Origin of the sequence: Devosia honganensis (assembly GCF_042648785.1) — a bacterium.
GTDB classification, from domain to species: domain Bacteria; phylum Pseudomonadota; class Alphaproteobacteria; order Rhizobiales; family Devosiaceae; genus Devosia; species Devosia honganensis.
The window spans coordinates 169,961-227,631 of record NZ_JBHRYD010000005.1; the positions used below are offsets into that span (position 1 = coordinate 169,961).

Consider the following 57,671-nt stretch of genomic DNA (forward strand, 5'->3'; position numbering starts at 1 on the left):
CCTGCGCCCGGAAGCAGGCGCAGCGTCCAGCTAGAGCGGTTCAGTTTTTGACGCAAGCAATCTCTCACCGCCGTCATTGCCCGGCTTGTCCGGACAAGCCTGCCCCCATCCTATCCCGCCATTCCGGCCCAGCCGAACATCCGGAGCCGGCTTGGCGGACGGGCTTCGGCGGCGGTGCGGTGGGCGGCCGCGAATTCCACCACCGCGCGCAATTCGCCGTCCGAGGCCGGCTTGGGCAGGACGCCGACCGTTCCCGGAACGCCTTCGCCGAGCTGGGCGGGATTGGCCGTCATGAATACCACCGTGGCGCCGTGGGTCTGCGCCAATATCCGGCCGATGGAGACGCCCGTGGGTCCATCCTGGAGGTTGAGGTCGACCAGCGCGATATCGGCCTGCGGTGCCATCGCCAGGGCTGATGGCCGGTCCGCAGCCACCCCGATCGGTTCGTATCCCATGTCGGCGACGACATGTTCGATTTCGGTGGCGACGATGATCTCGTCTTCGACGATGAGAATTCTGTAGGCCATGGTGTCTGTCTGGTGGCAAATCTGCATCTTGGGCAACGCCGGACCCCCCTCCGGGTTGCCGGCGCCACCCCGAATGTGAACGTTTTGTGATCGGGGGTGCCCGCCTCGCGGGGGCGGGTGTCCGCGGCTCCCGGCCGCAGCCGCCGCTTGCTCTGGCCGGGGCGAGAGGCTAAGTCTGGCGCCCGTTCGGTCTCCGGCCGATCCGCCCGTTCCAGACCATCAGGCCAGCACCACCGTGACCGACCAGCTTCGCATCGCGCTCGCCCAGCTCAATCCCAAGGTCGGCGACCTCGCCGGCAATCTGGCCCTCGCCCGCACGGCGCTGGCCGATGCCGCCGCCGCCCGGGTCGACATATTGATGTTCCCGGAATTGTTCCTCACCGGCTATTTTCCCGACGACCTGCTGTTCAAGCCGCAATTCGTCGCCGAGGCTATCGCCGCCGCGAAATCCTTGGCCGGGGAAACTGCCGGCGCCGGCGTGTCGCTGGTCCTGCCCACGGTCTGGCGCGACGAGGTGGGGCTTCGCAATGCCGTGCTGGTGGCCCAGGACGGCGAGATCGTCGCCATCCGCTTCAAGCACGAACTGCCCAATAGCGACGTCTTTTACGAGCAGCGCTATTTCCGCTCCGGGCCGCTGCCGCTGCCGGTGACCATCAGGGGCGTGCCGGTGGGCATACCCATCTGCGAGGACATCTGGCATTCGGCCGTGTGCGACCATTTGGCCCTGCGCGGCGCCGAGATCATGCTGTGTCCCAATGGCTCGCCCTATTGGACCGACAAGCAGCACGGCCGCAAGGAACTGGTGCGCGCCCGCGTCGCCGAGGACGGGGTCCCCATGCTCTATCTCAACCAGGTGGGCGGGCAGGACGAACTGGTCTTCGACGGCGCCTCCTTCGCCATCGAGCCGGGCGACCGGCTGGTGCTGCAGGGAAAGTCCTTCGAGCCCGATTTCATCGTTTCGGACTGGGTGCGCGGCCCCGGGGGATGGAGCTGCGTCGATGGGCGGGTGGAGGAACTGCCCTCGGTGGAGGAGGCCCCGTGGCGCGCCGCCGTTCTGGGCCTGCGCGACTACGTGGCCAAGAACGGTTTTTCCGAGGTGGTGCTGGGCCTGTCCGGCGGCATCGACAGCGCCGTGGTGGCCGCCATGGCGGTGGATGCGCTGGGGCCGGACAAGGTCCACTGCCTCATGCTGCCCTATCGCTATACCACCCCCGCCAGCCTCCTGGACGCGCGCGACTGCGCCGAGCGCCTGCGCGTGCGCTATGACGTGGTGGCCATCGGCGATCCGGTGGACGGGGCGCTGCGCGAATTGCAGCCGGTTTTCGGCAATCGTCCCATCGACACCGCCGAGGAGAATATCCAGTCGCGCCTGCGCGGCACCATCCTCATGGCGGTCAGCAACAAGCTGGGCTCGCTGCTGCTCACCACCGGCAACAAGTCCGAGATCGGCGTGGGCTACGCCACCATCTATGGCGACATGAACGGCGGCTACAATCCGCTCAAGGACCTGTTCAAGACCCAGGTTTATGCCCTGGCCGACTGGCGCAACCGCCATCTGCCGGGCGACAGCCTGGGGCAGGGGGGCGAGGTCGTTCCCCGCGCCATCATCGACAAGGCGCCCAGCGCCGAGTTGCGCCCCGACCAGACCGATCAGGACAGCCTGCCGCCCTATCCGGTGCTGGACGATATCCTCGCCTGCATGGTGGAAAAGGAGATGGCGCTGGCCGATATCGTCGCGCGCGGCCACGACGCCGCGCTGGTCCGGCGGATCGAGCGCCTGCTCAATATCGCCGAATACAAGCGCCGCCAGGCGGCGCCGGGCCCGAAGCTCTCCGCGCGCGCCTTCGGTCTGGGGCGCCGCTACCCGATCACCAATGGCTACAGGGATGGGAGCATCGGATGAGCGTGATCGTTCGCTGGGCGCCGTCCCCCACCGGCCGCATCCATCTGGGCAATGCGCGTCCCGCGCTGCTCAACTGGTTTTTCGCCCGCCGCCATTCCGGCCGCTACGTGCTGCGCATGGACGATACCGACCTCGTGCGCTCCACCCGCGAATTCGCCGATGGCATCGAGGCGGATCTGGCCTGGCTGGGCGTCGTGCCCGACCTGCTGGTGCGCCAGTCCGAGCGCACCGCGCTCTACGATGCGGCGCGCGACCGGTTGATCGCCATGGGCCGGCTCTATCCCTGCTATGAGACCGAGGACGAGCTCGAGCGCAAGCGCGCCCGCGCGCGGCTGCTGGGCAAGCCGCCCATCTACGACCGCGCCGCGCTCGGCCTCACCGGGGAGGACCGGGCCCGCCTCGAGGCCGAGGGCCGCAAGCCGCATTGGCGCTTCCGGCTCGATGGCCGTCCGGTGCATTTCGAAGACCTCATCAAGGGCCGCCAGACGGTCAACACCGCCTCCATGTCCGATCCGGTGCTGATCCGCGCCGATGGCTCCTATCTCTACACGCTGCCCTCGGTGGTGGACGATATCGAGCTGGGCATCACCCATGTCGTTCGCGGCGAGGACCACGTTTCCAATACCGGCACCCAGATCGAGATTTTCGAGGCGCTCGGCGGTGCGGTCCCGGTCTTCGGCCATCACAATCTTCTCACCGATGCCCAGGGCCAGGGCTTTTCCAAGCGCCTCGGCTCCCGCTCCATCGCCGATTTCCGCGCCGAGGGTTATGAGCCGCTGGCCGTCGCCATCGTCGCGACCCTGACCGGCACCAGCCTGCCGGTCGAGCCCTATGAGAGCCTCGACGCCATTGCCGCAAAGCTCGATTTCTCGATGATCTCGCACGGCCCGGCCCGCTTCGATCCGGGCGAGCTCGATGGCCTCAACGCCCGCATGCTGCACGCCATGCCCTATGAACAGGCCGCGCCGCGCCTTTCGGCGCTGGGGCTGGAGGGCGAGGCCATGTGGCTGCTGCTGCGCGAAAATCTCGCCCGCTTCCCCGATATCGCCGAGTGGTCGAAACTGCTCACCGGCCCGGTCGAACCGGTGGTTGCCGACGAGGATCGCGAATTCCTGGCGCTCGCCCGGGCGCTGCTGCCGCCCGAGCCCTGGGATGAAAACACCTGGAGCCACTGGACCGAGACGCTCAAGACCGCCACGGGCCGCAAGGGCAGGGCGCTGTTCCTGCCGCTGCGGCTGGCCTTGACCGGCCGCCCCGACGGGCCCGAGCTCAGGTCCCTGCTTGTCCTGCTTGGGCGTAAGGCGTGTCTGGACCGACTACCCTGACCTTGCGGTCGCCGAACTGGACGATGCGCAGCTCGGCCTCCCCCGGTCCGGCATCTGTCCGGCGCGCCGCTTCCCCCGGTCCGGCCGGGCGCGGGCGGGGAAAGGGCACCTCCACCAGCGCCACCGCCGCCACCGGGACCGCCGCTGCCGCCACCTGCACGGGCGCCACGCCGCGCGGATCGCGCAGCGGCAGGGGGAAGCTCGTGCCGTTTATGTCCAGCATGGCGCGGTTGCCGCCATCGCCGGTGCTGGCCATGCGCACCGCGCCGTCGGCCGCCGGCGTCGCTTGGCAACTGGCGCTTTTGTCGAAATTGTTGCGATAGACGAAGGCGGTCGGCAGCGCCGTATAGGGCGAGCCCGACAGATTGCGCATCTGCTCCGGCTCCTCGCCGGGATTGTCGTAGTAATAGAGGTCCACCGCGGTATTGGGGCACATCTGCTGGCAGGTCATCGCGTCATTGCCCACATAGTCGGGCAGGGTGGAATAGCTGATCGGCCAGAAATAGCCGTCGCTGAGCCGCACGCAGACCGTGCGCACCGTCTGGTAGCCCTGATAGCCCCAGTAATCGCCGCCATCGATGAAATCCCCATCGGTGAAATCGCCCTCCGAGGTGGAGCCGAAAATGCGGTCGAAAATGCTCTGGCGCTGCTGGGTGAAGGTGGCGCTGGAGCCGGCATTGCAGCCGAAGCGGGCCATTTCCTGCAGGATCGCCTCGCGCTGCTGCGCCACCGCATTGGCGGTTTCCACCGACTGTGCCATTTCCGCGTAATCGGCGCGCAGGCGCAGCACGTCGCGCGCCACCAACTGGCATTCGCGCGTCAGCACCCTGCCGGCTCGCGCATCGTCGTTGCAGCCCTGGCGGATATACTGGCTTTCGGCGTTCTGCACCTGCCGCGCCAATTGCCGCGCCGCCTGCGTATTGGCGTTGAGCTGGCGGAAATCGCCATTGCGGTCGAACTGCGCCAGCGTATTCTGCAGGCGCCCGCATTGGGCGGCCTGGGCGTGGGCCATTTCCACGTCGAGCGCCAGCACGGCCATGGCCAGCATCGTCAGGATCAGGGCGCGAAGGCCCCTCGAGGAAAACGTCACGGCACAATCCCGTTTGCGGTTCACCGGCCCTTAAGACATCGCTAGGGCACATGGCAACATTATAGCGTCACCCATTCCTGTCCGCACCGGGAGAAGACAGCACCGATGAAACTCGCCACGCTGCGAAACGGGCGCCCCGATGGCCAGCTCGTCGTCGTTTCCGCCGATCTGGAGCGCTGCGTCTCGGCCGGCCGCATCGCCCCCACCCTGCAGGCGGCGCTGGACGATTGGGATCGCGCCGCCCCCTCCCTCGCCGAATTGGCCGCCCGGCTCGATGAAGGCGCCATTGCCGGCCAGGCCTTCGATCCCGCGGCGGCCGAGGCGCCCCTGCCGCGCGCCTATCAGTGGATCGACGGCTCGGGCTATATGAACCATCTCGAGCGCGTCCGCTCTCTCAAGGGCAGCAAGGACGAGGAACTGCAATCGATCCGTCCGTTGATCTACCAGGGCGGCTCCGACCTTCTTTCCGCCCCCACCGCCCCCATCGTCGTGCCCTCGGATGATCTGGCGCTGGATTTCGAGGCCGAGGTGGGTGTCGTCATCGGCCCGGTGCCCATGGGCGCCACCCGCCAGCAGGCCGCGGCCGCCATCCGCCTCGTCACCATTCTCAACGACGTCTCGCTGCGCCGGCTGGTGGCGGACGATTTGCAGAACGGCTTCGGCTTCTTCCACGCCAAGCCCTCCACCGCCTTCGCTCCGATCGTCATGACGCCGGACCGGCTGGGCGGGCACTGGCGCGACAATCGCCTGCATCTCAAGCTGCGGGTGCAGGTCAACGGCACGCTTTACGGCCAGCCCGATGCCGGCGTGGGCATGCACTTCGATTTTGCCGACCTCATCGTCGAGGCGGCCCGCACCCGCGGCCTCGGGGCCGGCACCATCATCGGCGGCGGCACCGTCTCCAACCCCCATGACGAGACCTTGCCCATCAAGCGCGACGGCATCGGCTTTGCCTGCATCGCCGAGGCGCGCACCGCCGAAAAGGCAAAATATGGCCGCGCCCGCACGCCCTTCCTCAAGCCGGGCGACCGGGTGCGGATCGCCGCGGTGGACAGCGAGGGACATTCGGTTTTCGGCGACATCGATCAGGTCGTCGCCCTGCTGTCCGACTGACCGGTAACATTCCCGTGGGGGCGTTGGGGCTGTCATGAAGCCGTGTAAATCTGCCGGTCCGGAAGGGAGGGCCGGCAAATCGACGATTCCGGATTTTCAACCCAGCTATTCAGGTATGACGTGATTTCCACCCGCAAGATTTCCGCCCTCGCCATTTCCGCTCTGCTGGTCCTCGGCCTTGCCGGCGCTGCCGCGCAGGAGGCGTTCACCCCGCCCTCCACGCCGGAGGAGGCGGTGCGGATGCGCGTCGCGACCATGCGTGAAAACGGTGCCCTGCTGCGCACCGCCGGCATGCTCACCGGCGCGGAGGCCGTCGCCGCCGCCCGCACCATTCTGGACAATTACGCCGAGCTTCCCGATCTTTTTCCCGAGGGCTCGACCGCCGGCTCCGACGCCCTGCCCACCATCTGGCAGGATTGGGCGAGCTTTGCCGCCATCATCGAAGCCGGACGCTCCGCCGCCGAAGCCGCGCTCGCCGCTGCCGAGGCGGGCGACATCGCCGGCTACAATTCCGAACTGGGCACGGTCATGCGCACCTGCGGCCAGTGCCACCAGCAATTCCGCAGCTGAACGGCGCGGTTTTTCATCGCCTCCAAAGCGATTGGGCGGCCTCCGGGCCGCCCTTTTTTGATTTTGGCTTGATTTCTTGGTGCCGCGCGGTCAATGTCGCGCGCCATGAAGACCCGGTACACCATTACCGCCTGCATCATTACCTGCTAACCCAAGCGTTGGCGGAGCGGTCTTCTTCATCCCGGTTATATGCGACGGATAGAGGCTCCCCCGCCGGAGCGCGATCTCGTCCGGCCCACAGGATGCCCCGATGACCACGGCAAAGCCGCTGCTTTCGTTCTACAACACGCTCACCCGCGCCAGGGAGCCGTTCGTGCCGCTGGACGCGGCCAATGTGCGTCTTTATGCCTGCGGCCCCACGGTTTACGACTACGCCCATATCGGCAATGGCCGCGCCGCCATCGTCTTTGATCTGCTGTTCCGCCTCCTGCGCCGCGTCTATGGCGAAAGCCACGTCACCTATGTGCGCAACATCACCGACGTGGACGACAAGATCAACGCGCGGGCCCTGCGCGATTTTCCCGACCTGCCGCTCAACGAGGCCATCCGCCGCGTGACCGAGACCACCGCCGCGCAATACCGCAAGGACGTCGCGGCTCTGGGCTGCCTCGATCCCACCATCGAGCCGCGCGCCACCGACAATATCGCCGAAATGCAGCGCCTCATCGCCACGCTGATCCAGCGCGGCCACGCCTATGAGGCGGGCGGGGAAGTGCTGTTCGCCGTCGATTCCATGCCCGATTACGGCCAGTTGTCCGGCCGCAATCTCGAGGACAATCTCGCCGGCGCCCGCATCGCCGTCGATGCCCACAAGCGCAACCCCGCCGATTTCGTGCTCTGGAAGCAGTCCTCGCCCGAGGAGCCGGGCTGGGACAGCCCCTGGGGCCGCGGTCGCCCCGGCTGGCACATCGAATGCTCGGCCATGTCCGAGCGCTATCTGGGCCGGACCTTCGACATCCATGGCGGCGGGCTCGACCTCATCTTTCCCCACCATGAGAACGAAATCGCCCAGTCCCGCTGCGCCCATGGCACCGATGCCATGGCCAATGTGTGGATGCACAACGGCTTCCTTCAGGTCGAAGGCCAGAAGATGAGCAAGAGCCTGGGCAATTTCTTCACCATCCACCAATTGCTCGAAACCACCGATTTCGGCGGCCGCAAATGGCCCGGCGAGGTGCTGCGCCTCGCCATGCTGATGACCCATTACCGCGAGCCGATCGATTTCACCGTCAGGCGGCTGGAGGAGGCCTTGACCCTGCTGGAAAAATGGGAGCGCGCCGCCGGCGATGCCGAGCCCGCCGAAAGCCTCGCCCCCCAGCTTTTCGAGCGCCTCGCCGACGATCTGGACACCCCCGGCGCCATTGCCCGCCTTCACGCCCTGTTCCTCGACGAGGGCCGTCCCGCCGATGGCCTCGCCCTCGCCGGTCTCATGGGCATAAGCATCCGGCGCGAGGTGAATGTCGATGCCGAAATCCCCCCCCGCATCGCCGCCCGCCTCGCCGCCCTCGAAGCCAGGGACTTCGCCAGGGCCGACGCCATCCGCGAGGAACTGGCCGCACAGGGTATCGCGCTGATGGACTACAAGGACGAAACCGGCCAGCGCCGGACGAAATGGGAAGTGAAGCGGTGAGCCCCGGCAGAGCATTCTCAAGAGCCGCTGGCGCTGCCCACGGGCCTGACCCGTGGGCCGGCTGGAGGGCCCCCTTGCTTCGGCGTTTGCGCGAGACGGCCCGCGGATCGCGTCCGCGGGCAGCATTTGTGGCTCTGGAAACATCCAGCGTCATCCTCAGCCCGCAGGAGTCCCCCCGATGAAACGCTATCCCATGGACGTCAGCGGCGGTTGCCAATGCGGCGCCGTGCGCTATCACGCCACCGAGATGATGGACAATTCCCATATCTGCCATTGCCGCATGTGCCAGAAGGCGGTGGGCAATATCTTCGCCGCTCTGGTCGCCGCGCCGCGCGAGGCCGTCGTCTGGACGCGGGGGCAGCCGGCGCGGTTCCGCTCGTCCGACCATGTGGATCGCGGTTTCTGCCGCGATTGCGGCACGCCGCTCTTTTACGACGACGTGACCGGCAACCGCGTCAATTTCACCCTCGGCTCGCTCGATCGCCCCGAACTGTTCCCGCCGCGCGGCCAGACCGGCACCGAAAGCCGGATGCCCTGGTTCGGCACGCTCCCCGGCATCGAGGATGGCGGGGTCACCGAACGGCCCGAGCGCCAGGACTGGTGGAGCGCCATCAAGGCCACCAGCCGCCAGCATCCCGACCACGACACTTCCGTCTGGCCCCCCAGGTAACTTTCCCAGTTAGGCCCCAAAATGTCCCGCGAACGCCTCTATATCTTCGACACCACCCTGCGCGACGGCGCCCAGACCGCCGGCATCGAGTTCTCGCTCGAGGACAAGATCGCCATTGCCGGCCTGCTGGAGGAATTGGGCGTCGACTATATCGAGGGCGGCTATCCCGGCGCCAATCCGGTGGATACCGCCTTTTTCGAGACGCGGCGCACCGGCGAGGCCGTTTTCACCGCGTTCGGCATGACCCGCCGGGCCGGGCGCTCCGCCGCCAACGATCCGGGCGTCATGGGCCTCGTCAATTCCGCCGCCGACGCCGCCTGTTTCGTCGCCAAGGCCTCGGATTATCAGGTGGAGCTGGCGCTGGGCGCCACCACCGCCGAGCATCTCGAAGGCATTGCCGATACGGTGCGCAGCGCCGTCGCCGCCGGCAAGGAGACGCTGATCGACCTCGAGCATTTCTTCGACGGCTTCAAGGCCAACCCCGCCTATGCGCTCGATTGCGTGCGCACGGCGCTGGAGGCGGGCGCGCGCTGGGTGGTGCTGTGCGACACCAATGGGGGCACCATGCCCTCGGAGGTGCGCGAGATCGTCGGCAAGGTGCTGGCGGTCGCTCCCGGCGATCGTCTGGGCATCCATCCGCATGACGATACCGGCCAGGCCGTCGCCAATGCGCTGGCCGCCATCGAGGCGGGCGTGCGCCAGGTGCAGGGCACGCTCAACGGGCTGGGCGAGCGCTGCGGCAACGCCAATCTGGTGACCCTCATCCCCACCCTGGTGCTGAAACCCTATTATGCCGAACGCTTCGTCACCGGCATCGCCCCGGAGAAGCTGGAGCAGCTCACCTCCATTTCCCGCGCCTTCGACGACCGGCTCAACCGCGCCCCGGCCCGGCAGGCGCCCTATGTCGGCGCCTCGGCCTTCGCCACCAAGGCCGGCATCCACGCCTCGGCCCTGCTCAAGGATTTTTCCACCTATGAGCACGTGACGCCCGAAAGCGTCGGCAATGAACGCGCCATCATGGTCTCGCAACAGGCCGGGCGCTCCAATCTGCTGACGGCGCTGGCCCGCCACGGCATCGTGCTGGAAAAGGACGATCCGCGCCTGGAAAACCTGCTGGCGACGGTCAAGGAGCGCGAGGCCTGCGGTTATTCCTATGACGGCGCCGACGCCTCCTTCGCCGTCCTCGCCCATCGCGTCCTGGGCACCTTGCCCAGCTTCTTTCAGGTCGAGCATTACCGCGCCATGGTCGAGCGCCGCCACAATGCGCTGGGCGAGGAAGTGTCGGTCACCGAAGCCGTGGTGAAGATCCGCGTCGAGGGCGAATTGCTGATGTCGGTCGCCGAGGGCAATGGCCCGGTCAACGCGCTCGACCTGGCCCTGCGCAAGGATCTGGGCATCTATTCGGCACGCATCGAGGATCTCGAACTGGTCGATTTCAAGGTGCGTATCCTCGACGGCGGCACGGGCGCGGTCACCCGTGTGCTGGTCGAGAGCCGCGATGGCGGGGGAGAACGCTGGGTAACCATCGGCGTTTCGCCCAATATCATTGATGCGTCCTTTGAAGCTCTGTATGAATCGATCACATACAAGCTGTTGAAAACCGAGGCCTGTGCGGATTCGGCTGTCGACGGCCACGCAAACCGACCGGCCCTGGCGTCCGGCTGATATCTGTTCGGGAGGGCAAACTGGCCGAAACCGCTCCGAAACGACCTCTCGCTCTGACCATCGGAGCGGCGGCCGTCACCCTTCTCGTCATTCTGGCCGTGCTTGCGGGCCCCTCTGTCGTCTCCTGCTTCAACAGCGAGGAGGGCATGGGGCAGTGCCTGCGCGGCAAGATGGCCGACGCCGGCCTCATTCCCGCCGCCCCGGCGCCTGCGCTCGTCGAAGCCGAGCCGTCCGAGCCCGCCGAAACCGCGGCTGCGGTTGTGGAGGAAGATGTCGCCCCGGATGCGGATACCGAGGAAGCGGTCTCCCCCGCGCCGGCGCTCGACGTCGCCCCGCCCGCTGAAAACGCCGAAGCGGTCGATGAACTGGTCGCGGCGACCTTCGGCCTGCTGCGGGCCGAGCCGGACGGGTCGGTGGTCATTGCCGGCAGCGGCGCGCCCGGCAGCACGGTCGAGGTTTTCGCCAATGGCGATCTTCTGGGCACCGTCGAGGTCGAGCCCAGCGGCGACTGGGTTTTCGTGCCCGACCGGCCCTTGCCGCCCGGCGGCCTCGAAATCACCCTGGGCGAGGAAGGCAAGGCCGGCACTGCCGAGGATTCCTTCATCGTCGTCATCGACGAGGACCGGACCAGCCAGCCGCTGGTGGTCGCCAGCACGCCGGGCCAGGCCAGCGAAGTCCTGCAAGGCCTGACCGCGCCCGCCGCCGAGGGCCCCGCCACGCAGGTCGCTGCCGCGCCTGAAGCCGAGCCGGCGCCTGCCGCGCAGCCCGAGGAGCCGGTCGCCGAAGTGCCCGCCGCTCCCGCCGAAGCGCCCGAAGCGGCGATCGCCGATGCTGCTGAGCCGGAAGCCGCCCCGGCGCTGGAGGTGGCGACGCTGCCCGAACCTGCCGCACCCACGCCCGAGCCCGTTCCGGCCCCTGAGCCCGAACCCGAGCCTGCTGCGGCGCCCGAACCTCCTGCCATTGCGCCCGCGATCCCGCCCGAACCTGCCGCGGAACCCGCTTCTTCCGTAGACGAGCCGGCCTCCGCCGAAGCGCCGGCGCCCGCCGCTACCGAAGCGCCCGCCATTTCCGAGGACGAGCCGGAGGCGGCGCCCGTGGCTGAACAGGCCACCGAGCCCGAACTGCCGGTTGCCGAGCAATCCCCGGCCGAGCCGGTGCCCGCTGCGCCTGCCGTGCCGGTCGCGGTGCCCCCGACCATCGACGCCATCGAGATCGAGGGCGAGCGCACCTTCTTTGCCGGCGCTGGCCCCGAAGGCGGCATCGTGCGCCTTTATGTCGATGACGGCTTCATCGCCGACGCCACCGTCTCGGGCGGCCGCTGGCTGGTCGAGGCCGGCCCGGTGCTGGGCAAGCCCAGCCAGCGCGTCCGTGTCGATCTGCTCCAGCCCGGCAGTGCCGATGTCGCGGCCCGCGCCGAGGTCGATTTCGTCGTCGACGTCCCGGAGGAAGAACCCGCCGCCATCGCCGTCGCCGATGCGCCTGCCGTCGAGACGCCGGCGCCTGTCGCCGCGCCCGAGCCTGCGCCCGATCCCGAGCCGGTGACTGAAGCGGCGCCAGAACCCGGGCCTGCCCCCGCCGCGGTTCCAGAGGCGGCTCCGGCTCCGGAGGCCGTTCCGCAGCCCGAGCCGGCCGCGCCGGCGGTTCCGGCCGCCGAGCCTGCCGAATCGGCGCCCGCGGCTGCACCCACCCCCGCCGCCGAACCGGCCCCTGCGCCGCAGCCGGCCACCGAGCCCGCTCCAGCCGCCGAGCCTGCTCCGGCCCCTGCGCCCGAGCCCGCCGTGCCCACCATGGTCGCGGTCTCGCTCGGCGATCCGGAGGCCCAGCGCTTCGCCTCGGGCAAGGCCATCATCCGCCGCGGCGACAATCTGTGGACCATCGCCCGCCGCGTCTATGGCGAGGGGCTGAAATACACCACCATCTACCAGGCCAATACCGGCCAGATCCGCGATCCGGACCTGATCTATCCCGGCCAGGTCTTCGATCTGCCCGGGGATGGGGCAGGGAATTGATCCACTCCAAAACGGCGCCTGCGGGCGCCGTTTTCCCGCGAGGGATTGATTTTCCCTCCCGGACGCCCCATGTTCCATCGCAATTCACCGATCAAGCGCGATCCGGCCCCACCCGATCGTGCGCCAACCAGCGATGCGCCATGCGTGACGACGACATTGCCAATATCATGCGGGCCCTCGGCCATCCGGTCCGGCTCGAAATCCTGCGCATCCTGGCCAGTCAGCAGCAGGGCCATTGCTGCTGCGCCGACGTGACCGAAAGCCTGACCCTGGCGCAGTCCACCGTCTCCCAGCACATCAAGGTGCTGCTCGATGCCGGGCTGATCGAGCGCCGTCCCCACGGCACCCGCAACCGCTATTGCATCCGCCAGGATCGCCTGGCGGAGCTGGGCGCCGCCTTTGGCGGGCTTTTGGGCAGCTTCGCGCCCATGGCCACCAGCAGGGAAGCGGAAACCGCCTGATGGCTTCGGACAGCGTGGAAAGAAAGCCGTCCGTCAGCGCGGACGAAGGGTCGGTTTTTTCGACCGTCCGCAATCTGTGGTCCTATATGTGGCCGGAGAACCGGCTGGATCTGCGGGTGCGGGTCGTATTGGCCGTCGCGGCGCTGCTGGCCAGCAAGGTGGCCACCACCTTTATCCCCTTCGCCTATAAGGGCATCATCGACAGCCTCGACGGCTCCGGCCCCGATGGCGCGCTGCTCTTCGGCCTTGCCGTGCCGGTGGTGCTGGTTATCGCCTATGTGCTGGGCAACGTCATCGATTCGGGCTTCCAGCAATTGCGCGACGCGCTGTTCGCCAGCGTCGGCCAGCATGCCGTGCGCAAGCTGGCGCTCCGGACCTTCCGGCACATGCACCGCCTGTCATTGCGTTTCCATCTGCAGCGGCGCACCGGCGGCCTCTCCCGCGTCATCGAGCGCGGCACCAAGGGCATCGAGACCATCGTGCGTTTCGCCATGCTCAACATCGCGCCCACCATCGTCGAATTCGTCGTGGTGGCGATCATCTTCGTGTGGCTGTTCGGCGTCACCTATCTGGGCGTGCTGCTGGTCACCATCTGGGCCTATCTCTATTTCACCATCAAGGCGTCCAACTGGCGGATTTCCATCCGCCGCGACATGAACGAGTCCGACACCGACGCCAATGGCAAGGCCATCGACAGCCTGCTCAACTACGAGACGGTGAAATATTTCGCCAATGAGCATATGGAGGCCGAGCGCTTCGACGGCGCCATGGCTGGCTACGAGCGCTCCGCCATCCGCATCTGGACCTCGCTGGGCGTGCTCAATTTCGGCCAGGCGGTCATCTTCTATGGCGGCTTCCTCGCCATCTCCATCATGTCCATTCTGGGCGTCATGGACGGCACGCTGACGCTGGGCGATTTCGTGCTGCTCAACACCTTCCTGATGCAGATCTACCGGCCGCTCAACATGATCGGCTTCGTCTATCGCGAACTGCGCCAGGGCCTCACCGATATCGAGGAGATGTTCCGCCTGCTCGAGCAGGATCCCGAGATCGAGGACCGTCCGGGCGCTACGCCGCTCGCCGTCACCGGCCCGGTCATCCGCTTCGAGGACGTCTCCTTCCACTACGATCCCGAGCGCCCCATCCTCAAAAGCGTCAGCTTCGAGGTGCCCGCCGGGCGGACGGTGGCCATCGTCGGCCCGACCGGCGCCGGCAAGTCGACCATTTCGCGCCTGCTGTTCCGCTTCTACGACGTCACCGGCGGCCGCATCACCATCGACGGCCAGGATCTGCGCGACGTCACCCAGGAGAGCCTGCGCTCGGCCATCGGCATGGTGCCGCAGGACACGGTGCTGTTCAACGACACCATCGGCTACAATATCGAATATGGCCGCCCCGGCGCGTCCGTGGAGGCGGTGCGCGAGGCTGCCCGCATGGCCCAGGTCGGCCCCTTCATCGAAGCCCTGCCGCATGGCTACGACACCCAGGTGGGCGAGCGCGGCCTCAAGCTTTCGGGCGGCGAGAAGCAGCGCGTCGCCATCGCCCGCACCATCCTCAAGGCGCCCTCCATCCTCATCCTGGACGAGGCCACTTCGGCGCTGGACACCAAGACCGAGCGCGATATCCAGGCGGCGCTGGACGAGGTCTCGCGCAACCGCACCACCGTCGTCATCGCCCACCGGCTCTCCACCGTGGTCAATGCCGACGAGATCCTGGTGCTGCGCGACGGCCATGTCGCCGAACGCGGCAGCCACGCGGAACTGCTCGCCCAGGACGGCCTCTACGCCCAGATGTGGAACCGCCAGCGCGAAGCCACCGAAGCCGAGGAAATCTTCGCCCGCACCCACGAGGACCCGGACGGCTTCGTCAAACGCGGAACCCCGGCGGCGGAGTAGGCGCCGCGCCCAAAACAAAAGGCCCGCATCGCAGCGGGCCTTTCTTATTTACCGGTTCATCGGATCGCGGCCTTATTCCGCCGCGTCCCGCCGGCTCACCACCGTCACCCCGTCGGCGTCCTTTTCGGTGAGGCCGGCATCCTTGGAGACGATGTAGCGTCCGGTGCTGTCGGCGTCGTCCGGCACTTCCACCGCCATGCCGTCGAAGCCCGCCGGCACCGCCGCCTTGGGCCGGAAGAGGCCGGCGATCCATCCGCCAAGCGCCGCGAACAGCCCGCCCAGCCAGCGGATCTGCTGCCACATCACTGTCGGCGCCGTCACCATGACCGGCACCATCACCAGCGTCAGCGCCGTCGAGAAGAACAGGCCCGAGACCAGCGCGGCCGACAGATGCGTGAACCAGGAGCCGGCGATGCCGCCGATGACGATCTCGCGGCGGATGAAGTCGAACTCCACATTGGCCCACATGGGGATCACCCCCAGCGCGGTGAGGAAGGCGGTCAGCAGCACCGGCCGCACGCGCTGGCTGACGGTGAGCAGCATGGCCTTCACCGCCTCGACGTTCTGGTGCCGGTGATAATCGTTATAGGTGTCGATCAGCACGATGCCGTTCTTCACCACGATCCCGGCCAGCGCCACGATGCCCAGCCCGGTCATGATGGCCGAGAAGGTCATGCCCGTCACCAGCATGCCCAGCAGCACGCCGGCCACCGACATGATCACCGTCGAGAGCGTCACCATCACCTGGTAGAAGCTGTTATATTCGAGCAGCAGCACGAAGAAGATGATGGCCATGGCCATGCCGAAGGCCTGCACGATGAAGGCGTTGGCGTCGCCCATCTGCTCCTCGGCGCCCCCGAACTGGACCGAGACCGCCGGCGGGAAATCCTGCTCGGCGATCCAGCCCTGCAATTCCTGCACCTTGTCGGCGGCATAGACGCCCTCGGGCAGATTGGTGAGCCCGGCCGCCACCGGCATGGTGTAGACCTGGTTGCGGCGCTGGATATTGGCCACTTTCGGCACGGGAGTGCGGTCGATGAAGTTGGAGACCGGCACCAGCCCCTGGGTGGTGGCGATGCGCATGGAATCGAGCGCGTCGAAGGTGCGCTCCTCCTTGGGCAGGCGCACGCGGATATCCAGCTCGTCGCCGGTTTCCGCATCGCGATAGGTGCCCAGCTTCACCCCCGAGGTGATGAGCTGCACATAGGGCGCCAGTTCCCGCACGCCGATGCCGTATTTGCCCGCTTCCACGCGGTCGATGGTGATCTGCCAGTCGATGCCGGGGGAGGGGCGTCCGTCCTCGAGGTCCACCACTTCCGGCCAGCCGGCGAGATGATCGCGAATGGCGGTCACCACCGGCACGAGGTCGTCGTAATTGCTGCTTTCGACGCGCAGATTGATGTCCTTGCCCGCCGGCGGGCCGCTTTCGGCGGCCAATAGCTGGATGTCGAGCCCGGCAAAGCCGGCTACGCGCTGGCGGATTTCGCCGAAGATCTGCGCGGCGGGGACGCGATGGTTCCAATTGGTGAGCTGGAGCTGGAAATTGCCGATCGTGTCGGGAGGCATCGAGCTGAAGGAGCCGGTGGTGCCGAACTGCATGATCACGTCCTGCACGCCCTGTACCTGGATCAGCTCGTCCTCGATCTCCATCATCATGTCGCGGATTTCCTCGGGCGAGTAATTGCCCCGCCCCACCACCGCCACGGTGGCGAATTCCGGCTCGGAAGCGGGGAAGGCCTCGGTGCCGGTGGGGTTCATCGCATAGCTGACGAAAACGGCGCCGATGATGCCGAAGCCCACCGCCAGCGTCGGCAGCGGCCAGTGCAGCAGATGCTCCATGGTGCGGACATAGAGACCGGTCAGCCCGCGCACTTTGCGTGCGTCGAACTTGTCCGGATACATGACGATATCGGCCTTTTCCTTCTGCTTGGGGTCCACATGGGTCGAGGCGATGATCGAGCCGATCACCGGCATGAAGATCAGCGCCGAGATCAGCGAGGCCACCATGACGATGATCACGATGGTGGGCAGGTAGCTCATGAACTTGCCGATGATGCCGGGCCAGAACAGGAGCGGGATGAAGGCGCCCAGCGTGGTCGCCGTCGCGCCCACCACCGGCACGAACATCTTGCGCATGGCCAGGATGAAGGCCTCCTTCTTGGAGACGCCCTCCTGCAATTTCCGCTCGGCATATTCGACCACCACCACCGGGTCGTCGACCAGCACGCCCACCGCGATGACGAGGCCGAACATCACCATCATGTTGATGGTCATGCCCAGGCCCTCGGCGACGAGGAAGGCCATCATGAACGAGAGCGGGATCGACATGCCGATCATGATGGCGGGGCGTACGCCCAGCGTCGCGACGCATGTGATCAGCACCAGCGCCACGGCGGTCAGCACCGCCGCCTCCAGCGAGCGGAACAGGCTGATCGTGGTTTCGGCCTGGTCGAGGAAGAAGGAATGGGCCACCCCGCTGGGCCAGCTCGCCGCCACCTCCTCGGTCACCGCGCGCACCTTCTCCGAGACGTCGATGATATTGGTGCCCAGCTTCTTGGAGACGCCCAGGATCAGGGCAGGGGAGCCGTTGACCTGGGTATATTCGGTGGCGTCGGCCAGGGTGCGGGTGATGCTGGCCACGTCCCCGAAGGTGACGATGGTGTTGCCGTCGGTCTTGAGCGGCAGGCTGTAGACGTCCTCGGCCGTGGTGATCAGGCCCGGCACTTCGAGGTTGAACGAGCCCTGTCCGGTATTGAGCGTGCCGCCCGGCACCACCATGTTGTTGCGCGCGAGCGCGTCGAAAAGCTGGTTGGCGGTCAGCCCGTAGGCCTCCAGCCGCAACAGGTCGACCCGCACTTCGAGCTGCTCCTTGCGGGCGCCCGAAAGCGTCGCCTCGCGCACCTCGCCTATGCCTTCGAGCGCGTCCTGCAATTGCTCGGCGCGCCGCACCATCTCCTTTTCCGGCGCCGTTCCGTAGATGGCGACGGAAATGATCGGCATGCCCACCAGGTCGATTTCATGCACCGACGGGTCGTTGGCGTCGTCGGGCAGCTTGGCCTTGATGGCGTCCATGCGGGCGCGCGTGTCCTGCAGCGCCTGGTCCTTGTCGGTATTGATGTCGAATTCGAGGAACACCGAGGCATGCCCGGTGGTCGAGGTGGAGGAGATGTTCTGCAGGCCCGGCAGGTTGGCCAGTTCCTCCTCGGCCGGCTTGGCGAGCAGGTTCTCCGCGTCGCGCGGCGATACGCCCGTCTGGCTGATGGAGACGTAGAGATAGGGCACGTCGATGGCCGGGAAGCTTTCCTTGGGCATCGACATGTAGGCGGCCGCGCCCGCGCCCAGCACGATGAACATGATCGTCAGGACGACTCGCGGCATCCTGAGGATTTTTTCGATGAAATCGAGCATCGTGCGGTTCCCTAGCTGGCGGCGGCTTCGGCGTCGGCGGCGGCCGGCGCCGGGCTGGCCTCGACCGCCTGGCCGGCGGTGACGTTTTCCTGCCCCACGGTGATGACGTCGGCCCGCGCCGGCAGCCCGGTCACCCATACGCCCTCGCGCGTGTCGCTGACGATGGTGATCTCGTGGAAGGCCACGACGCCGTCTTCCACCGTCCGCACGCCCAGGACCCCGTCGTCGTCCAGTGTCAGCACCGATTGCGGCAACAGATGGCCCGGCGCGGTGCCGATATTGACGATGGCCTCGGCGGTCACCCCGTCGCGGATGGAATAGTCGTCGTTGGCGATCTCGATTTCCGCCGGAAAGGCGCGGGTGGCGTTGTCGGCCACGGCGGAGATATAGGTCACCTTGCCCGCGACGCTCTGGCCGGTGACGGTGGTGATCCGGGCGTCCAGCCCGACCCGGGCGAGCCCGATATGGGCCTCCGGTACCATGCCGGTGAAGATCATCGGGTTGAGCTGCACGATGGTGGCGCAGACCGAGCCCGGATTGAGCGTCGCGCCCACCACGGCCAGCGGGTCCTGCACCAGTCCGGCCACCTTGGCGACGATCTCGGTGCGGTCCAGTTCCGCCTTGGCGTTGTCGAGCCCCGCCTGTGCCTGGCTCACCCCGGCCCTGGCCTGCGCCAGCGCCACTTCGGCGGCATTGGCGGTATTGGCGGCCGCCAGGCCCCGCTCCCGCAGGTCGGCATTGGTGTCGGAATTGAGCTGCGCCTGCGCCAGCGCCGCCTGGGCCTGGTCGAGTCCCGCCTCGGCCTGGGCGACGGCGGCGACGCGCGTGCCCCGGTCCAGCGTGCACAGCGCGTCCCCGATGTCCACCCGCTGGCCCTTGGTCACATGCACCACGTCCACCGTGCCGGCGGTTTCGGCCACGGCGCTCACCGTCGCCTTGGCCTGGGTGCGGCCGCGCAGCGGCACCTCGATGGGCATGGGCCGGGCCGTGAAGGTCTGGATGCGCACGCTTTGCAGCGGCGCGCTGGCGCCGGTCGTGGTCTGGTTGCGCTGGGCGATGGTCAGCGCCGGATCGACCTCGGGGGCGTGGTGCTCGGCCAGCAGGCCGGCATCGGCCAGCGCGGTGGCGATCGGCCCGTGCTCCTCGCCCTCGATCACCGAGATGATCGGCCGTTCGCCCTTGCCCGGGCCGTTGCCGCCCTGGACCAGCGTGCCGGTCGCCAGCCATCCGCCCGCCAGCAGCAGGATGAAGAAGGCCAGGCCGTAGGAATACAATGCGCGCATGAGTGTTTCGCCTCTTATTCGGCTGCTTCTTGGTGCGGCTTGGGTCGCGCCATGGCGATCAAGTCGTGCATATGGGTGCGCAGGTGCCGCTCCGCAACGTCGAGAACGGTCCGTCCGTAATCGACCACCCACAGATCGGCGGGGCTGCAGTCATGGGCCTTGACCGCCTCGTCCAGCTTATGGCGCCGCGCCGCGGTCCGTTCGAGGAATTCGGTGCATCGTTTCTCCACCAGCTCGCGCGGCAGGATATGCGCGAAGCGGGCGAACAGCAGGAACGGGCTGCGGAACATGTCCTCGCCCAGCGGTTCGGCCAGTTCCTCGGCGAAGGCGGCGCGGCCCGCCTCGGTGATCGTATAGACCTTGCGGGCCGGCTTGCCGCTATGCTGCTCGACCCGGCTGGTGACCTGGCCGTCTTCCTCCAGCCGCGCCAGCGCCGGATAGATCGAGCCGTAGCTGGCCTCGACGAAATAGGCGAACTCGCCCTCCACGCACATCCGCCGGATGTCGTAGCCGCTCGCTTCCTTCTCGTAGAGAATCGAAAGACACAACGTTCTGACGTTCATGCGCCGCTTTCTGCTGGATATGCCGGGACGATATATGCCGGGCGTATATATCTCCGCCCGGGATGGCGCAAGCGTGGCGGCCCCCGAAATTCGCAGAGCGGTTAAAGCATCGGACCGAAAAGTGCGAAGCGGTTTTCGGGCGTATCCGATGCGCTAACAAATAGATAGAGCGCTCGATCCGATTCCGTCGGATTGTCCGGCGCTCTAAGCGCTGCTTGCAGTTCCGGCTTCGTCCAGCAGCTTCCGCATTTCCCCCGCCGCCCGCCGGGCCAGCTCAAGGCTCGCTGCGGCGACGAAATAGGGGTTGAGGAAATCGTCCTTCCCCTTGCCGTAGCTGAGCGGCGCCCCGTCCAGCGTCACCACCGCGCCGCCCGCCGCTTCAAGCACGGCCTGGCCGGCGGCGGTATCCCATTCGCAGGTGGGGGTAAAGCGGGGGTAAAGCTGCGCGTCGCCGCGCGCCAGCAGGCCGAATTTCAGCGACGAGCCGACCGAGACGTCGCGCTCCACGTCCAGCGTCCGGCTCAATTGCGCCAGCGCCGCATGGCCATGGCTGCGGCTGGCCACGATCCTGAGGCGCGGCAGCCAGCCCACGCCGATGCGCCGCCGCCCGGTGACGGCGCCGTCCGCCACCAACCCGCTCCAGGCGCCCTCCGCGTCGCCGACGAAGATTTCCCCCGTCGCCGGCGCCAGCACCACCCCCATGACGGGCCGCCCATGCTCCACCAGGCCGATATTGACGGTGAATTCGCCGTTGCGCTTGATGAATTCCTTGGTGCCGTCGAGCGGATCGACGATGAAATAGCGCTCGCCCAGTTCCGGCACGATGCCGGCCGCGACGCTTTCCTCGCCCAGCACCGGCAGGCCCGTCGCCCGCAAATGCTCGATGATCACCGCCTCGGCCGCCGCATCGGCCTCGGTCACCGGCGAGCCGTCCGGCTTGATTTCCACGGCGATGGGCCGGTCATAGACCGCGCGGATAACCTCCGCCGCCGCGATGGCGGCCGCCACCGCCATGGCGGTCGGCGCCGGGTGAGGGCCAGTGTCCGTCATGCCGGCCCGATCGCCACGTCCAGCCCCAGGTCCAGCGGCGGCGCGCCCATGGTGATCTGGCTGGTGGAGATGTAGTCGACCCCGGTTTCGGCGATGGCGCGCACCCGTTCCAGCTTCACCCCGCCCGAGGCTTCGAGCCGGGCCCGCCCCGCATTGAGCGCGACGGCGCGGCGCAGGGTCTCGTCGTCCATATTGTCGAGCAGCACGATTTTTGCCCCGGCCTCCAGCGCCTCCTCCAGCTCGGCCAGGCTCGCCACCTCGATCTCGATGGCCACCAGATGGCCGGCCCGGGCCGTTGCGGCCCGGTAGGCGGCTCCGACGCCCCCCGCCACCGCGATATGGTTGTCCTTGATCAGGATGGCGTCGTCGAGCCCGTAGCGATGGTTGACGCCGCCTCCGCAGCGCACCGCGTATTTTTCGAAGGCGCGCAGTCCCGGCGTCGTCTTGCGCGTGTCGCAGATGCGCGCGCCGGTGCCCGCGACGGCGTCGGCATAGCGGCGCGTCAGCGTGGCGATGCCGCTGAGCCGATTGAGGAAATTGAGCGCCACCCGTTCTGCCGACATCACCAGCCGCGCCGGTCCCTCGACCCGTGCCACCACGCCGCCCGCCGCCACGATGGCCCCATCGGCAAGCGCCGGGACGAAGCTGACGCCCTCGCCCACCAGCCGGAACGCCGCCGCCGCCAGGTCCAGCCCGGCGATCGCCCCCGGCTCGCGCGCCCCGATGACCGCCTCGGCCCGGGCCTCCGGCATCAGCACCGCCTGGCTGGTCAGGTCGCCGGCCAGTCCCAGATCCTCCTCCAGGGCCGCTGCGACGGCGCGCTCGACGAGATAACGCGGCAATGGGGCGGGCAGGGCGGTCATGGGCAATTTCGGCTCGGATGAAGGTGCCGGTGCTTTACGCTCCGCCGTTCCCGCTGGCAACCCGCGCCGCCGGCGTTACCGCCCGCCGCCGTGATCCGCCTCGATGATCCCGTGCGTCAGGCTGCCCGTGGCCGGATAGAGCGGGATGAGGCAGGCCTGCAGCGCGTGATAGAGGTCCGGCTTGCCCACGAACAGGCGCGCGCCCGGCGTCAGATCCTCGGCAAGCTCGCTGTGCCAGCCGCCGCGCTCGTGGTCGATCAGATGGTTCTCGGCGAAATCCCAGAACCGGCGATACCAGAACTGATAATAGTCCTCATGGTCGTAGGCGCCGATAAAGGCCGCTGCGCCGATGGCTTCGGCCACCGGCCACCACAGCTTCTCGCGCATGATCGGCTGATTGTTCCAGTCCAGCGTATAGAAGAAGCCGCCACGGGTCTTGTCCCAGCCCAGCTCGATGGCCTGGCGGAACAGGCCCCGCGCGCCCTCGGTCATCCAGCTATGCTCCTTGCGGCCCAAAACGAAGAGCTGGAACAGCAGGCGCGACCATTCCAGCGCGTGGCCCGGCGTCGTGCCCGAGGGGCGGAACATCTCCGAGCCGAGATAATCCTTGTCGAGCGTCCAGTCCTCGTGGAAGTGCTCGGCCACCCGATAGTCGAGTTGCATGGCGTTGCGGTGGATGATGCGGTCGGCGATCCGCGTCGCCTTTTTCAGATAATCCTGCTGGCCGGTCGCCTCATAGGCGGCCATCAGCGCCTCGGTCAGGTGCATGTTGGAATTCTGCCCGCGATAGGTGCTGATCTGCCCCCAGTCATTGGCGAATTCCTCGCGCACCGCCCCGGCTTTCTCGTCCCAGAACCGGGCGGTCAGCACTTCGGTGATGTCGTCGATCACCCTGTCGGCCAGCGGGTGGCCCACCAGCTTGGCGCTCGATGCGGCCAGCAGCACGAAGGCATGGCCATAGGCCTGCTTGGCGCCGTCGACATGGCCCTCGTCGTCGAGCGACCATACATAGCCGCCATGTTTCTGGTCGCGGTGCTTTTCCCACAGATAGCGCATGCCGTGATCGACGATCTCGCCGGCGCCCGGCCTGCCGATCAGGCTGCCGATGACGGCGCAATGGATCATCCGCGTCGTGACGTGGATCTGCCGCACGGCATTGTCCGGCCGGATCGGCTGGCCCTTGTCGTCCAGTTCGAAGAACCCGCCCTTGGGGTTGATCGAGGCCGCCTCGAAGAAGTCGAACAGCCGGCTGGCCTGGGTCATCAGATATTGCCGGTGAAAGGGGCGGTGCTGCCAGGGGCCGGCATTGGTCCTGGGCAGGGAAAATTCGGCGTCGTTCATCATGGCTCCCTCCGGCAACCGCGCCGGCACGTCCCCCGCCTTCTACCCAATGGGTGGCAACGTTGCAAAGGGGGTGGGGCCGCGGAGAACCCGATGCCCCTCCCTCCATGCGTTCCCCTCCCCTTGAGGGGAGGGGCTAGAGCCTTTCACTGTCAAGCGGATCAGCGCTTTCTTGCTCCCCTCCCCCTTGAGGGGAGGGGTCGGGGGTGGGGGTCCTTCGGTGCTCCGCCAAACCCACCCCCTCCCCAACCCTCCCCTCAAGGGGGAGGGAGCGCTGGTCGCCGATTCCGTCAAAACATGAAAGCCTCTAGGGGTGGGGGTTCGGATTGTCCGGGGATCCGATTGCTTCATCGAAAAATCGACGGCGCGGAGCCCCCCTCACAAGAGGGAGCCTCACCCCCGCCGATACCAGTCCTCCACCCGCCGCACTTCCTCCGCCGAGCCCAGGATCACCGGCACGCGCTGGTGGATCGCGGTCGGCGCCACGTCCAATATGTCCTGCCGCCCCGTGCTCGAGCGGCCCCCGGCGCCCTCCATCAGCCAGGCCATGGGATTGGCCTCGTAGAGCAGCCGCAGCCGTCCGCCCTTGGCGGCGGTCTCGCTGTCGAGCGGATAGAGGAAGATGCCGCCGCGCATCAGGATGCGGTGGATATCGGCCACCATCGAGCCCACCCAGCGCATATTGTAGCGCTTGCCGGCGGCGCCGGTTTCCCCCGCCACGCTCTCGTGCACATAGCCGCGCGTCGCCGCGTCCCAGAAGCGCTCCCGCGCCGTGTTGATGGCGAATTCCCCCGTCGCTTCCGGCACCCTGGCCGCGGCCAGGGTCAGCCGCCATGTCCCCGCCCCGTCGAGGGTGAAGACGCTGGTATCGCCCGCGATCCGCACCACCAGGCTGGTCGCCGGCCCATAGGCCACATAGCCGGCGGCGCATTGCACGCGTCCCGCCTGCAACGGTCCGCCCGCCGCCGGCAGCACGGAAAAAATCGTGCCCACGGTGACGTTTACGTCGAGATTCGAAGATCCGTCCAGGGGATCGGTGGCGACAATGAACCCGCCCTGACTCGACATTTCAACTGCTTCATCCAGCTCTTCCGAGACCAGAATCGAAACATGCGGATTTTGCCGCAAGTGATTCAGGACAATGTCGTTTGAGATGATGTCGAGCGCCTTTTGCGCCTCGCCCTGCACATTGGTCGCGCCCGCCGGCCCGGTCTGGCCGGCAATGGGCGCCTGCTGCAGCACGCCGGCGATTTCGGCGCCCGCTCCGGCCATGGAGAGGATCACCCCGGCCAGCGTGTCGTCTTGGGTCTGGGCGCTCAGCCAGCGGGCGAGATCGGTCATGCAATGCTCCTGTTTGCGCCCACTCTGTGCAATCGCCGCCGCCCTGCAAAGGCCGACTTTCGGATGGCGTCATCTCTCCCGCGCCAGGTCCGCCAGCAGGCCCGCCGCCACGCTGAGGCGCGAGACGGTGAGGCCGCCCTCGGTCAGCTCCTTCACCGCCGCCACGGTGCGCGCGATCCCCGCCCCCGCCCGGTCCTGCCAGTCCTGTGCCGAGCCGGCGGCCAGCGCGTCCGCCGTCAGGTCGCGCAGCGCCCGCATCACATTGGCCAGCGCCCGGTCGAGCGCCATGCGCTCGAAGCGGTCCTCGAGCACGAGACCGCGCCCGTCGGCGATGATGCGGAAGAGGTCGAACAGCCCGGCCACGCCGAAATAGGCCTGCGCCGCCGTTTCGAAGGCAACGCCGCAGCGCTCGCTGACCAGCACGATGTCGCTGGCATGGCCGATCAACGGCAGCTCCCCGATCCGCCGGGCGAGTTCCGCCGGCACCCCTGCCGCCTCGAATTCGCGGCTCCGCGCGTCGGGTTCCGCGCGCGGGCCGGCCGACGGCAGCCTCTCCACCACGCCGCGCAGGCTGCGCACGCCCTCGCGATGCCGCGCCACCAGCCCGTCGACGCCGTCGGTAACCGTCTCGTTACGCAAGAACCACAGCGTCTCCTGCCGCAGCAGCGCCGCCACCTGCCCGTAAAGCGTCAGTTGCACCGCGCCGGCCACTTTGCCGTCGAGCGCGTCGATGCCCTCGTTGAGCGCCGGCAGCTCATAGACGTCGCGCACCGCCGCATAGGCCAGCGCCACCTCGCCGGCGCTGGCGCTGGTGGCCGCCCGCAATTCCGAGACGAAGGCGGGGCCGCCGCGATTGATCATCGCATTGGCCAGCACCGTGGCGATCACCTCGCGCTTCAGCCGGTGCCGCTCCACCGCTTCGGGAAAGCGCCGGTGCAGGGTTTCGGGGAAATAGCGGAACAGCTCGCCCCCCAGATAGGGATCGTCGATCGACACCCCCTCCATCAGGTCGTCGAACAGCGTCAGCTTGGCATAGGCCAGGAGCACCGCCAGTTCCGGCCGCGTCAGGCCCTTGCCGGCGGCGGCGCGCGCGTCCAGCGCCGCGTCGTCCGGCAGGAATTCCACCGCCCGGTCGAGCAGGCCCCGGTCTTCCAGCCCCTCGATCAGCGCCCGCTGGTCAGGCAGTTCCGCCGCGCCCGCCCGCTCGGCCAGCGACAGCGCCAGCGTCTGCAGATAATTGTTGCGCAGGCACAGCGCCGCCAGTTCATCGGTCATCTCGGCCAGCAGCGCATTGCGCGCCGCCATGTCCAGCCGGCCCGACGCCACGAGCGGCGCCAGCGCGATCTTGATATTGACCTCGAGGTCGGAGGAATTGACCCCCGCCGAATTGTCGATGGCGTCGGTGTCGAGCCGCCCGCCGGCCAGCGCATAGGCGATGCGCCCGCGCTGCGTCATGCCCAGATTGGCGCCTTCCCCGATGACGCGGGCGCGGATTTCGTTCCCGTTCACCCTTATGGCGTCGTTGGCGCGGTCGCCCACCGCCGCGTGGTCCTCGTCCGGCGCCTTGACATAGGTGCCGATGCCGCCGAACCAGATGAGGTCGACCGGCGCGCGCAAAATGGCCCTGATCATTTCGGCGGGCGTGGCCTGGTCCGCCTCGAGCTCCAGCAGCGCCCGGATCTGCGGGCTCAGCGCCACCGTTTTCAGCGAGCGCGAAAACACCCCGCCCCCGGGCGAGAGCAGCGCCTTGTCGTAATCCTGCCAGCTCGAGCGGGGCAGGGCGAACAGCCGCCGGCGCTCCTCGAAGCTCGCTGCCGGGTCCGGATCGGGGTCGATGAAGATGTCGCGATGGTCGAAGGCCGCCACCAGCCTGGTCTGCCGGCTGAGCAGCATGGCGTTGCCGAAGACGTCGCCGCTCATGTCCCCGACGCCGGCCACGGTGAACATTTCCGTCTGGATATCGCGGTCCAGCTCGCGGAAATGCCGCTTGACCGCCTCCCAGCCGCCGCGCGCTGTGATGCCCATCTTCTTGTGGTCGTAGCCGGCCGAGCCGCCCGAGGCGAAGGCGTCGCCCAGCCAGAAGCCGCGGTCGACGGCGATTTCGTTGGCCGTGTCCGAGAAGCTGGCCGTGCCCTTGTCGGCCGCCACCACCAGATAGGGGTCGTCGCCGTCGCGGCGTACCACGTTCTCGGGCGGCACCACCTGGCCCTCGACCAGATTGTCGGTCACGTCGAGCAGCGCGCCGATGAAGATGCGGTAGCTCTGCGTGCCTTCGGCCAGCCACGCCTCGCGCGCCATGCCCGGCGCCAGAAGCTTGGGCACGAAGCCGCCCTTGGCGCCCACCGGCACGATCACCGCGTTCTTGACCTGCTGCGCCTTGACCAGCCCCAGCACTTCGGTGCGGAAATCCTCCTTGCGATCCGACCAGCGCAGCCCTCCGCGCGCGATGGCGCCGAACCGCAGGTGCACGCCCTCCACCCGGGGCGAATAGACGTAGATTTCCCGATAGGGCCGGGGCGCCGCCAGCCCTTCGATGCGGCCGCTGTCGAATTTGAGCGCCAGCGCCGGCCGTCTGGCGCCCTCGGCGTCGCGCTGCCAGCCATTGGTGCGCAGCACCGCCTCGATGAGGTTTTCGAACCGGCGCACGATAGTGTCCTCGTCCAGCGACGAGATGGTTTCCAGCGCCGCCGCGATATCGGCCCGCGCCGCCTCGGCCGCCGCCTCGCGTCCGGTCAGGCCCGGATCGTGCAGCGCCTCGAACAGCCGCACCAGCGCCCGCGCCGCCGCGCTCTGGGTCACCATGACCTCGGCGATATAGCGCTGCGAATAGGAGATGCCGGCCTGCCGCAGATAGCGCGACAGCGCCCGCAGCAGCGCCGCCTCGCTCCAGTCGAGCCCGGCCAGCGTCACCAGCGCGTTGAGCCGGTCGCTTTCGGCCGCGCCCTGCCACACCGCCGACAGGCCCGCCTCGATCGCCGCGCCGCGCGCCGCGACGTCCAGCGCGCCGCCCTCCGCCTCCACCACCATGTCGTGCAGATAGCGCTCCACCCCGTCGCGCGGCACCAGCGTATAGGTGCGCTCGTCGATCACCCGGAAGCCGAAATGCTCCAGCATCGGCACCCGGTCGCTCAGCGGGATCGGCGCTCCTTCCTGGTAGAATTTCAGCCCCAGCGCGCCGTCGCTGCCGGAGCGGTCGCAGAGGCGGATGGCGACGCCGTCCCCGAGCCGGGCGAAGATCCCGATATCCTCCAGCGCTTCGGCGACGCCGTTGCGGCTCTGATAGCCCTCGGGGAAGGCTTGCCGCCAGTCGCTGATCGCGCCCGGCTCGGGGGCCGCGGCCGCCAGCCTGTCGGAGAAGTCCTGCGTCAGCGCCGCCACCGCCGCTTCCAGCGTGGCGCGGTCCGGCCGCGGCGTGGCCCCGCCGCTGCGGCCCACGATCACGTGCAGCCGCACCAGTTCCCCCTCGGGGAAATGCGGATAGAAGGCCGAAACCCGGCCCCCGTAGATATCGGCCAGATAGCGGGTGATGCGCGCTCGCACCTCGCCGTCATAGCGGTCGCGCGGCACATAGACGAGGATGGAGACGAAATTGTCGAACAGGTCGATGCGCGGCAGCACCCGGACCCGCGGCCGGTCGTAGAGCCCGGCGATGGCCTCGGCGAATTCGGCGAGCTGCCCGGTCTCGATCTGGAACAATTCGTCGCGCGGATAGGCGTCCAGCGCCCCCAGCAGCGCCCGCCCGTCATGGCTGCGCGGGTCGAGCCCGGAGCGCCGCATCACCTCGCCGATCTTGCGGCGGATGATCGGCACCTCGCTATGGGGCGCCGCCTGCGCCTGCGCCGTATAGAGCCCCACCACGCGCAGTTCGCCGCTTGCCGAGCCGTCCGGCCCGAACAGCTTGATGCCGACATAGTCCATATGGGCGCGCCGGTGCACGCGGGCGCGGATATTGGCCTTGGTCACCAGCAGTGGCGCGTCGCTGCGCGCGAAAGCCACCAGTTGCGGCGTGCTCTCCACGTAATCGGTGCCGCTGCGCAGCACCTTGAGGCTGTCGTCGCGCAAGATGCCCAGCCCCGTGCCCGCGACCGGCACCAGTTCCTCCTCCTCCAGCCGGTATTCGCGCAGGCCCAGAAAGGTGAAATTGTGCTCGCCCAGCCAGTCGAGGAAGCGCTGCGCCTCGTCGCGCTCCGCCCGCGGCGCGGCCCCGAGCCCGGCCATGGCCTGTCGCACCCGCTCCAGTATGGCCTGCCAGTCGTCCACCGCCCGGGCGACGTCGCGCAATGTCATCTCGATTTCGGTCGTCAGCGCCGCGATATCGGCCACCGGATCGCTGTGGATATGCAGCACGCTCACCGCCGCGCCGTCCGCCGCCACCACCGTGCCGCCGCGCATCTGCACCACCGGGTGGGCGAACAGCCGGACGCTGCCGCCCATGGCTCGCAGCGCCGCCAGCGTGCTGTCCACGATGAAGGGCATGTCCGGGGAGATGACGTCGAGCACCAGCGGTGCGCCGGCGGTTTCGGGCGGCGTCGCCGCGATCCGCGTGCCGTCCGGCAACCCCTCGGCCAGCCTGCGATGGGTGCGTTTCAGCGCCGCGATCAGCGATGCGGGGTCCTGCCGGGCCAGATCGTCCGGATCGATGGCTGCAATGGCTTCGGCCAGGAACAGCGCCAGCCCGCCATCGCCCTCCGCCGCCCGCTCCGCCGCCTCCAGAACCCGCTTCCTCGTCACGCTCGCCATCGTCATCGCTCCTGAATAGCGCCTTTTTCTTCCCGCTCATCGAGGGGCCGGGCTATCGCATATGGCTGTTCGATGCGCCCGGCTCCTTCGCCGCCCCCATCAAAACACGAAAGCCGCTAACAGGCATGAACGCCGGTTCGTTTTTACCCGGCTTCCTGGTGGCCGATTGGCGGGTTGGGCGTTTACCTCTTGTTAAACTCTATCTTTGTGGTAGTGATTGCGCCGCGTTTTTTCAATGCGGGGGCATTTGATGCCGAAGCTGTCACAATACGTTTCCTACGCGGCCCTTGCCGCCGCCCTGATCCTCGGTTTCGCCGTCACGGCCCAGGCCGGGATTTTCTTCTAGACGGCCTTTCCCGATCGCCCGGAGCGTTCATTTCGGGGTCTTGGCGCAATTTATCCCCCACGTCGGGCTGCCCTCGGGGAGAGGGTGGCGCGCCGGGTAAGAGGGAGCCGCCAAAGCCGTCGGAACCACCCCTCAATGCAGCCGCGCCGGCTCGACGGGGCTGAACGGCCCGCTGCCCACTTTCGGGCCGGCCCAGAACACCACATAGAGCAGGTCGCGTCCGGCGGCGTCGGTGATCTCGATGGAGCGGGGGGCGTCCATGTCGCCGCCTTCGCCGGCCACCCGGTCGATGATGGCGCGGCCCATCTCGGCGGCGATGTGCTCTGCCGCCTCCAGATTGGCCAGTTCGCTCCCGTCATGGTCGCGGATGAGTTCGTCGTCGGTTCGGTAGTGGAAGTAGTAGCGCGGCACGGTCAATCCCCCATATGCGGGATAAACGTCAGCAGGGGCGGGAGGTTGCCCCGGCGAGGCGGTCCGAATGTCGCATCCTCGCGCCGGTCAGTCGAGCCCGTCGAGCCGGCGATAGCCATGCCGGTGCCAGACGAGGGGCTGGCGCGCCGGGTCGGTTTCGGCATCCACGATCGCCCCGGCGAACAGCACATGGGTTCCGGTTTCCATCGCGCCGATCACCTCGCAATCCAGCGAGGAGACCGCGCCCTGCAATTGCGGCTGTCCGGACGGCCAGGCGCCCCAGCGCCCCACTTCGAACCGTTCCGGCACCGGCACCTGCCCGGCAAAGGCATCGGCCACGGCCGTCTGGTCGCTGGCCAGCATGGCGAACGAAAAGCCGCCGGTGCGCGAGATCAGGTCGGCCAGCCGGCTGACGATGTCGATGGATACCAGGATCGCCGGCGGCTCGGCCGACAGCGACAGCACCGAGGTCACGGTCCGTCCGACCCGCTCGTCGCCGCGCCGCGCCGTCACCACATGCACGCTGGAGGCCAGGCCGGACATGACCGCGCGGAATTCCGAGTCGTTCACCGCCGGGCGGCGGAGCGGGCGCAGGGCCATGCTGTCGGGCAGGTCGAAATCGGGCATCAGGCTGGTCATCGCGTATGGTCGCTATGGATGCAAACGAAGTTTATGCGATCTGCCGGCGGGTGGCCCCTGGAATCTGGCCGGCCCGGCCGCTCGACAAAGGCAAGCGTTCGCCCCCGGGACGCCCGGGGGCGGAAAATATCGCACTTGCGTCGCGGTGTCCAAATGGAGGGCGGCGCCGGCGCCGCCCTGCGCATGGGTTCCGGCTTTAGCCCAGATTGGCTTCGGCGAACTCGTAATTGGCGAGCTTGTCCAGGAAATTGCTCACATAATCGGGGCGGCGATTGCGGAAATCGACATAGTAGGAGTGCTCCCACACGTCGAGGCCGAGCAGCGGCTTGCCCTCGCCGGTCGCCAGCGGATTGGAGCCGTTCGGGGTCTTGGTGGCCTTGAGCTTGCCGTCATTGCCCAGCACCAGCCAGGCCCAGCCCGAGCCGAACTGCGTGGTGGCAGCGGTCTTGAAGGCTTCCTTGAAGGCGTCGACCGAGCCGAAATCCTCGACGATCTTGGCTTCCAGCTTGCCGGGGAGCTTGCCGCCGCTGGGCGACAGCGCCTGCCAGAAATGGATGTGGTTCCAATGCTGCCCGGCATTGTTGAACACCGGCGCCAGATCGGCCTTGCCATTGGTGAAGGCGACGATTTCCTCCAGCGACTTGCCCGCCAGGTCGGCGTTCTTTTCCACGAAGCCGTTGAGCGCCGTCACATAGGCCTGATGGTGCTTGCCATGGTGCAGCTCCAGCGTTTCCTGGCTCATCCCGCGCTCGGCGAGGGCGGAAACGGCATAGGGCAGGGCGGGGAGGGAGAAGGTCATTCGGGGCTCCTTTAGCGGCGACACGCCGCCGCCTTGTCAGGCGGCATCGGTCGGGTTAATTTCCAAGCAATGACTTTGAAAACCTATTCCGCAGATATGTCAAGCACGGGCTTGGAAAACCCGGAGTGGTCGCCCCGCAACCCTGCCGAGCGCATTCTCATGGCGCTCAAGATGCATGGCAGCCTGTCCGCGTCCGCCCTGGGCGATCGGCTCGGCACCTCCAGCGAGGCGGCGCGCCAGCAATTGGTGCGCCTTGCCGGCGAGGGGCTGGTCGCGGCCCGGAGCGCCTCGTCCGGCGTCGGCCGGCCCACCCAGCTCTGGAGCCTCACCCCCGCGGCCCAGGCGCGCTTTCCCGATACCCACGCGGCGCTGACCGTGCAATTGCTCGATATCGTCCGCCAGCATATGGGCGAGGCGGCGCTCGATGCCATCATCTCCGTGCGCGAGGCCGAGACCCGCAAGGCCTATCAGGCCGCCACAGCCCACGCCCCCGATATCCGCTCCCGCGTCGCGGCGCTGGCCGACCTGCGCAGCCGCGAGGGCTATATGGCCGCCTGGACCGAGCAGCCCGACGGCTCCATGCTGCTGGTCGAGAATCACTGCCCCATCTGTGCCGCCGCCATTGCCTGCCAGGGTTTTTGCCGCGCCGAGCTCGAAGTCTTCCGCGCCGTTCTCGGCCCCGGCGTCGAGATCGAGCGGCAGGACCATATCGTGGCCGGCGGCCGCCGCTGTTCCTACCTCATCAAGGCGTCTTCCCATGGCCCAGCCTGATCGCCCGCCCGCCGGCACCCGTCTCACCCGCATCGGCTGGGAAACGCCCGAGGGCCTCGACGAGGTCCTGATCCGCGCCGTGGTCGATGAATTCTACGGTCGCGCCCGCCGCGACGATGTCATCGGCCCGGTATTCAACCGCGTCATTCCCGACCCGGAATGGCCCGCCCATCTCGCCCTCATCGCCGATTTCTGGAGCTCCATGCTGCTCGGCACCGGCCGCTATGGCGGCCGCCCCATGCCCAAGCACATGGCCATTCCCGAATTGGCCGACAGGCATTTCATGCGCTGGCTGCGCCTGTTCCGCGAGACCGTCGAGGAAATCTGCTCCCCCGAAATCGCCGCGCTCTTCGTCGAGCGCTCCGAGCGCATCGGCAATTCCTTCCGCATGAACATCGCCATGCGCCGCGGCGAGGACATCCGCGCCATGCCTCCCCTCCCGCGCGAGCCCTCCCCCAGTTGGAAACCGGAATAGGCCCTCGAGAGCCTTTCATTGTCTCCCCTCCCCCTTGAGGGGAGGGGCCGGGGGTGGGGGTCCCCTTCGGAAGTGGGGCTGTTTCCTATCCCTCCTCGTAGACGCGCACGCTCCGGCCGTCGTCCCGTTCCACCAGCCGCCCGGCCTGTCCGGTCGTCGCCACGGCGCGTTCGGCCATTGCCGGGTCCGTGTCCAGCTTGCCGGCGCCGGCATCGTCGGTGGAGAGCACCGAGGCCTTGAGCAGTTGCGAATAGGGGTGCTCGGGCCGGTCCAGCACCGTGCGCGCATCCCCCATTTCCACGATCCGCCCACGCTGCATGATGATCAGCCGGTTGGAGATGTAATAGGCTGTGGCCAGGTCGTGGGTGATGTAGATCACCGAGACCTTCAATTCGTCGCGCAGCGTCTTGAGCAGGTTGACGATGCTCATGCGCAGGCTCGCATCCACCATCGACACCGGCTCGTCGGTGATCAGCAGCGGCGGGTTGGGGATCAGCGCCCGCGCGATGGCGCAGCGCTGCAACTGCCCGCCGCTCATTTCGTGCGGAAAGCGCCCGCGCACTTCCTTGAGGCTGAGCCCCACCTTTTGCAGCGCTTCGTCCATGGCCCGGTCGATCACGGCCCTGTCGCCGGTGCCCAGGAACCGCCGCGCCGTGCTTTCCAGATAGCGCTCGATCTGCTTGAGCGGATTGAAGGCCTCGAACGGGTTCTGGAACACCGGCTGCACATTGGCCATGAATTCGAGCCGTTCGGCGCGCGGCGCGCGGCGGTCGATCCGCTGGCCCCGGAACAGGATTTCCCCGGCGCTGGGATCTTCCAGCCCCAGGATCATCCGCGCCAGCGTCGTCTTGCCCGAGCCGCTTTCCCCGATGATGGTGAAGATTTCCGGCGTTTCGGTATGCAGCGAGAAGCTGGCGTCGAGCACCGCATCGACGCTTCTGCGGCCGAATACGCCGCCCATGGCGAAGCGCTTCGAGACATTGCGCACATCGAGCAGCGTGGTCATGCCGTCACTCCCGCCGCCGGTCCGGCCCCCACCAGCGGCTCGACGTCCCGCCACCGCCAGCAGGCGCTGCGCTGGTCCGGCCCCACCGTCTCCAGCGGCGGCGCCTCCTTGCGGCATTTGTCCACCGCCAGCGGGCAGCGCGGATGGAAGCGGCACCCCTGTGGCGGATCGGCCAGGTTGGGCGGTCGCCCCTCCAGCGCCGGACGCTGCTGAATGTCCCCGATGCGCGGCAGGCTGGCCACCAGATGCGCCGTATAGGGGTGTTTCGGGGTGAAGAACATCTGCCGCGTCGGCCCTTCCTCCACCAGCCGCCCGGCATAGATGATGCCCACCCGGTCGGCCATGTTGGCGTGCACGCTCATGTCGTGGGTGACGAACACCACCGAGGCGCCCATGTCCTTCTGGATGTCGCGGATGAGGCTCAGCACCTCCTTCTGCACCACCACGTCCAGCGCCGTGGTCGGCTCGTCGGCGATGATGAATTCGGGGTGGCACACCGTGGCTAGCCCGATGGTGACGCGCTGGCGCATGCCGCCCGACAATTCGTGCGGATAGGCCCGCAGCACCTCCGGGGGCAGCTTCAGCCGCGCCAGATGGCCCACCACCCGCTGCTCGAACGCCGCGCCCGACAGCCCCAGCGGCTTGGCGGCGAAATCGCGGAAGGTCCTGCCGATGCGCCGCACCGGATTGAGCACGCTCATCGAGCCCTGCATGATGTAGGAGAGGCTTTTCCAGCGCACCGCCTCGATCTGGGCCGGGCTCGCCCGCGCCACGTCGATCGGCCCGCTGCGGAAGTCGTAGAGCGCCCGTCCCTCCACCACCCGCAGCGGCGGGCGGATGGCGGCGGCCAGCACCTTGATGAACGAGGTCTTGCCCGACGAGCTCTCCCCGGCAATGCCATAGACCTCGTTGCGGCGCACCGTCATGGTGATGTCGTCGACGGCGCGCACCTCGCGCTCCACGCCGAAATAATTCATCTGGTAATAGGCCTTGAGCCCTTCGACCGTGAGAAGATCGTCAGTCATGCGCAGCACTCTCCGCCAACCGGGGGCCCACCCCGCTCATGCGCCCATCCTCCGCAGCCGGCTGCGCGGGTCGATATATTCGTTCATCGAGATCGCCAGCAGGAACAGCCCGATAAAGGTCATCACGATCAGGATCACCGGAATGAGGATCCACCACCACACGCCCACGATCATCGCCGAATGGTTGTTGGCCCAGTAGATCGCCGTGCCGATGGTGGGGATGTTGAGATTGGTGAAGCCCAGCACCGCGAGGGTGACTTCCAGCCCGATCGACCAGATCATGTTGGCCATGGCCGTGGAAAAGATGATCGGCACCACATAGGGCAGATGCTCCTCCAGCATGATCTTGCGCGCCGACATGCCGGCGAACACGGCGTGGCGGGTGAATTCCCGGTGCCGCAGCCCCACCGCCACCGAGCGGATCAGCCGCGCGTCGAACGGCCAGCCGAAACTGGCCATGATCAGCGCCAGGTTGAACGTGTTCATGTCGCTGCGCAGCACGAAATAGAACAGGATGAGGATGGGGAAGATGGGGATGGCGACGAAGATGTCGCAGAAGAACATCAGCACCCGGTCCACCCAGCCGCCCAGATAGCCGGCGGCCAGCCCCACCGCGATCGCCAGGGCGCGGGAGATCAGCGCCACGATGATGCCGAAGAACAGCGTGTTGCGCAGCGCGAAGCTCATTTGCCAGAACAGGTCCTGCCCGCGCGAATTGGTGCCGAACCAGTATTGCGCGCCGGGCGGCATGTCGGGAATGGCCACATAGATGGCGGTCGGGTCGACCGGGGAGAAGAAGCTGAGGCAGGCGAAGATGACCACCGCCGTCACCAGCACCACGCCGATGGCGAATTCCAGATTGTAGTGGATGAGGTCGCGGAAAACGCGGAACATGGGGGTCACTCCGCCTTGACGCGCGGATCCAGCAGCGGATGGATCATGTCGATGATGAAGATCGCCGTGGCCACGGCGATCACCGCCACGCAGGACACCGCCAGCACCACCGCCGAGTCGCCGCCGTTGACGGCGCGGACCAGCAGGCTTCCCAGCCCCGGATAGGCGAAGACCTGCTCGGTGATGATGGTGCCCGAAAAGATCAGGCCCAGCGCCATGGCGAGCGCCGTGAGCTGCGGCACCATGGCGTTGCGGATGACATAGGAGAAGACGATCCGGCGCTGGTCGACGCCCGCCAGTTCCGCATAGGTGACATAGTCTTCCGTGACGATGTTCGACACCAGCGCCCGCATCCCCAGGAACCAGGTGCCGATGCCCGAAATGACCAGGGCCGAGATCGGCAGGATGGCGTGATGCAGCACCGAGCCGATGAATTCGGGCGTGAAGCCGGGCCGTACGTTCATGGCGAAGCCGCCCGAGATCGGCAGCACCGGCCAGAAGAAGCCGAAGATGATGACCATCAGGAAGGCGACGATGTAATAGGGGATCGGCTGGATGGCGATGGCGACCACGCCCACCGCCTTGAGCGGCTTGGAATTCTGGTAATAGCCGGCCAACCCCCCGAAGATGTTGCCGATGAGCCAGGCGATGAGGATCTGCACCGCCATCAGCCCCAGCGTCCAGGGCAGGGCCAGCGCCACGATGCGCATGGCCGGCGTCGGGAAGGCGATGAGCGAGGGGCCGAGATCGCCCACGATCAGGCGCCCGAGGAAATTGAAATATTGTTCGTGCAGCGGCACGTTGAGCCCGAACAGCTCGGTCAGCGTCTGGCGCAGCGACTCCACCGCCTCGGGGCTGTAGCTCGATTGCCCGCTCACCCGGCCGATGATCGATTCCACCGGGCTGATGGGGCTGAGATGGGAGATGAAGAACGCGGCCGTGACCCCGGCGAAGATGACGGCGATCAGTTGCACCAGCCGGCGCAGGACAAAGAACAGATACGACTTCATTCAGCTCGAACCTTGTGCCGCAGGAAGATGCGGCGCCCGATGATGGTCCGGGCGCCGCACGGGACCGCTATTGCTGTGTCGGCTTGAGCTGGGTGAGGATGTATTTGCTGTTCGCCCAGTTCGTCACGATATTGGCATAGGGCCGCTCCTCCGCCGTCGGGAAGCCCGTCCAGTAGCGGGTGTCGTAGGCCGAGAAGACGTTGAACGACATCATCGGGATGACCGGCATCTCGTCCACCATCAGCTTCACGAACTCATGGCCGAGCTCGAGATTGCGCGGCGAGGTGAACTCGGTCCGGCGCACTTCCTCGATGATCGCGTCCAGCCGCTCGTCCTGCCACCGCTGCCAGTTGCGCTGCGGCTGGCGTTCGCCGGGCTCGGCGACATAGTCCGAGTGCCAGCTTTCCAGGAAGAACGACAGGTCGGGATCGCCGCCCCAGGTCTCGATCGACCAGGCCGTGGCCGCTTCGTAATTGCCCAGCGGCAGGGTTTGGGCGAAGATCTGCGGATCGGCCTCGGGGGTGACCCGGACGCCCTGCTGGCTCCATTGCTGCGCCGCCATGGTGCCGAAGCGGTTCATCACGCCTTCGGTGAAGGTCTTGATGGTGAAGGCGAAGGGCTGGCCGTCGGGCGTCATCCACTGGTCGCCCTGCTTGGTGAAGCCTGCGGCCTCCAGCAGTTCGCCGGCAGCCTGCACGTCCTGCTTCCACCAGCCATAGCCGAAGGCGGTGCGGATGGCGGTCTCGTCCGTGGGCACGGCGTCCCCGAATTGCGGGCGCACCATGTCGGCGACCTGCAGGCCGATGGAGGGGTCATAGGGCTTGATCGTGCTGGAGCCGGTGTCGAGCTCATAGTCGATCAGCCAGTCCTGCAACGGCCCGTGATAGTCCCTCGGATGGGTTCCCGTGGGCGGGATGGCGATGGCCGACAGGGTTGCCGCCCCGCGATAGGACGCCATCGAGATGGCCCGCGCGTCGAGCATCAGCGCCAGCGCCCAGCGGACGCGCTTGTCCTGGAACCGCTCATCCTGGTTGTTGAAGATGATCATCGGCAGCGTCGGGTCCGGATGGGCATAGGGGAAGCCCGGGAACCAGCCGCGCGACGTCTCCGACTGCTGCACGAGGCTGAACATGCCTTCGGGCGTCAGGTCGTGGATCATGTCGAGATTGCCGTTCACCATCTCGATCAGGCGATTGTCGGTCGAGGGGATGGAGCGGTAGATCACATATTGCGGGGCCGGCTCGCCCCAGATGGCCAGGGCGGTCTTGTCCCAGTCCTCGCGCTTCTCCCAGATATACCAGTAGCCGTTGGGATCGTAGGAATTGAGCGTATAGGGCCCCAGGCTCACCGGCGGGTTGAAGTCATAGGCCAGGACGTCCTCGACCTGCGAGAATACGTGCTCGGGCATGATCCAGGCGCCGTTCCAGCGAACCGAGAACAGCGAGTGGAAACGGGAATTGGGCTGCTTGAGCGAGAACTTGACCGTGTAGTCGTCGAGGGCCTCGACGGTCTCGACATTCTGCGAGAACGGCGCGCTCCACACCATGCCCGGCGTGTTCATCTGCGTCTCGACCGTATAGACCACGTCGCCGGCGTTGAACTCCTCGCCGTCGCTCCACAATATGCCTTCGCGCAATTTCACCGTCATTTCGGTGAAGTCTTCATTGTACTGCCAGGGCTCGGCGGCCAGTTGGTTATAGAGCGCCCCATCCAGCCCTTCGTCCGGGTCGATGAACCACAATGTGTCGGTGGAGAGCTGATGCAGCCCGTTCGGCGCCGAAACGCCCGCTCCCGCCACCCACAGATTGAACATGTCGGGATTGGTCGGCGGCGAATCGGGATTGTTGATGATCAGCGTCTGTTCACGCGGAAAATCGGTGATCGGCGGCGCGGCCGCTTCCTCCTGGGCGATGGCGGCGGTTCCGGCTCCCATGGAGACCAGAACGGCCGACGCCAGAAGCGTCTTCCAGATTGTCATGTTTTCCTCCCTTGTTGGAGTGTGTCGCTCCAGCGGCGGCGCCCTCCAGCGCCACCATTAGTCATACTTAACCGGCTGTCAGCACTTGTCAATGTTGTTTATGATACAAATCCATAATCATGATATAAAGACATGGAAAGGGGCGCGTCGCGGAACGACGCGCCCCGGTGGGTCGATGCAGTCCCCGATGCTAACGATGTGCTGACATTCGCCGCATGGTCGCGACAGCCGCCGTTCAGAGCTTCACCCGGATCATCTGGTAGGAATAGGGCGGCAGCGCGACCGTGAGCCGGTCCCCCTCGATGCGGGCCCCTTCGCCCTTTTTCGGCGCCACCTCGTCCTGGTTCCGGGCCGTATTGACCGCCTTGAGGTCGGGATGGGTCATCACCTGGTGGTCGATGATGCTGCCGCTGCCGAAGCCCTGGAGGCTCACCTCGGTCTCGATGCTGTCGCTGGGGTGGCGGTTGACCAGGAAGAAGCTCAGCGTCCCTTCGTCCTCGTCGTGCACGCCGGCGACGTCGACATAGGGCGTTTCGGCGGCGTGCGTCGTCTCGTATCCGGGCGAGCGGGTGGCCAGGTGCAGCGCCGTGCCGCGGCCGAAGACGGAGGCGAAATAATAGGGATAATAGATGGTCTGGGCCCACGCCGGCCCGCCCTTTTCGGTCATGATCGGGGCGATCACGTTCACCAATTGGGCGATGCAGGCGATCTTCACCACGTCGGAGCGGCGGATGAAGGTGTTGAGGATCAGCCCCACCATCAGCACGTCTTCGAAATTGTAGATGTCTTCCAGCAGGCCCGGCGCGTGCGGCCAGCCGCTATTGCCGTCGAGGATTTCGCGGTCCTTCTTGTTGGAATGATACCAGACGTTCCATTCGTCGAAGGAGATATAGACGTCGCGCTTGCTCTTTTTCTTCGATTTGACCTGGCGGATGGTGGCCGCCACCGTGTCGATATAGGTCTCCAGCTTGTGGCTGAGGCCGAGATAATTGGGGGTGTTGTCGTCGCGATTGGCGAAATACATGTGCAGGCTGATATGGTCCACATGCTCGTAGGTATGCTCGAGCACGATGCGCTCCCAGTCCGGATAGCTGGGCATGTCGGCATTGGACGAGCCGCACACGATCAGCTCCAGCGACTTGTCGAACATGCGCATGGCGCGGGCGGTATTGGCGGCCAGCTTGCCATATTCGTGGGCGTCCTTGTGGCCGACCTGCCAGGGGCCGTCCATCTCGTTGCCCAGGCACCACATCTTGACGTTCCAGGGCTCCTTGCGGCCGTTCTTGATGCGCAGGTCGCTCCAATAGGTGCCGCCGGGATGGTTCACATATTCGAGGAAGTTGCGGGCCTCGTCGACGCCGCGCGAGCCCAGGTTGACCGCCAGCATCATCTCCGTGCCCACTGTCGCGCACCAGTCGGCGAATTCGTGGATGCCCACCGCATTGCTTTCCGAGGTGTGCCAGGCCAGGTCGAGCCGGGTCGGGCGCTCCTCGCGCGGGCCGATGCCGTCCTCCCAGTTATAGGCCGAGACGAAGTTGCCCCCCGGATAGCGCACCACTGGTACATTGAGCTTGCGGACCAGTTCGGCGACGTCCCCGCGCATGCCGTCCTGGTCGGCGCTCGGATGGTCCGGCTCGTAGATGCCTTCATAGACGGCGCGGCCGAGATGTTCGAGAAACGCCCCATAGACACGATCGTCGATTTTGGCGATCGTGAAATCCTTGTTCGCGATGACGGACGCTTTCACCGTGCCCTCCCACTAATTCCGTTTTACTGATTTATATCAGTATTATTGTTTTAGCTGGCAAGGCGCGGCGATGCAAGAGCCATCGTCCTCCGCCCTTTCGGCCGGGCGAGGCATTCAAAATAGATATTATAAAACAATAGGTTATTTTGCGGTTTGCAGGCGCAGGACAATGTCCTGGTCGTAGTTTCCGAAGCCGCGGCCGAAGATATTGATCCCGCCGGGATGCTTGGCATCCGGCTTCACCGCGATGCGCAACCGGATCGAATGGTGGTTGGCCAGATCCAGGTCGGTCAGCGAGACCTCCGAGATTTTCATGCCGTCCACATAGGTTCCCTCGGCGGTCACCCGCCAGCCCTTGAGCTTGCCGTACTGGCTGCCCTTGAGCTTCCACCAGTCGGGCGTATAGACGCCGCGCTTGTCGCCGTAATCGCCCGTCGACATCCAGGTGCCGATCTCGGTGCCGTTGACCGACAGCGTGATGTCGCTGGGCCAGTCGGCCGAGGTTCCGGGCACTTCCGAGCTCAGCTCCATGGAAAATTCCATGGCCTCGATGGTGTTCTGCGCCAGCCTTGCATTGTTGGGGAACTGATATTCCACATAGCCGCTGGTGAACCAGATGAGCCCCGCCTTCATGCGGTTGGGGTCGAGAAACGTGTCCGGAACGTCCAGCAGGCCGATGATTCCCTCGGTGGAGCAGAGCCCGCACGGCGCCGACACCTCGCAACTGGTATAGAGCCCCAGCGGCATCGACACCTCGATCGTATTGGAGCGCAGCGGCTTGATGTCCTCGCCGAACATCACCAGCACTTCGTCGAAGGTGGAGTGGCAGATCTTCTGGTTGCCCTTGCGGGCCTTCTGCATCTCGGTGCGGATCAACCCTGCCTTTTCAAGGATTTGCAGATTGGTCGACACGGTGGACTGCGGCAGGCTCAGCCGCTCGGCGATCTCGTTGCCGTTGAGCGGGCCTTCCACATGCAGCAGCTTCAGCATCTTGACGCGGATCGTCGAGGCCAGCCCCTTGAGCACCTCGATGCCCTCTTCGGGGTCGATGACCAGAAAATTACGGCTCATGGGGGGAGGGATCTCTCGGAAGCAACGGTTTCCAGTGTCTATCAGGAAATCGGAATCGATCAACCCGCTCCTCCGAACCGCGGTGCCGCCGCCGGTCCGCGAGGCCTATTGACTTGTATGGAAGGCGGGGCAATCCTGTCCTCGTCTGAGCGGGATCAAACCTCTCGGGAACGGCCGGAGACACGTCATGGGCCCATGGGCCCAGCCAGGGTATGTGGTCAAGCGTGCGCTACGCGGTACGTCTTCTGTCTGACCGATGCCGACACCGGACAGATGCTCGTATCGACCTTCTGAGTTGCCCGCAAAACGATGCTCAACCGTGCGGTCGCGGTTGGCGGGAGGCTTTCCCGGCAGCGGCGCCGCTCCGTCCCCGAAAACGGGGCAGACGGGAGGACAGGCTGGCCGGAATGAACACATCGCCCTCTTTTCGCCCGGCCTGACATGGCTGTCCGGGCCGTCGCGCCCGGCTTGGGGCAGGGCGGGAAAGAGGTACGTAAATCAAAGCGACGATCGGCGCCCGCCGGGAGGAATGGCGGGAGCTGCATCAGCGATGCTCAAGGGAGGAACGAATGAGCATATTGAACAGACGGACATTCATGGGGGCCGCCGGCTCCCTCGTCGCGCTCTCCGCTTTCGGCCGGCCGGCCCTGGCGCAGGGCACGCAGATCCGCCATTTCTGGTGGGGCAATCCCGAGCGGGACAAGCGCACCTTCGCCGTCATCGATCTTTACAATCAGAAGCAGTCCGACGTCACCGTGGTTGGCGAAACCCTTGGTTTTGCGGATTATTTCACCAAGCTCACCACCCAGATCGCCGGCGGCAACATGCCCGACGTGATCCAGCAGGGCTATGGCGTGCTGTTCGAATATATCGCCAATGGCGCGGTGGTGCCGCTCGACGACTATATCGGCAACACCCTCGATATCTCCCGGATCGACCAGAGCGCCATCGATGCCGGCACGGTGGACGGCAAGTTCTATGCCCTGTCCATCGGCGCCAACAGCCATATGGCCATGTACAATACCAGGCTCTTCGAGGAAGCCGGGATCGTGCCGGGCGAAACCTTCGATCCTTATGGCTATACCTATGACGAGCTGAGGGAATTCGCCGCCGCCATCAAGGAGGCGACCGGTGTTCCGGGCACCGACGACAATACCGCCGACTACCAGAACTTCTCCGATTTCGTCGGTCAGAAGGGGGCCATGCTCTACGAGGAGGACGGGTCCTACGGGCCCACGCAGGAGATCGTCGAGGAATATTGGAGCACCTGGGAGAACATCCGCAACGCCGGCGGCACGCCTCCGGGCCCTGAATCGGCGGGCCTCTCGGGCGTCGCCGAACTGAGCCAGATGGGCGTCGTCACCGGCAAGTCGGCCATGACCTATCTGTGGTCCAACCAGCTCGTGGGCGTGAAGGGCCTGATGCAGGACAAGCTCGGCGTCGCCATGTATCCCAACACGCCCGACATGATCCCGGGATCGGTGGTGCAGCCCAGCCAGTTCGTCTGCCTCACCCGCGACAGCGTCGATCCCGAAGCGGCGACGGCCTATATGAGCGCCTTCGTCAACGATCTCGACATGACCGCCATTCTGGGCCTCGAGCGCGGCATTCCCAGCCAGAGCGACGTCCGCGCCGCTCTCCAGCCCGAACTGACGGAAGTGGAAGCCCTCTCGGTCGAATATTTCGACAAGATCCAGGGCAAGACCGCGGCGCTGCCGCCGCCTCCGCCCAGCGGCGCCAACGAGGTCGAGCAGACCTTCGAGCGCCTGGCGGTAGCGGTCTTGCTGGGCGAGCGGTCAATCTCGGAGGTCGCCGGCGATTTCCTCAACCAGGCCAGAGCGATACTGGCGCGCGCCTGACGCCCGAACCCGTTCCGCCGCCCCTCTCCCTGGGCGGCGGACACTGTTTTCCGACCGATGGGAATGGCGAGATATTGGAGTGTCCGTGCTGAAATTCCTGCGCCGAAACGTCGCCGGCTATGCCTTCCTGTCGCCCTGGCTGGTCGGCTTCTTCCTGCTGGCGATCGGCCCCATCCTCGCCTCGCTCTATCTCAGCTTCACCAAATACAATGTGGTGCGCCCGCCCGAATGGATCGGCCTCGAAAACTACGCCTATATGATCCAGTTCGATCAGCGCTTCTGGAAGGCCTTGCAGGTCACCTTCACCTTCGTCGTGGTGTCGGTGCCGCTGAAGCTGATTTTCGCGCTCGGCGTCGCCATGGCGCTCGACAAGGGCGTGCGGGCCATCGGCTGGTATCGGGCGTTGTTCTACCTGCCCTCCATTCTGGGCGGCTCCATCGCCGTCGCCATCCTCTGGCGCCAGCTTTTCAACTATGACGGCGTGGTCAATGCGGTGCTGCGCCTGTTCGGATGGGATGGTCCCTATTGGCTGGCCGATCCGAAATATTCGCTCTGGACGCTGATCGTCCTGGCCGTCTGGCAGTTCGGCTCGCCCATGCTGATCTTCCTCGCCGGCCTGCGCGCCATTCCGCAGGAATTGTATGAGGCTGCCGAGATCGATGCCGCCACGCCGGTGCGGAAATTCTTTGCCATCACCGTGCCGCTGCTGGCGCCGGTCATCTTCTTCAATCTGGTCCTGCAGATGATCGAGGCCTTCAAGAGTTTTTCCGGCGCCTTCATCATCTCCAACGGCCGCGGGGACCCGCTGGACAGCCTGCTGTTCTTCACCGTCTATCTCTACAACGAGGCGTTCAGCTTCCTGCGCATGGGTTATGCCTCGGCGCTGGCCTGGGTGTTGTTGCTTATCATCGCCCTCTTCACCGCCATCGCCTTCTGGACCAGCAAATACTGGGTCCACTACGAGAACGAGCGGGGCTGACCATGACGACGATGAGCGCACCGTCCACCGCCGAGATCGCCCGTTCCTATCGCGAGGCCCGGGCGCGCCGCGCCCGGCGCGCCGGTATCCTCAAGCATGTCTTCTTGATCCTGACCTCGCTCGTCATGATCTATCCGCTGATCTGGATGCTCGCCGCCTCGCTCAAGCCGGACAACCAGATTTTCGGCAATCTCGGCCTGTGGCCGCAGCAATTCGAATGGCAGAACTATTGGGAGGGCTGGAACGCCCTACCGGTCAGCTTCAGTACCTTTTTCTGGAATTCCACCGTGGTGACCGTGCTGTCGGTCATCGGCAACGTCATCTCCTGTTCCTTCGCCGCCTACGCCTTCGCGCGGCTCGAATTCACCGGCAAGACCATCTGGTTCGCGCTGATGATGATGACGCTGATGATCCCCTATCACGTGGTCCTCATTCCCCAATATATCCTTTTCCTCAACCTGGGCTGGGTGAACACCTATCTGCCGCTCATCGTGCCGCGCTTCCTGGCCGGCGACGCCTTCTTCATCTTTCTGATGATCCAGTTCTTCCGGCAGTTGCCCCGCGAACTGGACGAGGCGGCGATGATCGACGGCTGCTCGCCGTTCAAGATCTACTGGGCCATCATCATGCCGCTGTCGCTGCCCGCCATGGCCACGGCGGCAATCTTCTCCTTCATTTGGACCTGGGAGGATTTTCTCGGGCCGCTGGTCTATCTCAACGACATGGCCGACTATACCGTCCCGCTCGCCCTCAGAAGCTTCATCAGCACCGATGGCGCCAGCCAGTACGGGCCGATGTTCGCCATGTCCATCCTGTCCATCCTGCCCATCCTCCTGTTCTTCATCATCTTCCAGCGGCTCATCATCCGCGGCATCGCCATGAGCGGGCTGAAATGAGCGGCTCCGCCTTTTTCCTTCCCGCCTCGAGCAGTCCAAGGACCACGAAATGGCGTCTGTAACCCTGAGCGAAGTGCGCAAGGCCTATTCCGGCTTCGAGGTCATCCACGGGATCGATCTGGAAGTGCAGTCCGGCGAGTTCCTGGTTCTGGTCGGACCCTCCGGCTGCGGTAAATCAACGCTGTTGCGCATGATTGCCGGGCTCGAGGACATCACCGACGGAACGATTTCCATCGGTGGCCGCGTGGTCAACGATCTGCCGGCGAGCCAGCGCAATCTCTCCATGGTGTTCCAGTCCTATGCGCTCTATCCGCATATGAGCGTGCGCCGGAATCTCGCTTTCGGCCTCACCAATCTGCGCATGCCCCGGGACGAGATCGATCGCCGCGTTGCCGATGCCGCCCGCATTCTGCAGATCGAGGACCTATTGGAGCGCAAGCCGCGCCAGCTTTCCGGTGGCCAGAAGCAGCGGGCGGCCATCGGCCGCGCCATCGTGCGCGAGCCCCAGCTTTTCCTTTTCGACGAGCCTCTGTCGAACCTCGACGCCGAATTGCGGGTGCAGATGCGAGTGGAGCTGGCCAATCTCTACAACCGCCTCGGCACGACGATGATCTACGTCACCCACGACCAGACCGAGGCCATGACCATGGCCACCCGCATCGCCGTGCTCAACAAGGGCAATCTCGAACAGGTCGGCACGCCCTACGAGCTCTACAACGCTCCCCGCAATCTCTTCGTCGCCAGCTTCATCGGCTCGCCGAGAATGAACCTGCTGGAAGGCAGGGCGGTGGGGCAGGGGGTGGATCTGCCCGGTATCGGAACGCTTCCGGCAAAGCTGCCGGCGGGTTCCGTCACCATCGGGGTCCGTCCCGAGCATCTCGCCATCGGCCAGCCCGGCGATCTTTCCGTGGAGGGCACCGTCAGCCTCGTCGAGTATCTGGGCAGCGAGCTTTTCGTCTATGTTGACTTGCCCGGCGGCCGGACCCTCCTCGCCCAGGCTCCGGGCAATGCCCGATATCGGCGCGGCGACACGGTGGCGCTCGGCTTCCGCGCCGCCGATGCACATTTCTTCGATGCCGAAGGCCTGCGTCTCGAGGCCGTGCTGTGACGCATCCGCTGCTCGAAAAATTGCGCCGCCTCGACGTCGCCGGGCAGATCGGCCCTCTCGCCAAGCCGGGCGACGCGCCGTTGCTCGAGGAATGGCGCCGCTCCGGCATAGGTTTCGTCTCGAGCGCCGACCGCCTCACCGCCCGCTATTACGACGCCGTGCGGGAGCTTTTCGATTGCATCGCCCCCGCGGCCGACGAAACGCCGATCCTGCACGAGGGCGGCATCTATCACGGCTGCTGGCTGGAAAGCACCGGCACCATCAATGCCGAACTGCTGAGCCGCTTCCTGCCCTCGATCGCCGAGACCACCTTCGCCGCTTTCATGCGCCACCAGCGCGAGGACGGGCTGTTTCCATATAAGGTCACGCCGCAGGGTCCCGCCTACAGCCAGATCCAGTTGGTGACGCCCCTGGCGCGCTCGGTCTGGAACCATTTCGCCCTCAATCGCGCCGGCACGGACTGGCTGAGCCGGATGTTCGGCGCCATGGCGCGTTACGACGTCTGGCTGGCCAGATATCGCGATACGCTGGGAACCGGCGCCGTCGAGGCGTTCTCGGCCTATGATACCGGTCACGACCTGTCTTCCCGTTTCTGGCATGTGCCCGACAGCCCTTTCGGTGGCGATCCGGCCCGGTACGATCCCGACAATCCCATCCTGCCGTTCATCGCGCCGGACCTGACCGCGAACGTGGCCTGCCAGCGCGACTATCTGGGTCGGATAGCCGATGCTCTGGGCGAGGACGGCGGCGTGTGGCGGACCAGGGCGGAAATCAGCCGCGCGGCCCTTTTCGAGCAATGCTACGATCCCGACGACGCCTTTTTCTATGACCGGGATCGGCATGGCCGCATGGTCCGCATCCAGTCGGACAATCTCCTGCGCGTCCTGGCCTGCGAGATCGGGGACGGCGAGTTCTTCAGCGAAGCGCTGGAGCGCTACCTGCTCAACACGAGGAAATTCTTCGCGAAATTCCCGCTGACCTCCATCGCGCTGGACGATCCGCGTTTCGATCCCAATTTCGGCCAAAACAGTTGGGATGGGCCCAGTAATTTCCTCAGCATCATCCGTGCCCCTCATGCCTTCGAGCATCATGGCCGGGACGTGGAACTGACCTGGATCATGCAGCCCGTGCTTTCGGCGCTGTTCGCTGCCGACCGGTTCCCGCAGACGCTCAGCCCCTATACCGGCGCCGCCGGCTTCACCGAAAAATATTCGCCCGCCATCCTGTGCCTGCTCGATTTCGTCGAGCGCCTGTGCGGCATCCTGCCCAGGCCCGAGGGCACATTGTGGTTCACCGGCTTGCTGCCCAAGCCGGCGACCCATCGCCATGAAATCTGGGAAACCGCCTATGCCCGCACCGTGGACGGCAGGCATTTCGAGCTTCTGAACACCGCCGGGGAAAGCGAGCTCTATCGCGATGGCGAGTGCATCTGCCGGTTTCCCCCGGGCCTGCGGCTCACCACGGACCGGGCCGGCGGGCTGCTGGGCATCGAGGGATTGACCAGCCGGCCTCTTTCCGCCTCCCTCTTTCATGACGGGCGCGAACTGCCTTTCGCCGTTGGACCGAACCAACGCCTGGCCCTCGCGCCCGATGGCAGTTTCCAATCCGCCGCCGATCCGGGGATGGTCCTGCCCTCTTACGGATAGGGCCGAGCGGCGTGCGCTGGAGGGACGCGAAGACGCTTGATCGCAATCTCCACAAGGCGCAAACTCCGTGACAGGACGGTGACAGGGAGGGGGCCTAAGCTCTCCGTTACGGACAGAAATTGTCCGCCTTGTTTTTGGGAGGATCTATGAACAAGCTTCTTCTCGCGGCGCTGGTGTCGAGCGCCCTGTCCGTGTCGGCCTATGCGGCCGACTATACCATCATTGCGCCCGCCGCTCCCGGCGGCGGCTGGGACCAGACCGCCCGCACCATGCAGGAGGCGCTCACCGCCGAAGGCATCTCGGGCAATGTGCAGGTCGTCAACGTTGCCGGTGCCGGCGGCACCATCGGGCTGGCCCAGTTCGCCACTCAGGATAACGGCAATCCCAACGCCCTGATCGTCGGCGGTTACGTCATGGTCGGCGCCATTCTCACCAATGCCTCGCCCGTGACCCTCGATAATGTCACGCCCATCGCCCGCCTCACCGGTGAAGCCGTCGGCATCGTGGTCCCGACCGCCTCCGACATCCAGTCCATGGACGATCTGGTGGCCAAGCTGAAGGAAGACACCGGCGCCGTATCCTGGGCCGGCGGTTCCGCAGGCGGCGTCGACCATATCACCGCCGGCCTCATCGCCAAGGCCATCGGCGTCGATCCTACCCAGGTCAACTACATCGCCTATTCGGGCGGTGGCGAGGCGCTGGCGGCCATTCTGGGCGGCCAGGTGACCGTGGGCATTTCCGGTATCAGCGAGTTCGGCCCGCAGATCGATGCCGGCGAACTGCGCCTGATCGCCGTTTCCACCGATACCCGCGTACCGGGCTTCGATGCGCCGACCCTCGAGGAAGCCGGCGTCGACGTGGCGGTGCAGAACTGGCGCATGGTCGCCGCCGCTCCGGGCATCACCGACGAGCAGCGGGACGCCATCACCGCCGACATCAAGGCCATGGCGGAATCGGCTGCCTGGCAGACCGCGCTCGAGACCAAGGGCTGGGTCGACACCTATCTCGACGGCGAAGCCTTCGAGACCCAGCTCGATGCCGATATCGCCGCCACCGAGGCCATCCTGAAAGATATCGGCCTCGTCCAATGACAACCGGCTCCTCCAGGCCTGAGCGCCGCCCCGATGGGGCGGCGCTTGTCGTCGCCGCCATCCTTGCCGGTATCGCCGTGGTGATCTTCTGGCAGACCGCCCAGATGCGCGTGCCCCCAGTGCAGCAGCGCGTCGGCCCGACGGTATTCCCCTATGTGGTTGCCACCGGCCTGGCGCTTCTGGCTGTCGGCACCGTCGTTTCCGCGCTGCGCAACGGCTTTCCCGAGCGCAGCAAGGATGATTTCCGGCCGATCCTGTGGATCGTCGGGGGTCTTGTGGCACAGATCCTGCTCCTGTCCACCGCTGGTTTTTCCATCGCCACCGGCGTGCTCTTCTCCTTTACGGCCAAGGCCTTCGGCCGCGGTCCGCTCTGGCGGACGACGGCAATCGGCGCGGTCTTCGCCTTCATCGTCTGGTTCATGTTCGCCAAGGGCCTGCAACTGTCCCTGCCGACCGGGCCGGTGGAGCGCCTGCTGACGACGGGGAGTTTCGGCTGATGGAAACTTTCGATCTTCTCGCTCAAGGCCTCGTCTCCGCCTTCCAGGTTCAGAACCTGATCTATGCGTTGATCGGCGTGACCCTGGGCACCGCCGTGGGCGTGCTCCCCGGCATCGGCCCCGCCCTGACCGTGGCCTTGCTTCTCCCCGTCACCTACAAGCTCGATCCCGCCGGTTCGCTGATCATGTTCGCCGGCATCTATTACGGCGGCATGTATGGGGGATCGACCACTTCCATTCTGCTCAATACGCCGGGCGAGAGCGCTTCCATCATCACCGCCCTCGAGGGCAACAAGATGGCCCGGCAGGGCAGGGGCGGGCCGGCGCTCGCCACCGCCGCCATCGGCTCCTTCGTTGCCGGCCTCATCGCCACGCTGGGGCTCGCCTTCGTCGCGCCCTATGTGGTCCGGCTGGCGCTGTCCTTCGGCCCGGCCGATTATTTCGCGCTGATGGTGCTGGCCTTCATCACCGTTTCGGCCGCCTTCGGCGACAGTGCCCTGCGCGGGTTGACCGCCCTGTTCATCGGTCTGGGCCTGGGGCTCATCGGCATCGACCTGCAGACCGGTCAGACCCGACTCGCCTTCGGCATCATGGACCTGCTCGACGGCATCGAGGTCACGACGCTCGCGGTCGCCCTTTTCGCCATCGGTGAGACCCTCAAGACGGCCTCCGACCCCGAACAGGTCAAGGCTGAGGTCGTGGCGGTCAAGGGCTCGGTTTGGATGACTATCGAGGATTGGAAGCGGAGCTGGGCCTCCTGGCTGCGCGGCACCTTCATCGGCTTCCCCATCGGCGCCATGCCTGCGGGCGGCGCCGACGTCGCCAGCTTCCTCTCCTACAGCGCGGAAAAGAATTTTTCGAAGAACCCCGAGGAGTTCGGCAATGGCGCCATCGAGGGCGTCGCGGGACCCGAAGCCGCCAACAATGCGTCCGCGGCGGGCACGCTCGTGCCTCTGCTGACGCTGGGCCTGCCCACCACCGCCACCGCCGCCATCATGCTGGCCGGCTTCCAGCAATTCGGCCTGCAGCCCGGTCCCTTGCTGTTCGCCAACAATGCCACGCTGGTCTGGGCGCTGATCGCGAGCCTGCTGGTCGCCAACTTCATGCTCCTGGTTCTCAACCTGCCGTTGATCGGGCTGTGGGTGAAACTGCTCACCATCCCGAAACCCTGGCTCTACGGCGGCATCTTGGTGTTCGCCACGCTGGGAACGCTGGGTGCCAACGGGGCCATGTCGATGGCCATCGGGCCGGTGCGGATTTCGTTCGAACTGGTGCTACTGCTCGCCTTCGGCGTTCTGGGTTATTTGCTGCGCCGCTTCGGCTATCCCATCGCCCCGGTCGTCGTGGGCCTGATCCTGGGGCCCATGGCCGAGCAGCAATTGCGCCGTGCGCTCGCCATCAGTCAGGGCGACCTGGCCATCCTCGTTTCATCGCCCGTCTCCATCGTCCTCTATCTGGTGGCGATCCTGGCGGTCGGATTGCCGCTTTTCCTCAGGCTCCGCGGCAAGGGCGAGGTGCTGGGACAGCTTGCCACCGACGAGGATTGAGAAAGGCCAGCGGGCCTACAAAGGCGAAAGCCCGGATGCCGGCGAGGGAACCGGCATCCGGGCTTTCTTGCGTCGACAGCTTGGCGCATGGCATCGAGGGAGGACGATAGCCTGCGTCTGCGACGATCCGCCATGTTCCGCGCCGTTGCCGGCCCGGAAAAGCGGCGGCTGGGAAATTGGTCAGAACCGGCCGATCGAATTGAAATTCTTCGGATCGATGCCGAGGTTCCGCAGATGCCGGCTTCCAGGCGTCCGGCCGGCCTCGACCGCCGCCGACACCGCAGCGGCACTGCCAAACACGGTCGCGAACGTATCGAGAGCGTTAAGGAACTTGTTCTTGCGCGGGGTGGTCATAGGGGCGGTCCTCTCGTTTTGGGGACCCGGTATCGGCCCGGGCCGCTTCCATGACCCTGAGATGGTGCCGGGATCCGCCATACGGAAGGGCCGTTTTGACATCCCAGCCATGCGCTTGCGGTAAATCTTCTGATCGGGACACCCCCTCCTGCCCGCCGAGCAAGGTCAGGGCTTGGGAGAGACGATCTCCTGCCAGGTGTCGATAAAGCGCTGCCGACGCAGCGTATCGAGCGCGACCAGCAGTCCCGGGCCCAGCGGGATGGGCTGTATCGCCCCGCGCCCGCGTGCCGCGATGGCTTCGCTGGTCCATTCGCCCGTCCCTTGAGGAATGACCGCACCCAGCGCCGTCGGCCCCGCCGCGACCGCCTGCCCGGCAGGCGACAGCGCAAAGTCGATGAATGCACGGGCGAGCTCCGGATGGGGAGCCGAGCGGGGGATGAGCATCGAACGCGTCAGGACCAGGACGTAATCGTCCGGCACCACCACCTCGATCGAGGCGCCTTCGGCCTGCCGTGCGAACGCGTAGGAGCCCAGGACATTGTAGCCCAGCGCCAGGCTGCCTTCTGCGACGCCGTTGAGAATATCAGGGCTCGACCCCGAAAACTGGGCGCCGACCCGCCCGAAGGCGCTTGCGAGGCGCCAGAAGGTCGAGGATATGGTCTGGTCCTGCGCCGCCAGCAGGTAGCCGACGCCGGACAAGGCGATATCATAGGTGGCGATCCTGCCGCGGAAGCGCTCCGTCTGGGTTTCCAGCAACTCCGCCAGCGTCAGATGCGTGCGCGGCACCTCGCTCGCGGCGATCTCGTGTGGATTGTAGATGATCACCGCCGGCTCGAAGGTGAAGCCGAAGACCTCGCTGCGCCAATGCGCCCAGTCGGGCAGGTCGGCGAGGTAGGGGCTGTCATAGCCCAGCGCGTATCCGTCATTGGCCAGCTTCAATTGCAGGTCCGAGGCCGAACTGATCAGCAGGTCCGGCTCCCTGCCGAGTTTTCCCTCCAGAAATCCCTGATAGAGCGGCAGGGAATCCCATTCCTCATAGACGATGCCGATATCGGGGCGCTGCGCCTGGAACGCCTCGATGAAGAAGGCGAAAAGCGGCGTATCGGTGGTGCCCAATATGGTCAGAACGGTGTCGGCGTTGCCATCCTTCGCCGGATAGAGGGTAGAAGCGGCCTCGACAGGGTTGGTCAGCAACAGCGGTGCCGTCAGCAGGACGGCTGCGGCGAGGCTCAGGGCGCCGGCCGCACGCCGGAGCAGGGGGAATGCGATGGAGACGGTCAGCCCGCCGCCCTCGCGGTCCTCGAGCGCCAGCTTGCCGCGATGGGCTTCGGCCACGCGTGAAACGATGGACAGCCCCAGTCCCGAGCCGATGGTGCCGCCACTGGCCTTGCCGCGCCGGAAGCGTTCGAGCACCAGGGGCTTTTCCGCATCGTCGATGCCCGGTCCGCTATCGCTCACGGAAAAGACCAGCATGTCGCCCACCACGTGACCTTCAATCGAAACCTGCCCGGTCGAATAGATCAGGGCATTGTCGACGATATTGCGCATCATTTCGCGCAGGGCCACCCGATCGCCACGCAAGGGAGCCGCCGTCGCCTCCGGCTTCAGCATGATTGACAGGCGGCGCTGCACTTCCGGCTCCAGCCGTTGCCGCACCTCTTCGACCACCGCAAGCAGCGTCGTCGTTTCGATTTCACGATTGTCCATGCGGTGGGAAATCGTCGCTTCCATCAGAAGCTGGCTCACCAGCTGGCTGGCCTGCACCGCGCCTTGATGGATGCGTCCCACGCGGCGGCGCAGCGCCTCCGGATCGTGTTCGTCCATTGCCACCTCCGCCTGTGCGCGCAGCGAAGCCAGCGGCGTACGCACCTCGTGGGCGGCTTCCGCCACCAGTCCGCTGACGCGTTCCATAGCGTTGCGCAGGCGTGCCATGAAGGCGTTGAGCGCCGAGACCAGGTGATCCACCTCTATCGGCACCGGCACGGTGATGGGCGAGAGATCGTCCGGCGGCCGGGTGCGCAATTCGTGCTCCAGTTCGGTCAGCGGCGCGAACATGCGCGACACGCCGAACCACACCAGGCCCACGGCGAGCAAGGTCAGCGCGATGACGGGCAGCACGGCGTTGGAAAGGATTTCGTTGGACAGCGCCTCGCGCTGGTTCTGCGTCTCGGCCACGTGAATGGTCACCCAGCCCGTATCGCTCGGCGTCGAGATCAGCCGGCCGATGCTCGCCACCCGCACCGTTTCGTCGCGATAGGTCATGTCGGTGAAGCTCGGCTCGGCGGAGGCCGTTTCCGGCATCTGCGCCGCCAGATCCTCATAACCGGTCACCGTCCGCGCATCGGGGTCTTCCACGGCGTAGAAGACGCGGTCCCCGCCGGAGAACATCGCGAAGGCCGCGAAGGGAATTTCAACGACCACGGCTTCGTTTTCCACCTGTACCGCGCCGGCGATGGTCAGCGCCGAGGCGGCAAGCAGCCTGTCGAAGGCCCGATCCGCCGCCCGTTCGGCATAGTCGCGGATGAAGACGATCAACACCACTGCCGCCAGCAGCAGCAGCACCACCGCCAGCGCGAAGATGCGCCGGCGGAGGGAGAAGGACTTTCCGCTCCTGTCCTTAGCCGCGCTCATGATGACCGATCATGCACCCGCACCACATAGCCCACGCCGCGCACCGTGCCGATTTCGACATTGGCGGCCTCCAGCTTCTTGCGCAGGCGCGAGATATGCAGCTCGAGGGCGTTCACCGAAACGCTCTCGTCGAAATTGAACAACTGGTTCATCAGCCTTTCCTTGGCGACCACCTTGCCGGCATGGGCCACGAGGATTTCCAGCAGCCTGAACTCCCGCCGCCCCAGCTCCAGCGCCTTGCCATCTATGGCGGCATTGAGTCCTGCCAGATCCAGTTCGAGATTGCCCACGCTCACCGTGCTCGATGTCTGCCCGCCCGTGCGCCGCAATAAGGCGCGCAATCGGGCTTCGAGCTCGCGCAGGTCGAACGGCTTGACCAGATAATCATCCGCGCCCAGGTCGAGCAGGCTGACCTTGTCGTCGATCTCCGAGCGGGCGGTGATCACCAGAATGGGCGCGTTGAACTTGCGCCGGCGCAATTCGGCGATGAGGCTGATGCCATCGCGTCCGGGCAGCATCAGGTCCAGCGCCACGGCATCGAACTGATCGGCCTCCGCGGTGGGCACGACATCGCCGCCATCGCGCACCCATTCCACCGAATGACCGGCGCTGCGCAGGCGCTTTTCGATCGCCTCGCCCAAATCCTCATTGTCCTCGACCAGCAGAATGCGCATCGAAAGGCCTCCTCCAGCGCGCGGACTGTAATGCAAATCCCGCCCAAATGGGCAGCGCCTTGTCAAAAGCCGTGTCCCTGGAGCGAGCGCCGGCAAAGTGATGGAGCTTTTTTTGTCCGCCGATCTTCTCAATACAAAGGAGATCACTGTCATGGCTACCTATACAGCGAGTTCGGGACATCAGCCCAAGGGCGATCACAACCGGCGCCTGGCGCTGGGCTTGAGCCCCGAGGCATTCGCCCGCGAGGCCGGAATTTCGGTGGAGCAGTTGCGCCAATACGAACTGACCGCGCCCGATCAGGATTACGACCCGCAATTGGCCGAACGCGTCCGCAAGACGCTCGAGCGCTGCGAAGCCGGCAGGAAGCCGAGCGAAGGCGGAACGGCGGATGAAACCGAAGCCGCTGCCATGAGGGATGGAGAAATGCCGGGCCCGCGGGACGCCGTCGTCCAGGTGCGCGATGCCGGCACCGAGGGCCAGGCGACACCGCCGCGGGAATGGGACGATCTCGACGAATCCGTCGACGAGACCTTTCCGGCGAGCGACCCCATTACGAAATACTGATGCGGCCGTTCTTCACCGCAGTAGGGATTGCGCGCCGTCGATGAAGATCGGGACGCCGGTGATGTGGCCCGACTGATCCGAGGTCAGGAAAGCGATCAGGTCGGCCACGTCTTCGGGTGTGCCGGACCGGCCTCCCGTAAGCGGAATGTCTCCTTCCGGCCATTCGACGGGTATCTCGGCGGCTTCCACGTTCCGTTTTTCGGTATTCTCGTCGATGCTGGTCTCGATGGCGCCGGGACAGATCGCGTTGACGCGGATGCGGTCCTTTCCCAATTCGACCGCAAGCTGCTTGGCCATGGCCACCTGCGCTGCCTTGCTCGCCGAATAGGCGGTGGCGCCGCCCGAGGTGAAGGTGCGGGTGCCGTTGATCGAGGAGATGATCACGATCGATCCACCGTTCCGGCGCAGGTGGGGCACCGTATAGTGGATCGTGAGATAGGTGCCCCCGAGATTGATGGCCAGCGTCCGGTCCCATTCTTCCGGGGTCAGCTCGTCGATCGGGGCCCACACGCCGTTGATCCCGGCATTGGCGACCACGGCATCGATCCGACCGAAGGCTTCCGCGGTCCGGTTGGCGGCATTCTTCACGTCCTCCGCCCGGGAAACGTCGCATAGGAGGACGAGGCTTTCGCCGCCCGCCGCTCCGATGCGATCCGCCGTTTCCTCCAATTCGCCTTCCGTGCGCCCCAGAAGCGCTACGCGCGCGCCTTCCCGGGCCAGTCGGATCGCTGCGGCCTTGCCGATCCCCGATCCCGCACCCGTGACCAGTGCGACCTTTCCCTGCAAATTCATGATGGACTCCTTTCCACGGATGAACGCCGCAAAGCCGCCCGGGTTCGACAAGAAGCAGGAAGGGTGGAACGAATAATCCCCGTCCCGCTTGTCCAATAGCGGGTTTGTGAACAAGGCGATGAGCAGTGCTTGAGACGGATCTCGATCGGAACTGGGCGCATATTTGCGTCGACATGCAATCGCTTTTCGCCGAGGAGACGGATTGGCACGTCCCCTGGCTCAGGCGGATCCAGCCCGCCATTGAAGCCTTAGTACAAAAATCGGCGCCGCGAACCATCTTCACGCGCTTCTTGCCGCCCGAGACGCCCGAGCAGATGCAGGGCGGCTGGCGACGTTACTATGAACGCTGGCCCGGCATGGTGCGCGAACGCCTGGCTCCGGAACTGCTGGATCTGGTGCCTTCGCTTGCGCGCTTCGTCCCGCCGGCGCGGGTCTTCGACAAGCTGACCTATTCGCCCTGGCTTTCCGGGACGCTGCATCGCGCCCTGCGCTCGGGCGGCGTCACCTCGGTGGTGATCAGCGGCGGTGAGACCGATGTTTGCGTATTGGCCACGGTGATGGGAGCCATCGATCTGGGCTATCAGGTCCTGCTGCCAGCGGATGCGGTGTTCGGGTCCGCCGACGCCACCCATGACGCCATGCTTGGCATCTATCACAGCCGCTTCCAGAGCCAGCTCGCCACCACCGATGTCGAGGAACTGCTCCAGCTTTGGCGGGATCAGGGATTTTGACGTCGATCGCTAAAGACAGATCGTCGCGAACGTGGCCGGCAGGAATGTGAGTATTCCCGACCCGAACGCCGCCCGATTGGCCCAGAGCGCCGTGCGAGACAGGGTCGAGACGGGACCGGTCTTGGCCCGCTGGGGAAACAGCGCCAGATATCCGAGCGGTATCAGAGCCGCTGCATAGACGATGAGCAGTATCGCGCGATGGTGCGGCCAGCCATAGGCGCAGCCCAGTGCCTGCAAGGCGTAGAGCAATACGAATGCCCCCGACCAGATCGTAAACCCCGCCGCCAGCGACCAGAGCGCATGCCTGTCCCGCCCATTCATGGAAAATCTCCCGCCGTTCCCAAAAGCGCGGCAAGACCAAGAGCGGTCAGGGCGACGATTGCGGCGTAGCCGTTCCACAGCCAGGCCAGGGTCATTTCCGTATTGCGCCGGGCCGATACATAGCCCCGGGCGAAGCGCCACAGCGCATGGCCGCTCATCAACGCCGCCAATGCGCAATGGAGCGCTGCATAAGCCAGGGTGGCGAAAATCACCGCCTGCCGAGCGTGGCCGGTCGGTTCCGGCACCGCCGCGATCAGCAGCGACAGGAGAATGAGGCCAGCCAACTGCATCAATGTGCCAGCCGCGAGAAGCGCTCCGGGCGATTGTCCCGACCCGTTGCGTTCGCGCGCGGCCCAGTCGC

At 66.2% G+C, this 57,671-nt stretch carries 49 protein-coding genes (2 of these 49 running past the window's edge); 23 read left to right on the forward strand and 26 right to left on the reverse strand.

Features of this window, described 5'->3' with window-relative positions; translation table 11 throughout:
- Positions 1-34, forward strand: the end of a protein-coding gene (locus tag ACFOOL_RS07740; RefSeq protein WP_380096368.1) for a PAS domain-containing sensor histidine kinase. It extends 1,895 nt beyond the left edge of the window; the window shows 34 of its 1,929 coding nt (coding positions 1,896-1,929); its start codon lies beyond the left edge, outside the window; the stop codon is at positions 32-34.
- Between the two features lie 76 nt (positions 35-110).
- Here the strand turns inward: ACFOOL_RS07740 and ACFOOL_RS07745 are convergent, their stop codons facing one another.
- Entirely contained in the window at positions 111-554 is a 444-nt protein-coding gene (locus ACFOOL_RS07745; protein WP_380096598.1) for a response regulator, read from the reverse strand.
- Between the two features lie 208 nt (positions 555-762).
- On the opposite strand from ACFOOL_RS07745, the gene ACFOOL_RS07750 reads away from it, so the two are divergent.
- Positions 763-2,430, forward strand: coding sequence for an NAD+ synthase (locus tag ACFOOL_RS07750; protein ID WP_380096369.1), 1,668 nt, complete (start codon positions 763-765; stop codon positions 2,428-2,430).
- Complete coding sequence (gene gltX, locus ACFOOL_RS07755) at positions 2,427-3,755, forward strand: glutamate--tRNA ligase (RefSeq protein ID WP_380096370.1); 1,329 nt, start codon at positions 2,427-2,429, stop codon at positions 3,753-3,755. The genes ACFOOL_RS07750 and gltX overlap by 4 nt, the downstream gene beginning before the upstream one ends.
- Here gltX and ACFOOL_RS07760 read toward each other — a convergent pair.
- On the reverse strand, positions 3,700-4,845 hold the full coding sequence (locus ACFOOL_RS07760) for a DUF2865 domain-containing protein (protein WP_380096371.1): 1,146 nt from the start codon (positions 4,843-4,845) through the stop codon (positions 3,700-3,702). The genes gltX and ACFOOL_RS07760 overlap by 56 nt on opposite strands.
- A 105-nt stretch (positions 4,846-4,950) precedes the next feature.
- Between ACFOOL_RS07760 and ACFOOL_RS07765 the strand changes: the two genes are divergently transcribed.
- The 8 genes from ACFOOL_RS07765 to ACFOOL_RS07800 all read left to right on the forward strand — a co-directional run bounded on the left by ACFOOL_RS07765 (position 4,951) and on the right by ACFOOL_RS07800 (position 14,858).
- Positions 4,951-5,958: a fumarylacetoacetate hydrolase family protein gene (locus tag ACFOOL_RS07765; RefSeq protein WP_380096372.1), complete on the forward strand. Its 1,008-nt coding sequence runs from the start codon at positions 4,951-4,953 to the stop codon at positions 5,956-5,958.
- Positions 5,959-6,078: 120 nt separating this feature from the next.
- Positions 6,079-6,528 (forward strand): c-type cytochrome, encoded by a 450-nt coding sequence (locus ACFOOL_RS07770; protein ID WP_380096373.1) that lies wholly within the window; start codon positions 6,079-6,081, stop codon positions 6,526-6,528.
- 250 nt (positions 6,529-6,778) lie between these two features.
- Complete coding sequence (cysS, locus tag ACFOOL_RS07775; RefSeq protein ID WP_380096374.1) at positions 6,779-8,158, forward strand: cysteine--tRNA ligase; 1,380 nt, start codon at positions 6,779-6,781, stop codon at positions 8,156-8,158.
- Positions 8,159-8,336: 178 nt separating this feature from the next.
- A complete protein-coding gene (locus tag ACFOOL_RS07780; RefSeq protein WP_380096375.1) occupies positions 8,337-8,828 on the forward strand; it encodes a GFA family protein in 492 nt (163 codons plus the stop codon).
- A gap of 21 nt (positions 8,829-8,849) precedes the next feature.
- Positions 8,850-10,493 carry a citramalate synthase gene (cimA, locus tag ACFOOL_RS07785; RefSeq protein ID WP_380096376.1) on the forward strand — a complete coding sequence of 548 codons (1,644 nt, stop codon included), beginning with the start codon at positions 8,850-8,852 and terminating at the stop codon, positions 10,491-10,493.
- 146 nt (positions 10,494-10,639) lie between these two features.
- The gene (locus tag ACFOOL_RS07790; protein WP_380096377.1) at positions 10,640-12,502 is read left to right on the forward strand and encodes a LysM peptidoglycan-binding domain-containing protein; all 1,863 of its coding nucleotides are present in this window, start codon (positions 10,640-10,642) and stop codon (positions 12,500-12,502) included.
- A gap of 140 nt (positions 12,503-12,642) precedes the next feature.
- Complete coding sequence (locus ACFOOL_RS07795) at positions 12,643-12,963, forward strand: ArsR/SmtB family transcription factor (protein ID WP_380096378.1); 321 nt, start codon at positions 12,643-12,645, stop codon at positions 12,961-12,963.
- Between the two features lie 14 nt (positions 12,964-12,977).
- Entirely contained in the window at positions 12,978-14,858 is a 1,881-nt protein-coding gene (locus ACFOOL_RS07800; protein ID WP_380096599.1) for an ABCB family ABC transporter ATP-binding protein/permease, read from the forward strand.
- Positions 14,859-14,930: 72 nt separating this feature from the next.
- Here ACFOOL_RS07800 and ACFOOL_RS07805 read toward each other — a convergent pair whose 3' ends face one another.
- The 11 genes from ACFOOL_RS07805 to ACFOOL_RS07855 form a co-directional block, all read right to left on the reverse strand.
- On the reverse strand, positions 14,931-18,266 hold the full coding sequence (locus ACFOOL_RS07805; protein WP_380096379.1) for an efflux RND transporter permease subunit: 3,336 nt from the start codon (positions 18,264-18,266) through the stop codon (positions 14,931-14,933).
- An 11-nt stretch (positions 18,267-18,277) separates the two neighbouring features.
- Positions 18,278-19,549, reverse strand: a complete 1,272-nt coding sequence (locus ACFOOL_RS07810; protein WP_380096380.1) for an efflux RND transporter periplasmic adaptor subunit — start codon at positions 19,547-19,549, stop codon at positions 18,278-18,280.
- A 14-nt stretch (positions 19,550-19,563) separates the two neighbouring features.
- Positions 19,564-20,112, reverse strand: coding sequence for a PadR family transcriptional regulator (locus ACFOOL_RS07815; protein ID WP_380096382.1), 549 nt, complete (start codon positions 20,110-20,112; stop codon positions 19,564-19,566).
- Between the two features lie 204 nt (positions 20,113-20,316).
- Positions 20,317-21,162, reverse strand: a complete 846-nt coding sequence (cysQ, locus tag ACFOOL_RS07820; protein ID WP_380096384.1) for a 3'(2'),5'-bisphosphate nucleotidase CysQ — start codon at positions 21,160-21,162, stop codon at positions 20,317-20,319.
- A complete protein-coding gene (nadC, locus tag ACFOOL_RS07825; RefSeq protein WP_380096386.1) occupies positions 21,159-22,025 on the reverse strand; it encodes a carboxylating nicotinate-nucleotide diphosphorylase in 867 nt (288 codons plus the stop codon). The genes cysQ and nadC overlap by 4 nt, the downstream gene beginning before the upstream one ends.
- A 75-nt stretch (positions 22,026-22,100) precedes the next feature.
- Positions 22,101-23,369 (reverse strand): AGE family epimerase/isomerase, encoded by a 1,269-nt coding sequence (locus ACFOOL_RS07830; protein ID WP_380096388.1) that lies wholly within the window; start codon positions 23,367-23,369, stop codon positions 22,101-22,103.
- Positions 23,370-23,759: 390 nt separating this feature from the next.
- Entirely contained in the window at positions 23,760-24,707 is a 948-nt protein-coding gene (locus ACFOOL_RS07835; RefSeq protein WP_380096390.1) for a class 1 fructose-bisphosphatase, read from the reverse strand.
- Between the two features lie 69 nt (positions 24,708-24,776).
- Entirely contained in the window at positions 24,777-29,453 is a 4,677-nt protein-coding gene (locus ACFOOL_RS07840; RefSeq protein WP_380096392.1) for an NAD-glutamate dehydrogenase, read from the reverse strand.
- Positions 29,454-29,925: 472 nt separating this feature from the next.
- A complete protein-coding gene (locus tag ACFOOL_RS07845; RefSeq protein WP_380096393.1) occupies positions 29,926-30,204 on the reverse strand; it encodes a DUF6894 family protein in 279 nt (92 codons plus the stop codon).
- 87 nt (positions 30,205-30,291) lie between these two features.
- Positions 30,292-30,843: a flavin reductase family protein gene (locus ACFOOL_RS07850; protein ID WP_380096395.1), complete on the reverse strand. Its 552-nt coding sequence runs from the start codon at positions 30,841-30,843 to the stop codon at positions 30,292-30,294.
- Between the two features lie 196 nt (positions 30,844-31,039).
- Positions 31,040-31,642 (reverse strand): superoxide dismutase, encoded by a 603-nt coding sequence (locus tag ACFOOL_RS07855; RefSeq protein WP_380096397.1) that lies wholly within the window; start codon positions 31,640-31,642, stop codon positions 31,040-31,042.
- Between the two features lie 159 nt (positions 31,643-31,801).
- On the opposite strand from ACFOOL_RS07855, the gene ACFOOL_RS07860 reads away from it, so the two are divergent.
- Both ACFOOL_RS07860 and ACFOOL_RS07865 read left to right on the forward strand, forming a co-directional pair.
- On the forward strand, positions 31,802-32,413 hold the full coding sequence (locus ACFOOL_RS07860) for a helix-turn-helix transcriptional regulator (RefSeq protein WP_380096399.1): 612 nt from the start codon (positions 31,802-31,804) through the stop codon (positions 32,411-32,413).
- Positions 32,400-32,888, forward strand: coding sequence for a group III truncated hemoglobin (locus ACFOOL_RS07865; RefSeq protein WP_380096401.1), 489 nt, complete (start codon positions 32,400-32,402; stop codon positions 32,886-32,888). The genes ACFOOL_RS07860 and ACFOOL_RS07865 overlap by 14 nt, the downstream gene beginning before the upstream one ends.
- Before the next feature lie 85 nt (positions 32,889-32,973).
- Here the strand turns inward: ACFOOL_RS07865 and ACFOOL_RS07870 are convergent, their stop codons facing one another.
- The 7 genes from ACFOOL_RS07870 to ACFOOL_RS07900 all read right to left on the reverse strand — a co-directional run bounded on the left by ACFOOL_RS07870 (position 32,974) and on the right by ACFOOL_RS07900 (position 41,619).
- On the reverse strand, positions 32,974-33,894 hold the full coding sequence (locus ACFOOL_RS07870) for an ABC transporter ATP-binding protein (RefSeq protein WP_380096403.1): 921 nt from the start codon (positions 33,892-33,894) through the stop codon (positions 32,974-32,976).
- On the reverse strand, positions 33,891-34,919 hold the full coding sequence (locus tag ACFOOL_RS07875) for an ABC transporter ATP-binding protein (RefSeq protein ID WP_380096405.1): 1,029 nt from the start codon (positions 34,917-34,919) through the stop codon (positions 33,891-33,893). Before ACFOOL_RS07875 ends, ACFOOL_RS07870 begins: the two co-directional genes overlap by 4 nt.
- Before the next feature lie 36 nt (positions 34,920-34,955).
- Positions 34,956-35,813, reverse strand: coding sequence for an ABC transporter permease (locus ACFOOL_RS07880; protein WP_380096407.1), 858 nt, complete (start codon positions 35,811-35,813; stop codon positions 34,956-34,958).
- A 5-nt stretch (positions 35,814-35,818) separates the two neighbouring features.
- The gene (locus tag ACFOOL_RS07885) at positions 35,819-36,823 is read right to left on the reverse strand and encodes an ABC transporter permease (protein ID WP_380096410.1); all 1,005 of its coding nucleotides are present in this window, start codon (positions 36,821-36,823) and stop codon (positions 35,819-35,821) included.
- A gap of 67 nt (positions 36,824-36,890) precedes the next feature.
- Positions 36,891-38,801, reverse strand: a complete 1,911-nt coding sequence (locus tag ACFOOL_RS07890; protein ID WP_380096411.1) for an ABC transporter substrate-binding protein — start codon at positions 38,799-38,801, stop codon at positions 36,891-36,893.
- Positions 38,802-39,036: 235 nt separating this feature from the next.
- Complete coding sequence (gene arfA, locus ACFOOL_RS07895; protein WP_380096412.1) at positions 39,037-40,548, reverse strand: arabinosylfuranosidase ArfA; 1,512 nt, start codon at positions 40,546-40,548, stop codon at positions 39,037-39,039.
- 141 nt (positions 40,549-40,689) lie between these two features.
- Positions 40,690-41,619: an ArsR/SmtB family transcription factor gene (locus ACFOOL_RS07900; RefSeq protein ID WP_380096413.1), complete on the reverse strand. Its 930-nt coding sequence runs from the start codon at positions 41,617-41,619 to the stop codon at positions 40,690-40,692.
- Between the two features lie 569 nt (positions 41,620-42,188).
- Here ACFOOL_RS07900 and ACFOOL_RS07905 point away from each other — a divergent pair.
- The 8 genes from ACFOOL_RS07905 (at position 42,189) to ACFOOL_RS07940 (ending at position 51,242) form a co-directional block, all read left to right on the forward strand.
- Entirely contained in the window at positions 42,189-43,478 is a 1,290-nt protein-coding gene (locus tag ACFOOL_RS07905) for an ABC transporter substrate-binding protein (RefSeq protein ID WP_380096414.1), read from the forward strand.
- Between the two features lie 85 nt (positions 43,479-43,563).
- Positions 43,564-44,457, forward strand: a complete 894-nt coding sequence (locus ACFOOL_RS07910) for a carbohydrate ABC transporter permease (RefSeq protein ID WP_380096415.1) — start codon at positions 43,564-43,566, stop codon at positions 44,455-44,457.
- An 11-nt stretch (positions 44,458-44,468) separates the two neighbouring features.
- Positions 44,469-45,353, forward strand: coding sequence for a carbohydrate ABC transporter permease (locus ACFOOL_RS07915; RefSeq protein WP_380096600.1), 885 nt, complete (start codon positions 44,469-44,471; stop codon positions 45,351-45,353).
- Positions 45,354-45,402: 49 nt separating this feature from the next.
- Complete coding sequence (locus ACFOOL_RS07920) at positions 45,403-46,461, forward strand: ABC transporter ATP-binding protein (protein ID WP_380096416.1); 1,059 nt, start codon at positions 45,403-45,405, stop codon at positions 46,459-46,461.
- Positions 46,458-48,107: an MGH1-like glycoside hydrolase domain-containing protein gene (locus ACFOOL_RS07925; protein ID WP_380096417.1), complete on the forward strand. Its 1,650-nt coding sequence runs from the start codon at positions 46,458-46,460 to the stop codon at positions 48,105-48,107. The genes ACFOOL_RS07920 and ACFOOL_RS07925 overlap by 4 nt, the downstream gene beginning before the upstream one ends.
- A 146-nt stretch (positions 48,108-48,253) precedes the next feature.
- The gene (locus ACFOOL_RS07930) at positions 48,254-49,198 is read left to right on the forward strand and encodes a Bug family tripartite tricarboxylate transporter substrate binding protein (RefSeq protein WP_380096418.1); all 945 of its coding nucleotides are present in this window, start codon (positions 48,254-48,256) and stop codon (positions 49,196-49,198) included.
- Complete coding sequence (locus ACFOOL_RS07935) at positions 49,195-49,695, forward strand: tripartite tricarboxylate transporter TctB family protein (protein ID WP_380096419.1); 501 nt, start codon at positions 49,195-49,197, stop codon at positions 49,693-49,695. Before ACFOOL_RS07930 ends, ACFOOL_RS07935 begins: the two co-directional genes overlap by 4 nt.
- Positions 49,695-51,242, forward strand: a complete 1,548-nt coding sequence (locus ACFOOL_RS07940) for a tripartite tricarboxylate transporter permease (protein WP_380096420.1) — start codon at positions 49,695-49,697, stop codon at positions 51,240-51,242. Before ACFOOL_RS07935 ends, ACFOOL_RS07940 begins: the two co-directional genes overlap by 1 nt.
- 180 nt (positions 51,243-51,422) lie before the next feature.
- Here the strand turns inward: ACFOOL_RS07940 and ACFOOL_RS07945 are convergent, their stop codons facing one another.
- From ACFOOL_RS07945 to ACFOOL_RS07955, 3 genes are all read right to left on the reverse strand, one after another.
- Positions 51,423-51,596, reverse strand: coding sequence for a hypothetical protein (locus ACFOOL_RS07945; RefSeq protein WP_380096421.1), 174 nt, complete (start codon positions 51,594-51,596; stop codon positions 51,423-51,425).
- 165 nt (positions 51,597-51,761) lie between these two features.
- Complete coding sequence (locus ACFOOL_RS07950; protein WP_380096422.1) at positions 51,762-54,227, reverse strand: sensor histidine kinase; 2,466 nt, start codon at positions 54,225-54,227, stop codon at positions 51,762-51,764.
- Positions 54,224-54,901 (reverse strand): response regulator transcription factor, encoded by a 678-nt coding sequence (locus ACFOOL_RS07955; protein ID WP_380096423.1) that lies wholly within the window; start codon positions 54,899-54,901, stop codon positions 54,224-54,226. The genes ACFOOL_RS07950 and ACFOOL_RS07955 overlap by 4 nt, the downstream gene beginning before the upstream one ends.
- Positions 54,902-55,052: 151 nt before the next feature.
- Here ACFOOL_RS07955 and ACFOOL_RS07960 point away from each other — a divergent pair, with 151 nt between their 5' ends.
- Entirely contained in the window at positions 55,053-55,466 is a 414-nt protein-coding gene (locus ACFOOL_RS07960; RefSeq protein WP_380096424.1) for a helix-turn-helix domain-containing protein, read from the forward strand.
- Positions 55,467-55,478: 12 nt separating this feature from the next.
- On the opposite strand, the gene ACFOOL_RS07965 is transcribed toward ACFOOL_RS07960, so the two are convergent.
- A complete protein-coding gene (locus ACFOOL_RS07965) occupies positions 55,479-56,258 on the reverse strand; it encodes an SDR family oxidoreductase (RefSeq protein ID WP_380096425.1) in 780 nt (259 codons plus the stop codon).
- A 125-nt stretch (positions 56,259-56,383) separates the two neighbouring features.
- On the opposite strand from ACFOOL_RS07965, the gene ACFOOL_RS07970 reads away from it, so the two are divergent.
- Positions 56,384-56,989 carry a cysteine hydrolase family protein gene (locus tag ACFOOL_RS07970; RefSeq protein WP_380096426.1) on the forward strand — a complete coding sequence of 202 codons (606 nt, stop codon included), beginning with the start codon at positions 56,384-56,386 and terminating at the stop codon, positions 56,987-56,989.
- 9 nt (positions 56,990-56,998) lie between these two features.
- On the opposite strand, the gene ACFOOL_RS07975 is transcribed toward ACFOOL_RS07970, so the two are convergent.
- Positions 56,999-57,310 carry a hypothetical protein gene (locus ACFOOL_RS07975; RefSeq protein ID WP_380096427.1) on the reverse strand — a complete coding sequence of 104 codons (312 nt, stop codon included), beginning with the start codon at positions 57,308-57,310 and terminating at the stop codon, positions 56,999-57,001.
- Positions 57,307-57,671, reverse strand: partial view of a cytochrome c oxidase subunit I gene (gene ctaD / locus ACFOOL_RS07980; protein ID WP_380096428.1) — the final stretch only. Its footprint extends 2,134 nt past the window's final position; 365 of the gene's 2,499 nt are visible here — the last part of the coding sequence; its start codon lies off the right edge, out of view; the stop codon is at positions 57,307-57,309. The genes ACFOOL_RS07975 and ctaD overlap by 4 nt, the downstream gene beginning before the upstream one ends.

Excerpts from the sequence above, each read along its gene's own strand:
- ACFOOL_RS07745 (WP_380096598.1), bottom strand. The coding sequence starts at position 554 with ATGCAGATTTGCCACCAGACAGACACCATGGCCTACAGAATTCTCATC.
- gltX (WP_380096370.1), top strand. The coding sequence starts at position 2,427 with ATGAGCGTGATCGTTCGCTGGGCGCCGTCCCCCACCGGCCGCATCCAT.
- ACFOOL_RS07765 (WP_380096372.1), top strand. The coding sequence starts at position 4,951 with ATGAAACTCGCCACGCTGCGAAACGGGCGCCCCGATGGCCAGCTCGTC.
- cysS (WP_380096374.1), top strand. The coding sequence starts at position 6,779 with ATGACCACGGCAAAGCCGCTGCTTTCGTTCTACAACACGCTCACCCGC.
- ACFOOL_RS07780 (WP_380096375.1), top strand. The coding sequence starts at position 8,337 with ATGAAACGCTATCCCATGGACGTCAGCGGCGGTTGCCAATGCGGCGCC.
- cimA (WP_380096376.1), top strand. The coding sequence starts at position 8,850 with ATGTCCCGCGAACGCCTCTATATCTTCGACACCACCCTGCGCGACGGC.
- ACFOOL_RS07790 (WP_380096377.1), top strand. The coding sequence starts at position 10,640 with ATGGGGCAGTGCCTGCGCGGCAAGATGGCCGACGCCGGCCTCATTCCC.
- ACFOOL_RS07795 (WP_380096378.1), top strand. The coding sequence starts at position 12,643 with ATGCGTGACGACGACATTGCCAATATCATGCGGGCCCTCGGCCATCCG.
- ACFOOL_RS07805 (WP_380096379.1), bottom strand. The coding sequence starts at position 18,266 with ATGCTCGATTTCATCGAAAAAATCCTCAGGATGCCGCGAGTCGTCCTG.
- ACFOOL_RS07810 (WP_380096380.1), bottom strand. The coding sequence starts at position 19,549 with ATGCGCGCATTGTATTCCTACGGCCTGGCCTTCTTCATCCTGCTGCTG.
- ACFOOL_RS07815 (WP_380096382.1), bottom strand. The coding sequence starts at position 20,112 with ATGAACGTCAGAACGTTGTGTCTTTCGATTCTCTACGAGAAGGAAGCG.
- cysQ (WP_380096384.1), bottom strand. The coding sequence starts at position 21,162 with ATGACGGACACTGGCCCTCACCCGGCGCCGACCGCCATGGCGGTGGCG.
- nadC (WP_380096386.1), bottom strand. The coding sequence starts at position 22,025 with ATGACCGCCCTGCCCGCCCCATTGCCGCGTTATCTCGTCGAGCGCGCC.
- ACFOOL_RS07830 (WP_380096388.1), bottom strand. The coding sequence starts at position 23,369 with ATGATGAACGACGCCGAATTTTCCCTGCCCAGGACCAATGCCGGCCCC.
- ACFOOL_RS07835 (WP_380096390.1), bottom strand. The coding sequence starts at position 24,707 with ATGACCGATCTCGCCCGCTGGCTGAGCGCCCAGACCCAAGACGACACG.
- ACFOOL_RS07840 (WP_380096392.1), bottom strand. The coding sequence starts at position 29,453 with ATGACGATGGCGAGCGTGACGAGGAAGCGGGTTCTGGAGGCGGCGGAG.
- ACFOOL_RS07850 (WP_380096395.1), bottom strand. The coding sequence starts at position 30,843 with ATGACCAGCCTGATGCCCGATTTCGACCTGCCCGACAGCATGGCCCTG.
- ACFOOL_RS07855 (WP_380096397.1), bottom strand. The coding sequence starts at position 31,642 with ATGACCTTCTCCCTCCCCGCCCTGCCCTATGCCGTTTCCGCCCTCGCC.
- ACFOOL_RS07860 (WP_380096399.1), top strand. The coding sequence starts at position 31,802 with ATGGCGCTCAAGATGCATGGCAGCCTGTCCGCGTCCGCCCTGGGCGAT.
- ACFOOL_RS07865 (WP_380096401.1), top strand. The coding sequence starts at position 32,400 with ATGGCCCAGCCTGATCGCCCGCCCGCCGGCACCCGTCTCACCCGCATC.
- ACFOOL_RS07870 (WP_380096403.1), bottom strand. The coding sequence starts at position 33,894 with ATGACCACGCTGCTCGATGTGCGCAATGTCTCGAAGCGCTTCGCCATG.
- ACFOOL_RS07875 (WP_380096405.1), bottom strand. The coding sequence starts at position 34,919 with ATGACTGACGATCTTCTCACGGTCGAAGGGCTCAAGGCCTATTACCAG.
- ACFOOL_RS07880 (WP_380096407.1), bottom strand. The coding sequence starts at position 35,813 with ATGTTCCGCGTTTTCCGCGACCTCATCCACTACAATCTGGAATTCGCC.
- ACFOOL_RS07885 (WP_380096410.1), bottom strand. The coding sequence starts at position 36,823 with ATGAAGTCGTATCTGTTCTTTGTCCTGCGCCGGCTGGTGCAACTGATC.
- ACFOOL_RS07890 (WP_380096411.1), bottom strand. The coding sequence starts at position 38,801 with ATGACAATCTGGAAGACGCTTCTGGCGTCGGCCGTTCTGGTCTCCATG.
- ACFOOL_RS07900 (WP_380096413.1), bottom strand. The coding sequence starts at position 41,619 with ATGAGCCGTAATTTTCTGGTCATCGACCCCGAAGAGGGCATCGAGGTG.
- ACFOOL_RS07905 (WP_380096414.1), top strand. The coding sequence starts at position 42,189 with ATGAGCATATTGAACAGACGGACATTCATGGGGGCCGCCGGCTCCCTC.
- ACFOOL_RS07915 (WP_380096600.1), top strand. The coding sequence starts at position 44,469 with ATGAGCGCACCGTCCACCGCCGAGATCGCCCGTTCCTATCGCGAGGCC.
- ACFOOL_RS07920 (WP_380096416.1), top strand. The coding sequence starts at position 45,403 with ATGGCGTCTGTAACCCTGAGCGAAGTGCGCAAGGCCTATTCCGGCTTC.
- ACFOOL_RS07930 (WP_380096418.1), top strand. The coding sequence starts at position 48,254 with ATGAACAAGCTTCTTCTCGCGGCGCTGGTGTCGAGCGCCCTGTCCGTG.
- ACFOOL_RS07935 (WP_380096419.1), top strand. The coding sequence starts at position 49,195 with ATGACAACCGGCTCCTCCAGGCCTGAGCGCCGCCCCGATGGGGCGGCG.
- ACFOOL_RS07940 (WP_380096420.1), top strand. The coding sequence starts at position 49,695 with ATGGAAACTTTCGATCTTCTCGCTCAAGGCCTCGTCTCCGCCTTCCAG.
- ACFOOL_RS07945 (WP_380096421.1), bottom strand. The coding sequence starts at position 51,596 with ATGACCACCCCGCGCAAGAACAAGTTCCTTAACGCTCTCGATACGTTC.
- ACFOOL_RS07950 (WP_380096422.1), bottom strand. The coding sequence starts at position 54,227 with ATGAGCGCGGCTAAGGACAGGAGCGGAAAGTCCTTCTCCCTCCGCCGG.
- ACFOOL_RS07955 (WP_380096423.1), bottom strand. The coding sequence starts at position 54,901 with ATGCGCATTCTGCTGGTCGAGGACAATGAGGATTTGGGCGAGGCGATC.
- ACFOOL_RS07960 (WP_380096424.1), top strand. The coding sequence starts at position 55,053 with ATGGCTACCTATACAGCGAGTTCGGGACATCAGCCCAAGGGCGATCAC.
- ACFOOL_RS07965 (WP_380096425.1), bottom strand. The coding sequence starts at position 56,258 with ATGAATTTGCAGGGAAAGGTCGCACTGGTCACGGGTGCGGGATCGGGG.
- ACFOOL_RS07975 (WP_380096427.1), bottom strand. The coding sequence starts at position 57,310 with ATGAATGGGCGGGACAGGCATGCGCTCTGGTCGCTGGCGGCGGGGTTT.